Consider the following 50,026-nt stretch of genomic DNA (forward strand, 5'->3'; position numbering starts at 1 on the left):
CGAACGCCGCGGCACGGTCCTTGCCGCGGAAGGTGGCGTTCACCGTCGAGAGGGTGGTGGGCAGGATCGCCGCGGCGCCCAGGCCCTGCACCAGGCGGCCCCCGATGAGCGTGCCGCCGTCGTCGGCCGCCGCCGAGAGCAGCGACCCGACGAGGAACGCGGCCACGCCCACGACCAGCAGGCGACGGCGCCCGAGCCGGTCGCCGAGCCGCCCCGCCGACAGCAGCAGCCCGGCGAGCACGACGGCGTAGGACGCGCTCACCCACTGCGCCTCGCTGAGGCCCAGGCTCAGGTCCGCGACGATGTCCGGCATCGCGACCGCCACGATGGTGCCGTCGATGACCACCATCGACAGCGCCACCGACAGCACGACCAGCGCGCGCCACCGGTGCGCGTGGGCGCGGTCGTCCACCGCGGGCTCGACGTCTCCCGCGGTCCCGCTCGTCGGGTCGTCGGCCGTCCCTGCTCCCATGCTCCACCTCTCGCCTCGCGCGCGGCGGCCCGGCGCCGCCACCAGGTGACACCGTGTCAGATCACGGCACGGTGCGCTCGGAGGACGCGGGATGATGGGGCCCATGACCATCGCCGAGGACCTCCAGCAGCTCGGTGCGGACGTGGCGGCGTGGAGCACGTCGCGCGGGTTCCGCCCCTCCGACGACATCCCACGCACCCCGCGTCCGCCCGCCTGGGTGCCGCTCTTCGCGCCGTCCGACGTCGCGGAGACGCGCGCGCAGCGCGCGGCCCTCGAGGCCCGGCTGCGGGCCCTCGACGTGTCGGGCGAGGACGTCGCCGTGCAGGTCGACCACCGGCTGCTCGGCGCGGTCCTCGCGCGCGGCCGCTGGGACCTCGACGTCCTGCGCAGCTGGGAGCACGACCCCGTCTTCCTGCTCGGGCAGGTGCTCGGGCCGTGGTTCGACCTGCTCCTGCCGCCTCCCCCGTACCCCGCGGAGGTCCAGGACGCCCTGCTCGCCGTGGCCCGTGGCATCCCGGCGCGGGTCGACCTGGCGCTGGCCAACCTGGCCGGCGGCGCCGTGGCCGACCTCGCCGTCGTGGCCGCGGGTGACCTCGCCGACATCGAGCGGCGCTTCGCCGCGTCCGTCGACGGGCTCGACGGCGTCGTCGACCCCGGGGTGCTGGCCGCCCTGCGCGACGCCGCGCCCGCGGCCGGGGCCGCGCTCGCCGGCCTCCGCACCTGGCTGCAGGAGCGGATGGGGACGTTCGAGCCGTCCCGGCCCGTGGGCCGCGAGCAGTTCGTGTGGTTCCTGCGGCACGTCGCGCTGATCGCCGAGGAGCCCGAGGAGCTCGTCCGCGCCGCCCGTCAGGACCACGCGCGCGCCGTCGTCGCCGAGACCGTCACCCGGCACCGGCACCGCGACGTCCCGGAGGCGCCGCTCGATGCCGACGTCGACGCCCAGTGCGCCCGCGCCGCGGCGCTCGAGGACCGCACGCGCGACTTCCTGGAGCGCGAGGACCTGCTCAGTCAGCCGCCCACCCTGCGGCGCTACCTGTCGCGGCCGCTGCCCGCGTCCCTGGAGCCGCTGCGCTTCCTCGGCGTCAACGACGACCTCACCGACGAGCACCGGCTCGACCAGGACGGCGTCACCTACAAGCCGCAGCCAGGTCCCGATCTGCAGTACTTCGACGCCGCGGCCGCGCGCGACCCGCGGCTCGGCATCGTCCACGAGGGCGCGCACTACAAGCAGCTCGCCCTCACGCACGCGCACCCGGACCCGATCCGGCGCCGCTACGTCGACTCCGCCGCCAACGAGGGCATCGCCTTCTACAACGAGGAGCTGATGCTGCTCGCCGGCCTGTTCGACGACGCCCCCCACTCCCAGACCGTGGTGCACAACTTCAACCGGCTGCGCTGCCTGCGCGTCGTCGTCGACGTCTCCCTCGCGACCGGCGACCTCACCCTCGCCGACGCCGTCGACCTCTTCGTCCGCACCGTCCCCATGGACCGCACGACCGCGCAGGAGGAGTGCGCCGCCTACCTCAACACCCCGGGGCTCGCGATGTCGTACCACGTGGGCAAGCAGCAGCTCCTGCGCCTGGCCGCCGACGTCATCGCCCGCGACGGCGACGCCTTCCGCTTCCGCGACCTGCACGACCGCGTGTGGGGCAACGGCAACGTCCCGTTCTCGCTGCAGCGCTGGGAGATCCTCGGCGACCGGTCCGAGGTGGACGCCCTCGACCGCGCCGTCGAGCGCGACCGCTAGTACGGAGGCCGCAGCAGCACCGAGTGGACGGCGGCGATCCGCCCGTCGGCCACCAGCAGGCGGACCACGGCCACGGGCTCGCCGTCCTGCACCGCCAGCACCACCGCCTCCTCCCCCCGCCGGAGCGGGGCCAGCGTCCAGCCCGACCCCGGGCCGAGGTGGACCAGCGTGCGGGCCGCCACGCGCGCCGCGCCGACGTCGGAACCGACGCGCTCGCCGCGCCACGTCGCCCAGCCCGCCACGTCCGGGTGCAGCGTGCGGACGAGGGCGCCGAGGTCGCCTCCGTCGCAGGCCGCGACGAACCGGTCGACGACGTCGTGCAGCGCCGGGTCCGCGGGCACGGGGTCCGCGAGGGCGGTGCCCGCCGCCCGCCCGGCGGTGCGGACCGCGCGCCGGGCGCGGCTGGCGAGCTGCCGGCACGCGACGGCGGTGCGCCCCACCACCTCGGCGACGTCGTCGAAGGGGACCCCGAACACGTCGTGCAGCACGAAGACGGTGCGCTCCCCCGGCGTGAGGCGGTCGAGCACGACGGCGAGGGCCCGGCGGACCTCGTCGTCCAGCGTGACGCGGTCGGCCGGGCCGGCGACGTCGGCGGCGCCGTCGAACCCCTGCCAGGCGGGCTCGCGCGGCGCCGACAGGCGGGACCGGGCCGAGCGCACCCGGTCGAGGGCGAGCCTCCGCACCGCGACGACCAGCCAGGCGCGCAGGTCGCGGATCTGCTCGACGTCCTGCGCGGCGAGCCGCGCGAACGCGTCCTGCACGGCGTCCTCCGCCTCGGCCGGGTCGGCCAGGATCCGGTCCGCGACGGCGCGCAGGTAGGCGCGGTCGGCGCGCGACGCGGCCGCGACCCGCGCGGCGCCGTCCTCGATGACTCCCATGCAGACTGGACGATCCCGCCCTCGCGAACGTGACGGGCGCGCCACGGGCGGCGGCGCCGGGCCCGGTGTCACGGAACCGGCGCGCCGCCCGTCCCCTCCCGGAACGACCGGCGGCCGCCGGCCGCCGACGGAAGGAACGTCATGCTCGCCATCGCCCTCGGGGCCGCACAGCTCGTGCTCGCCCTGCTCTTCCTGTTCGCGGGCCTGCCCAAGGTGCTGGGCCGCGGCCTCGACCGCTGGGCCGGCTTCGACGCCCTTCCGCGCCCGCTCACGGCGCTGATCGGCGCCGCCGAGATCGCCGGGTCGCTCGCGCTCGTGCTCCCCCCGCTGCTGGGGCGCCTCCCGTGGGTCACGCCCCTCGCCGCCGGCGGCCTCGCCGTCGTCACGCTCATGGCCGCGGGCTTCCACCTGCGCGCCGACGAGCGGCTCCGGGCGCTCGAGACCGTGCTCTGGGCGCTGCTCTGCGGCACCGTCGCCGTCGGCCGCTGGGACCTGCTGGCCACCGGGCCCGACCTCGGCGCCGCGCTCCTCGCCCCCGTGATCGGCGTGCTCCTCGTGGGCCTCGGGGTCAACCTCGTCGCGATCCTCCGGGCGCCGGGCGCGACACCCGTTGACAGTTAGACCTCTAATCGTTAGAGTTCACATCATGACCGAGCAGCCCGTGCCCACCAGCAGCCTCGAGCTCGTCCGCTGGATCGGCTGGGCGCAGCGCAAGGCCGCCGAGGACTGGGTCCGCGAGCGCGAGCTCAGCCACGAGCAGGCCTTCGTCCTCGGCTACCTGGCCCAGAACCCCGGCGCCATCCAGCGCGACATCGCCCAGGTGAGCCGCACCAGCCCCGCGTCCGTCACGAGCCTCCTCAAGGGGCTCGAGCAGCGCGGCCTCGTCGAGCGCCGCACGGCGCCCGACAACGCGCGCGTCAAGCGCGTCCACCCCACCCCCGCCGGCGCCGCGCTCATCGCCGGGTTCGCGGACGCCATGTCCGCCGCCGACGACTCGATCCTCGCCCCGCTCGACGGCGACGAGCGCGCCACCCTGCGCGCCCTGCTCACCAAGATCGCCGCGGAGCTCCCGCAGCCCACCCGGGACTGACCCCGCAGGCGCCGCCGCGCCCCCACGCCGTCATGCCCTGACCCACCCCTGCCCGTCCCACCCTGCCGCGCCGGCTCCCGTCGGCGTGCGCTCCGGCCTGCCCGGAGAGGAGCAGCCATGAGCACCACCGACCTCACCTCCCCCACGCCCCCCGCCACCACGCCGCCCGACGCCGTCGGCAGCGACCGCTGGTACCTCTCGTCCGCGCCGATCGTCCGCGCCCTCGTGCACCTGTGCGTGCCGATGGCCGCCGCGATGATCGTCGGCGCCGTCTACAACGTCGTCAACGCGGGCGTCGTCGGCTCCCTGCACGACAACACCCTGCTCGCGGCCGTCACGCTCGGCACCCCGGTCCTCGGCCTGGTCATGGCCGTCGGGGGCGTCTTCGGCGTCGGCGGCGGCGCGCTCGTGGCCCGGCTGCTCGGCGCGGCCGAGAACGACCCCGCCGAGGCCACGAAGATCCGGCACGTCTCCTCGTTCGCGCTCTGGGGCTCCGTCGTCGCCGGCGCCGTCCTCGGCGTCGCCGGGCTCCTGCTGCTGCAGCCGCTGGTCACGCTCCTCGGGGCCGACGCCGCCACCGCGGCCGCGACCAGCACCTACGTCGCCGTGATGCTCGCCTTCGTCCCCGTGCTCGCGGCGGCGTTCTGCCTGGAGCAGCTGGTGCGGGCCGAGGGCGCGTCGCGCCAGGTGATGTCCGCCCTGATCGGCTCCACGGTGGCGAACCTCGCCCTCGACCTCGTCTTCGTGCTCGTCCTGCACTGGGGCGTCGCCGGCGTGGCCCTCGCGACCGGCCTGTCGAACCTCGCCGTCGTCGCCTGGTTCGCCGCCTGGCTGACGCGGCACAGCGCCCACATGAGCCTCGCCCCGCGCTGGTTCACCCTGTCGCCCGCGGTGCTGCGGCCCGTGCTCGGCGTCGGGGTGGGCGAGCTGCTGCAGGCGTCGTTCCTCATCGTCACCTCGCTGGTGCTCAACAACCTCGCCGCCGCGTACGGCGACGGCCCGCTCGCCGCGATGGGCGTCGCCGTCCGGATCGCGCAGGTGCCCGAGTTCCTGCTCATGGGCGTGACGCTCGGCGTCCTGCCGCTGCTCGCCTACGCCTACGGCAAGGGCGACCGCGGACGCCTCGCCGCGGCCCTGCGCGTGTCCGCCCTCACCGTGGGCGGCGTCGGGCTGTTCTTCGCCGTCGCCGTCTTCCTGGTCCGCGACCAGGTCGTCACCGCGTTCGTCGCCGACCCCGCCGTCCTGACGATCGGCGCCACGATCCTCACCGCGCAGCTCGTCGCGATGGTCGCCAACGGGTTCGCCGGGCTGCTCACGTCGCTGTTCCAGGCGACCGGCCGCTCCGTGCCCGCCGTCGTCATGTCCGTGTCGCAGGGCGTGCTGTTCGTCCCCGTCGTGCTGCTCGGCAACCTCTGGTTCGGGCTGCCCGGCATCGTCTGGGCGCTCACCGTGACCGAGGTGGTCGTGTGCCTCGTCGGCGTCGGGCTGCTGGTCGCGACCCGCGGCGCGATCGAGCGCGGCCTCGCCGAGGGCAGCCCCGCGCGCGCCGAGGAGGCGCTGGAGCACGCGGAGCCCTGAGCCCCGCGACGCCCGCGAGCCGCGCGGGCCGGGTCAGCCCGGCGCCGTCGACGACCGCACGACGAGGCTCGTCGCCAGCTCGGTGCGCGGGATGGCGCTCGGGTCCTCGCGGGTGCGCACGAGCATGTCGACGGCGGCCTCGCCCATCTGCGCCAGCGGCTGCCGGATGGTGGTCAGGGGCGGGTCCGTCCAGCGCCCGTAGGGCACGTCGTCGAACCCGATGACGGACAGGTCGTCGGGCACGTGCAGGCCCGCGTCGCGGATGGCGCGGATCGCGCCGAGCGCGGTGTCGTCGCTCGACGCGAACACCGCCGTCGGGCGGTCGTCGAGGGCCAGCAGCGCCTGCGCCGCCGCGTACCCCTCGTTGATGCCGTAGCGGGAGCGGATCACCAGGTCGTCGTCGACGGAGACCCCCGCCTGCAGCATCGCGGCGCGGTAGCCGGCGAGGCGCGCGATGGCGTTGTCCTGGTCGAGCGAGCCCGTGATCGTGGCGACGCGCGTGTGCCCGAGGCCGAGCAGGTGGTGGGTCGCGTCGAACGCGCCCTGGAAGTTGGTCGACGCGATGGACAGCGTGCCCTCGGGCGGGCGGCGCAGCGGGTCGACCGCGACCAGCGGGACGCCCGCCTCCGCGAGCGCCGCGCGGACCTTGGCGCTCGGCACGGCGACGACGCTGAGCAGCCCGTCCGTGCCGCGCCCGAGCGCGTGGCGCACCCAGCGGTCGCAGTCGTCCGGGTCGGGTCCGACGGTCAGCACGAGGTCCTTGCCGTGGCGCCGGGCCGCGGCGGCCGCGCCGCGCACCACCGTCTCCGCCCACGCGCCCTCGAGGTTGATGATCCAGACGTCCAGCAGCCCGGTGATGCGGGGCGTCGGGCGCCGGACGGCGTACCCGTGCTGCTTGAGCACCTCGGTCACGCGGCCGCGGGTGGCCTCGGAGACGTCGGGGCGCGAGTTGAGCACCTTCGACACCGTGGGCACGGACACTCCGGCCGCGGCGGCGACGACGGCGAGGGGGATCGTCATTGGTTCACACCTCAGGGCGATGATTTCGGAAACTCAGGATCGCTCGCCGACATCGTACGGGAACCCCGACCGTGCGCCCTGACCCCGTCATGACGCTGTTGTGACCTGGTGCGACCCGTCATGACCTGGCGAGAGCGACTAGACACGCCCCCGCCCGAGCCCTACTCTCCTCCCGCTGTTTCGCCCTGAGCGCTCGAAATTTCGAGCGAAGGCGTTCGAAATCACGAAGGAGTGATCATGCGCACCACGCGCTTCACCACGCTCACCGCCGCCGCGCTCGGCGTCGCCCTCCTCGCCACCGGCTGCGGCCGCAGCGACGACGCCGCCTCCGCCGACGGCGCCGACGCGGCCCCGATCTCCGGCAAGGCCACGGGCGAGATCGAGATCTGGACCGCGGACGGCCACGCCGACAACCTCAAGAAGCTGGCCGAGCCGTTCCTCGCCGACAACCCCGACGCCTCGATCAAGGTCACCGACGTCCCCTGGGACCAGATCCTCACCAAGGTCCAGACCGCCGCGGCGGCCGGCACCGGGCCGGACATCATCATGGCCGGCGCCGACCAGACGTCCGCCGTCATCGGCACGGGCGCCCTCGACGAGGTCCCGGACGGCGTCTACGACCCGGACGACTTCTACCCCGCCTCCATCGCCTCCGCGACCGGCGAGGACGCCCGCTACGGCATGCCCTGGTACGTCGAGACGCGCTTCCTCTTCTACCGCAAGGACATCGCCGCCGACCTCGGCCTCAAGGCCCCCACCACGTGGGAGGAGATGCAGGCGATGTCGAAGGCGTTCCAGGACCGCAAGGGCGGCACGTACGGCATCAGCCTGCCGCGACCCGTCGAGACCCCGGCGCAGGTCGTCGTGCCGTTCGTCTCCCAGGCGGGCGGCGCGATGGCCGACGAGGACGGGTGGACGATCGACACCCCGGAGTTCATCCAGGCGCTCGACTACTACGCCGGCTTCTTCCAGCGCAAGGAGGCCCCGATCGACGGCGGCGACTCCGACGCCACGTTCGAGAACGGCGGCACCCCGATGTTCATCTCGGGCCCGTGGATGCTCGACGTCTACCAGGACGCGATCGACGGCAAGACGGCGCCCAAGGACTTCACCATGGACTCGGTGGGCTACGCCGTGGCGCCGACCGGCCCCGGCGGCAACAACGACCAGTACATCGGCGGCGGCAACCTCGGCGTCTTCGCGGACTCCGACAACAAGGACTCCGCCTGGTCCTTCCTGTCGTGGCTCGGCAAGCCCGAGCAGCAGCAGAAGTGGTACGACCTCAACGGTGAGTTCCCCGCCAACATCTCCGCCGCCGACTACCCGGCCATCACCGACAACCCGGTGACCGCGGTGGTCAAGGAGCAGATGCAGCACACGATCGAGACGCCGCGCTACCCGGCGTGGTCGCAGATCTCCGACCTCATCGGCACCTACTCCGAGCGCGTCGCCAACGGCGAGATGACCTCCGCGGCCGCCGCCAAGGAGATCCAGACCCAGGCGGACTCCCTCGGGTTCGGGTGGTGACCGCCACCACCACGGCACCACCGACGACGCCGCGGCGGACAGGGAAGACCGTCTCCCTGTCCGCCCGGCGCCGCCGGACGGCGGCCGTCGCCTGGCTGTTCGTCACGCCGTTCGTCGTGACCTTCGGGATCTTCGGCCTGATCCCGCTCATCAGCTCGTTCGGGATGTCGTTCACCGACATGCACGCGCGGGACATCCGGAGCCCGTTCGCCGTCAACTTCGTCGGGCTCGAGAACTTCGTGACCGTGCTGACGAACACGTCGTTCCTCAAGGCGCTGCGCAACACGCTGCTCTTCGTGGCCGTGGGCGTGCCGCTCAGCCTGTTCCTGTCGCTGGTGCTCGCCGTCCTGCTCAACTCGCTCGGCAAGCGGGCGGCCGCCTTCTTCCGCGTCGGGTACTACACGCCGGTCGTCACGACGATCGTCGCCGTCGCCATCGTGTGGCGGATCATGTACCAGAACACCGGCGTCATCAACACGATGCTGGGGTGGGTGGGCATCGACGGCCCCCACTGGTTGTCGGACACCCGCACGGCGCTGTTCGCGCTGACCGTCATGGCCGTGTGGCGCAGCCTCGGCTCCACGATGGTCATCTTCCTCGCGGGCCTCCAGGGCATCCCCCAGGAGGTCAAGGAGGCCGCCTCGGTCGACGGCGCGAACCCGGTCCAGAGCTTCTTCCGGATCACGATCCCGATCATGATGCCGACGATCCTGCTCAACGCGATCCTCACGACCACCGGGTTCATGCAGTTCTTCGACGAGCCCTTCGTGATGACGAACGGCGGACCGCTGGAGTCGACCACGTCGATCGCCCTGCAGGTCTACAACCAGTTCAAGTACGGCAACTACGCCGTCGGGTCGGCAGGCGCCTACGTGCTGTTCGTCCTCATCGGCATCTTCGCCATCATCCAGTTCCGGTTCTTCCGGCAGAGGACCTGACCCATGACCGCTGTGATCACCCCGCCCGACGTCGAGCCCCGGGCCGACGTCCCCGCCACCCCCCGTCGCCGCCGCAAGCCGGTGCGCTGGGGCAACCTCGCCGTCCTCACCGTCCTGTCGATCGGGCTCGCGTTCACGCTGCTGCCGTTCGTCTGGATGGTGCTGGGCGCGTTCAAGACGAAGGCCGAGATCATGTCCCGGCCGGTCACCTGGTGGCCGGTGAACCCCACGCTGGAGAACTTCCGGTCGTGGCTGTTCGACTTCGACATCTCCCGGCCGTTCTTCAACTCCGTGCTGCTCGCCGTCGTCGCCGTCGCCAGCACCCTGCTGTTCTGCTCGATGGTGGGCTGGGCGCTCGCCAAGCTGGAGTTCCCGGGCAAGAAGGCGCTCATCACGGTCGTGCTCGCCACGATGTTCGTGCCGGGCATCGTCACCCTCATCCCGCAGTTCGTGCTCGTGGCCCGCCTCGGCATGGTCAACACGTACTGGGGGCTCATCCTGCCGGGCCTCGTCGGCGCGTTCGGCGTCTTCCTCATGCGGCAGTTCATGCTGGAGATCCCCGACTCGCTGCTCGACGCCGCCCGGATCGACGGCGCCGGCGAGTTCCGGATCTTCTTCCGGATCGTGCTGCCGCTGTGCAAGGCACCCCTCGCGACCCTGGCGATCTTCACGTTCATGGGGTCGTGGAACAGCTTCCTGTGGCCGCTGATCATCTCCCAGGACGACTCGATGTACACGCTGCCCGTGTCCCTCGCGCTGTTCTCCTCGGACGCCGGGAACCACGGGGCGGAGTACGGCCTGCAGATGGCGGGCTCGTTCCTCATCGTCCTCCCCGTGCTCGTGCTGTTCGTCGCCATGCAGAAGCACTTCATCCAGGGCATCACCATGACAGGGATCAAATGACCACCACCGTGCCCGCGCCCGCAGGTTTCCTGTGGGGCGCCGCGACCGCCGCGCACCAGATCGAGGGCGGCAACACCAACACCACGAACTGGGCCGACGAGTACCACCCGCGGGCCACCGTGCGCGAGCCGTCCGGCGACGCCTGCGACTCCTACCACCGCTTCGGCGAGGACATCGCGCTGCTGGCCGAGGCCGGCCTGACCACCTACCGGTTCTCGCTGGAGTGGGCCCGCATCGAGCCCGAGGAGGGCGTCGTCTCCGACGCCCAGCTCGCCCACTACCGCCGCATGATCGACACCTGCCGCACCCACGGCGTCGAGCCGTTCGTCACGCTGCACCACTTCACGTTCCCGCGCTGGTGGCGCGAGCGCGGCGGCTGGCAGGCGCCCGACAGCGCCGACGTCTTCGCGCGCTACGCCCGCACCGCGGCGAGCATCCTCGGCGACGTGCGCTGGGTGGTGACCATCAACGAGCCGAACATGCTCGTGGTCAACGCCGAGTCCACCGTCGACACCGGCACCGGCGTCAACGTGCCCGACGAGCCCGACCCCGAGCTCGCCCGCGCCATCGCGGCCGCCCACCACGCCGCCGTCGACGTGCTCCACCAGGAGATCCCCGGCGTCCAGGTCGGCTGGACCGTCGCCAACCAGGACTACCAGGCCGTGCCCGGCTGGGAGGCCCAGCGCGACACGTGGCAGTACTGGCGCGAGGACTTCTACCTCGAGCACGCCTGCGGCGACGACTTCATCGGCGTCCAGGCCTACCTGCGCACCGTCATCGGCCCCACCGACGACGCCCGCGGCTACGGCCCCCAGCCGTGGCCCGAGGGCACCGACGTCACCCTGACGGGGTGGGAGTACTACCCCCATGCCCTCGGCCACGCGCTGCAGCACACGCACCGCGTCACCGGCGGGCTGCCGATGATCGTGACGGAGAACGGCATCGCGACGTCGGACGACGAGCGACGGATCGCGTACACGACGGGGGCGCTGGCCGGGCTGGCCTCGGCGGTCGACGACGGCTGCCGCGTGTTCGGCTACCTGCACTGGTCGCTGCTGGACAACTACGAGTGGGGTTCGTTCGCGCCCACCTTCGGCCTGGTCGCCGTGGACCGGCGGACCTTCGAGCGCACGCCCAAGCCCAGCCTCGCGTGGCTGGGTGGGCTGGCTCGGCGGAACGAGCTGCCGGCCCGCGAGCCGGCCGCGGCGATCGCCGGCACGACCGAGCGCGCCTGATCGGCACACCGCCCCGCCCCGTGCATCGGGGCGGGGCGGCCGTTCGCCGCGTCGTCGCTAGATCACGCTGCGCCCCTCGGCCTTCGCCTGGCGCAGCTCGCGGTAGAACGCTCGGCTGATCACGAAGAGCACGCCGGCCACGACGACTGGCCAGACGAGCACGTACACCGTCAGCAGGAACGTCATGAGATCCCCTCTCCCGCCGCGACGGGCTCGCCCCGGCGCGGCTCGTCGGCCGGACGGCCCGTGGCCGCCGGCTCCATGTCGAAGTCGCCGGTGCGCTCCTTGATCAGGGCGAAGTCGAACCGGTCCTTGCTCAGCAGCGTCAGGGCGACGCACACGACCGTGCTGGCCGCATAGGCCACGAGCGACCCCGACAGCACCGGGTAGGTGTGCAGGAACCCGATCGTGAAGGGCGCGGCCGCGACGGTGGCGACCACCCCGACGACGAGCGCGACCCGCGTGCCGAAGAAGCCGAAGGCCATCAGGCCGAGCACGACCCCGATGCCGAGCGTGGCCAGGACGTCCGACGCGATGCCCAGCCCGCCGGAGAGGTCCACCCACGAGAAGCGCACCGGCAGGAAGACGGCGAGGCCTGCGACCACCGCCGCGCTGAAGGCGACGTTGGTGACCCGGTCCCAGTAGAAGCTCGCGATGACGGGGAACACGAGCGCGCCCCACATCGCTCCGACGAACACGAGCAGGTCCAGGATGTTGAACCGGGCGCCGGCGAAGACCAGGCCCGCGGCGATCGCGACGACCATCGTGACCCGGCCGACGAGGATCATGGTCCGCGGGTCGGCACGCTTCTTGCCCGCGACGTTCTGCCCGTAGACGTCCGCCATGGCGATCGACGCGAGCGCCGTGAGGTCGGAGTCCGCCGTCGACGAGAGCGACCCGATGATCATCACGAAGAACAGGCACAGGAGCAGCGGGTTCAGGTAGGTCGCGGCCATCTGCGGGACGAGGTTGTTCACGTCCCCGCCGAGGGGCTCGATGCCCGCGTACAGCGCGATGACGCCGAGCATGCCGACGCCGATGATCGTCGCGCCGTAGCCGAACGTCGCGGTGACGAACGTCTTCTTGATGAGGTCCTCACGGACCGCGAAGAGCCGCTGGGCGATCGTCTGGTTGCCGATCGCGTAGGCCAGGACGGCCGCGATGTACGGGGCACCCTGGTTGAAGAACGCGTCGGAGGAGAAGAAGTCCTTCTGCTGGGCGGTGAGGTTCGCGGCGCCGGTCTCGAACAGGCCGGGCCCGCCGGCGGCGAAGAACACCACCGGGATGATGACGACGACCGCGCCCAGCAGGGCCACCACCTGGGCGAAGTCGGTGAGGACCGACGCCCGGAACCCGGACCAGAGCGTGTACAGGAGCACGCCGGCCGCGATGGCGACGATGCCCTGCGTGAACGTGTAGGGCGTCAGCATGGCGACCAGGGCGCCGCCGGCGATCAGGTTGGACGTGAGGCTGATGACGCTGCCGAGCACGTTGGACCCGGCGAGCATGAGCTGGCTCGAGCGGCCGTGCCGGGCGAACATCACCTCCGCGATCGTGTGCGCGCGCGGCGCGACGGCGCGGATCCGGCGCCCGAACGGGTAGATGAGCAGGATCATCAGGGCGCCCCAGAGCCCGTAGTGGATGGGGCCCGACAGACCATAGGTGTAGCCGGACGTCGCGGAGGCGTACATCGACGACGCCCAGATCCAGGTGGCGGTCATCGACGCCGCGGAGATCCCGAAGCCGACCTTGCCGCCGCCCGTCATGTAGCCGTCGGCGTTCTCCTTCTTCCGGCTGATGCGGACCGACATGTAGAAGCTGCCGCCGAAGAACAGCAGCAGGATGAGGACCACGATCGGTCCAGGGATGTGTTGCAGGTTGCCCAAGGTGTTCTCACTCTTTCGTCAGGGACCCGGAGCCTGCTGAAGGCCCGGAGGGACGGGGAAGCGGGAACGGCAGCTAAGCGGGCGGGACTCGTCGGGGACAGGCGGGGCGGCACGCGCAGGGCAGCGCGTACCGTGCCGGCTGGATCGACAGCACGGAGCTCCTTCCGGTCGTCAGCGGCCCTGACCAGGGCGCATGGCGTCGCGCCACGGTCAGGGCGTGCGGGCGCCGGCGCACGGAGGGGCCGGCGAGTCGGTGACGGGACCAGCGGGAACTCTCGCGAGTGCGCGCCGACGAGACGAGGCGTCGGGGTTCCTCCGGGCGCGGCGCAGCGCGCCGGTCAACAGGGCCGTCGAGTCACGTTTATACCACAAAAAAGGTACATTCTTCCCAGGCCTGCCCGCGACGACAGGAGGCGGCCGCCCCACCCGGGACCGGGACGCCGTCAGTCGGACCGCGTCGACGCCGGCCGCTCGAGCCCCCGGAACGGCGCGATCGCGCCCTCGAACTCGGCCTTCATCCCGGCGCGCACCACGGTGGCGCCGTACTCGAGCCTGATCGACGCCACCGGGAGGTCGATCTCCTCGGCCTCGTCGACACCGCGACCCGTCGGGTCGAGCGACGCGTCCTGGATGTCGAGCGTGATCCACCGGTAGCCGTCGGACGCCACGGCCGACCACCACCAGCACCCCCCGCCCTCGACGGTGCAGAACCGGTCGTGGTACTCCTCGCGCCAGGCGGGGTCGGCGGCCATCGACTCGGAGTCGGTCTCCAGCTCCGTCGGCCCCAGCCCGGCCTTCTCGGTCACCTCGCTCGCGGCGTCGACGATCCGCTGCCACTGCTGAAGGTCCGGGACCTGCGTGCTCGCGAGCCGGCAGCAGTTCACCGTGGCGAGCATGGACGCCCCTCCGTACCCGTTGCCCTCCTCCGTGAACCAGTCCTCGTCGTCGAACCACGAGGCCTCGGGCCGCTCCGCCGCGAGCGCCACGCCGCCCGCCTCCTGGACCGCGGCGCGGAGGTCGAGCACGAGTTGCCGGGCGGGCGCCTCCGGCTCCGCCTGGTCGGGAGCCTCGAGCAGCTGCTCCGCGTCCGTCCCCTCGGTCGCCGGGTAGTCCTTCCAGTCCACGGCGACGGTCGCGCCGTCCGCGTCGACGGAGGTGCTCTTCGGCGACGGGCCGAGCCCGAGCAGGCCGCACCCGCCGAGGAGGAGGGCGGCGGCGAGCGCCAGGATCACCGGCCGAGGAGCGCGCATCCGCGCAGTCTCACAGTGCCGCCACGGTCGCCGGCGCGGCGCCACGGGTGAAACCGTCAGGTCCCGGGCGGCGCGACGGACCGCAGGACGTGCTCGACGAGGGTCCGCTCGTCGCTCCGGCGGCTCGTCGACGTCGTTTTCTCGGCGCCGAGAGGGCCTCCCCGGGCGACCGGGTGAGGCTCAGCCGACCGGCTCGGCGTCGCGCGCGGCGAAGACCTCCCGGGCGACGAAGGTGGCGTTGAGCGCGCGGGGGAAGCCGCAGTAGACGGCGGCGTGCAGGATCGCCTCGGTGATCTCCTCGCGCGTCAGGCCGACGTTGAGGGCGGCGCCGATGTGCACCCGCAGCTGGGGCTCGCACCCGCCGAGGGCCGTGAGGACGCCGAGGGTCACGAGCTGGCGGCTCCGCGGGTCCAGGCCGGGGCGGTCGTAGATGTCGCCGAAGGCGAAGGCGGCGACGTGGTGGCCGAGGGCGGGGCTGACGTCGGCGAGGGAGTCGACGACGGCCTCGCCCTGGTGCCCGTCGATCCGCGACAGGACGTCGAGACCCCGGCGGCGGCGGGCGAGGTTGTCGGGGCTGTCGATGTCGTGCTGCGCGGGGGCGGTCGTGGTCATGGCCGGGGGCCTTCCTGGTAGGTGGAGATCTTGTACTCGGTGGCAGCGAGGGAGAGTTGGAGCTGCGCGATCTGCGCGCGCAGCGTGTCCCGGTGCTCGAGGAGCATGTCGAGGCGCTCGGGCACGGTCTCCTGCCCGTCGTCGACGAGCTCGACGTACCGGCGCAGGTCGCTGATCGGCATGCCCGAGGTGCGCATCCGGGTCAGGAAGACCAGGCGCCGCGCGGCCGCCGCGTCGTACCGCCGGTGGCCGGCGCCGTCGCGGTCGACGCGCACCAGGCCGATGCGCTCGTAGTAGCGGAGGGTGTGGGGGTTGACGCCGAGGTGGGCCGCCGTCGTGGCGATGTCCCAGTCCGTCGCGTCGTCGTCCCGGGCGAGCTCGCGCAGCGCCTCGACCGAGACCCCGCCGGCCGGGTCGACCGCCAGTCGCAGCGCCTCTCGGAGCGCCTCGTCGTTGTCCATGACCGGGACGCTAGAGGTGTGAGCGCGCTCGAAGACAAGCCCGCGCGCGAGGGAAAGCGTTGCCACGAGCGCTTCCGTCTTGGTTGGATGTTGCCAACGTCACGCGTTGCCACCCGTCGGACAAGGGAGTTCGCCATGCCGCAGCCGTCCCGTCGTCAGGTCCTCGCCATCGTGCCCGCGGGCGCCTTCCTCGCGATCGCGGCGCCGCTGCGCGCCCGCGCGGACTCGCCGTCCGACCACGCGCGCCTGCTGGCGAACGCCCGCGGGATCTTCGCGGGCACGGCGGCGTCGAACGCGCGGCCCGAGGCCGCGACGAGGCTCCGGGCGATCCACACGACGGCGCGCGCGGACCTCGCCGCCCTCGACGCCGCCGGGGCGGGCGAGCTGTTCGCCGGCGTGCCGCTCGGCACCAGCGACCCGAACCTCAACACCTCGTTCGTCAAGCTGTACGAGATCGCGCTGGCGACCTGCACCCCGGCCTACGCGTCCGACCTCGTGGGCGACACCGCCGTGCAGCGGCGCGTGCTCGACGGGCTCGAGTGGCTCCATGCGCGCTACTACGGCGACCAGGCCGCCGGCTACTACGGCAACTGGTTCACCTGGGAGATCGGCATCCCCGCGAGCGTCAGCAAGACGTTCGCCCTCCTGGCCGACCTGGTCGCGGCCGAGCGGCCGAGCCTCCTGCCCACGTACGTCGCGTCCGTGGACGCGTACCTGCGCCACGGGAAGGACGGCGACGTCGACCTCGACTCCCGCTTCCACACGGGCGCCAACCTCGCCGACATCACGACCAACCGCGTGCTGCAGGGTGCGCTCACCGGCGACGACGCCCGCGTGGCCAAGGCGATCGCCGACCAGTCCACCGTGTTCGCGACCATCGACCCGTACGACATCCGGCACGGCAACACCGACGGCTACTACGCCGACGGCTCGTTCATCCAGCACGACTCGGTGGCGTACACGGGCTCGTACGGGCGCACGCTGCTGACCCGCGTCGTGCAGACGATCAAGCTGCTCGACGGCACGGCCGCCGCCCCCGGCACGGAGCTGGCCGACGTCGTGCACGGCTGGGTCCGCGACGGGTTCGCGCCCGTGATCGTCGACGGCTGGATGATGGAGATCGTCAAGGGCCGCGCGGTGTCGCGCACCGGCACCGGGTACGCGGACACCGCCACCGTGCTCGAGGCCGCCGTCGACCTCGCCGACTACACGAGCGGCGCACACGCGGCCGCCCTCGGCGCATACGTCCGCCACCTGGCGACGGCGTCGCCGACGCCGCCCGACCCCTCGCGGTTCGTCTCGCCCGTGAGCGCCGTGCGCTACGCCGACCTCGTCGCGGACGCCGGCGCACCCGCGGCGGACCTCAACCCGCCCGAGCGCTCGGTGGCCTTCAACGCGATGGACCGCACCGTGCACCGGCGCCCCGGGTTCACGTTCGCGCTGGCGCGCAGCTCGGAGCGGATCAGCAGGTACGAGTACATGAGCGGCGAGAACCTGCTGTCGTGGTTCCAGGGCGACGGCGCCTTCTCCCTCTACCTCGCGGGCCAGGACCACACGCAGGCGTTCGGCGTCGACTTCTACACGACGGTCTCGCCGTACCGCCTGCCGGGCACCACCGTGCCGGTCGAGGAGCGGCGCACCGTCCCCGAGCTGTACGGGCAGCTCTGGTACGACAACCCCGGCCACCCGCTGGGCTTCACCTCGTCGTCGGAGTCGCAGAACACCTACGTCTACTTCCCGCGCAGCACGAACGCGTTCTCCGGCGGCGCGACGCTCGGCACGTACGGCGCGGCGGGCATGGTCCTCTCCGACGACGTGCCCTACGTCGACGCGCAGGCCGGCGTCCTGCCCGACGACTTCGTCGTCTACGCGAACGCCCGCGCGGTGAAGTCGTGGTTCCTGCTCGACGACGAGGTCGTCGTCCTCGCCGCGGGCATCCACGACGAGCACGGCCGCGACGTCGTCACGACGCTCGACTCGCGCATCGCCGCGCCCGGCGACGGCGTCGTCGTGACGGGCCGCCGTCGCGACGGCCGCCCGTGGACGCCGGACGGGCGCCCGGCGCGGCTCGACTGGCTCCGCTGGGACAACCCGGGCCAGGGCGTGGCCGTGGGGTACGCGCTGCTCGACGCCGAGCCCGTCACCGTGACCCTCGAGGACGTGACGCGCAGCCGCCGCGTGGTCCGCACGACCAACCCCGACACCGCGGCGACGAAGCGGGTGTTCACCGCCGCCGTCGAGCACGGCCGACGCCGCTCCGCCCTCGCCTACGCGATCGTCCCCGGCGCGACCGCGCAGCACCTCGCCGCCTACGGGCGCGGCGGCCCGATCGCCGTGCTCGCCAACGACGAGCGCGTGCAGGCCGTGCGCCACTCCGGCCTCGGGCTCGTCGCCGCGACCGTGTTCTCCGGCCGCGCCCACGTGCGGAACCTGACGATCGACGGCCCGGCGTCCGTGCTCGTGCGCGAGGGCGGCGACGGCCGCACGTCCGTGGCGCTGTCCGACCCGACGACGGGGCGCGACACCGTGACCCTGACGGTCCGCGGCCGGCACCTCGACGTCGAGGCGGCCGACGACGGCGTCCGGGTGCGGCGCGTGCCCGGCGGCACGGAGATCCGTGCCACCACGCGGCACGCGTACGGCGCGAGCCTCACCGCGGTGCTGCGGCGGCGCTGACGAGGTCCGTCCCGGCCCGGGAAACACGTCGACCGCGAGCGCCGTCCCGGGGAAGACTCTCGCCCATGCCCGACGACGAGACGCCCCACCTCCACGTCGCACGCGTGCTGCGCGTCCGCGAGGCCGACTGCGACGTGTGGCGCGACGGCGCGCCGGTCACCGTCCCGTTCGCCGCGACGGTCCCGGGTCCGCGGACCGAGCGGGTCTCCCCCGGCCACCTCGCGGCGGTCGCGACGACGGGCGACGGGGCGGGCGTCGTCGTGTGGCGGTGGTTCGACGCCGTGGTCCTCGGCGCGGAGCACGACGGGTCGGTCCGCCTGTGGGAGCCGGCCCACGGCGAGGTCCTTGCGCGACCTCGGGACACGTACCGGCACCCGGAGCCGGGCACGCGCGCCTACGCCTCGGCCGGGCTGCCCGGCGCCGGCTGGTGGGCGGCCGCGGCGGTCGGGGCGGAGGACGTGCCCGCCGTCGACCTCGACGAGGTGGCCGCGTTCTACACGAGCAACGGGCTCTGGGCGGCGGCCCTCGGCTGAGGCGTCCCGCCCCCGGCCGCGCCGTGCGGCGAGGGCTCAGGCGCCGGCCGGGACGATCCGGACCTGCTCGCCGAGCCTGCGCATGACGTCGGAGCCCGGGTCCGCGTCGGTGACGACACCCGCGACGTCGTCGAGCCCGATCACGCCGTACGGGGAGGCCGCACCGACCTTCTCGGCCGAGCCGAGCACGTAGGTCTCGGCGGCGCGGCCGGCGAGGACGCGCTTCATCGCCGCCTCGTCCCCGTCACCGGTCGTGAGGCCGGCGTCGGGGTGGATGCCCGTGACGCCGAGGAGGAAGAGGTCCGCGGTGACGCGTTGCGCCGCCTCGACCGCGGCCGCCCCGCACGCCACGGCGGAGTGCTTGAACAGCCGGCCGCCGAGGATGAACACGTCGGCGGCGGGGTGCTCCACCAGGGCCGCGGCGACGGTCGGGCTGTGCGTGACCACGGTGCACGACAGCGTGGGCGGCAGCGCGGCCGCGACCGCGAGCGCCGTCGTCCCCCCGTCGAGGATGACGGTACTGCCGGGCGCGATCAGGCGCACCGCGGCCGCGGCGACCCTCTGCTTGCCCGCGACCGCGACGTGCCGGCGCGCGCCGTAGTCCGCCATCGCCGGCGACACCGGCAGCGCGCCGCCGTAGACGCGCTGGCAGAGCCCCTCGGCAGCCAGCTCCCGCAGGTCGCGCCGGATGCTGTCCTCGGAGAGCCCGAGCTCCGCGGCGGCCGTCTTGGCCGCGATCTTGCCGTCGCGGCGGAGGGTCTCCAGGAGGTGGTGACGCCTCTCGGAAGCGAGCATGGTCATTCTCGTTTCTTCTTGGTTGTGCACGTTTGTGCTTAGTCTACGGCCATGACGTCCACGATCACGCCCCGCCCGTTGCTCATCCTCATCGCCGGCCCCTACCGCTCCGGCACCGACGGCGACCCCGCCGCGACGGCGGCCAACCTACGGCGCCTCGAGGAGGCCGCCTGGCCCGTCTTCGCCGCGGGCCACGTGCCGATGATCGGCGAGTGGGTGGCCCTGCCGGTGCTGCGCTCCGCGGGCGCCACCGTGGACGACCCGCTCGCCGACGACGTCCTCTACCCCACCGCCCAGCGCCTGCTCCAGCACTGCGACGCCGTGCTGCGGCTGCCGGGCGCGTCCGCCGGGGCCGACCAGGACGTCGCCATCGCCACGAGCCGCGGCCTGCCCGTCTACCGCGACGTCGCCGAGATCCCCCGGCTCGGCGAGGTCGCGCGGCTCGACGAGGTCGCGCGGCTCGACGAGGTTGCCCGGTGAGCGGGCGTCCCGGCATCGACGTCCCGGACCACCGGGGCCGGACCGGCCTCGACCAGGCGGGACGGGAGCTCCGCCGCAACCCCGACGTCGTCGTCCGCGACGTCGAGCTCACCTCGTCCGGGTGGCACGTGCTGCGCCGCACCACCCTCGACCACCGCCGTCGCGACGGCACCTGGCGCACGTTGGAGCGCGAGACCTACGACCGCGGGGACGGCGCGACGATCCTGCTGCACGACGACGCCCGGTCCACCGTGCTGCTCACGCGCCAGTTCCGCTACCCCGCCTACGTCAACGACCACCCCGACGGGATGCTGATCGAGACCGCCGCCGGCCTCCTGGACGACGACGACCCCGAGACCGCCGTCCGGCGGGAGGTCGCCGAGGAGCTCGGCGTCACCGTCGGCCCCGTCGAGCACGTCTTCACGGCGTACATGAGCCCCGGCTCCGTCACGGAGAAGGTGCACTTCTACGCGGCGCCCTACACCCCGCGCGACCGCACCGGCGCGGGCGGGGGCGTCGCCGCCGAGGGCGAGGACATCGAGGCGGTCGAGCTCCCGCTGGGCGACGCGCTCGGGATGATCCGCGACGGACGCATCGTCGACGGCAAGACCATCATGCTGCTCCAGTGGTGGGCGCTGCGCCGCTGACAGGGACGCGGCGGGAGGCCCTGGCAGTACCTCCCGGGCGCGGCGTGCGACACGTACGGTGGACGCCGCACCACCGACGAAGGAGAACTCTTTGCGCACCGTGAACGCCTACGCCGCCCCGTCCGCGACCGAGCCCCTGGTCCCCACCACCATCGAGCGTCGCGACGTCGGCCCGAAGGACGTCCTGATCGCCATCCGCTACGCGGGGATCTGCCACTCCGACATCCACACCGTGCGCGGCGACTGGGGCCCGATCACCTACCCGCAGGTCGTGGGCCACGAGATCGTCGGCGAGGTCGTCGAGGTCGGCCCCGCCGTCACCCGGCACGCCGTGGGCGACCGCGTCGGCGTGGGCTGCATGGTGAACTCGTGCCGCGAGTGCGAGAACTGCCGCGCCGGCCTGGAGAACTACTGCCTCAACGGCAACACCGGCACGTACGCCAGCACCGACCGGGACGGCACCATCACCCAGGGCGGCTACTCGACGCACGTGGTCGTCGACGAGGACTTCGTCCTCCGCGTGCCCGACGCCATCGACTACGCGGCCGCCGCGCCCCTGCTGTGCGCGGGCATCACCACCTACTCCCCGCTCGCGCACTGGAACGCCGGCCCCGGCAAGCACGTCGCGGTGGTCGGCATGGGCGGCCTCGGCCACATGGCCGTGAAGATCGCCGCCGCCATGGGGGCCGAGGTCACCGTGCTCTCGCGCACGCTCTCGAAGAAGGACGACGGCCTCGCGTTCGGCGCCACCGGCTACTACGCGACCGAGGACGACGCGACGTTCGAGGCGCTGAAGAACCGGTTCGACCTCATCGTCAACACCGTCAGCGCGCCGCTCGACCTGAACCAGTACCTGCGGCTGCTGCGCCTCGACGGCACCATGGTCAACGTCGGCGCCCCGCCGGAGCCGCTGCCCGTCCAGGTGTTCTCGCTGTTCAACAACCGCCGGTCGTTCGCCGGCTCCAGCATCGGCTCCATCGCCGAGACCCAGGAGATGCTCGACTTCTGCGCCGAGCACGGCATCGCGCCGGAGACCGAGCTCATCGGCGCCGACCAGATCAACGACGCCTACGAGCGCGTGCTGTCCAGCGACGTGCGCTACCGGTTCGTCATCGACGCCGCGACCCTGTGACACCTGCGCCCGGGCCGCCCGGAGACGGGGGCCCGGGCCGCATCAGGGCCACAGCTTCTCGACGAGCAGCGCCGCCCCGAGCACGACCATCGCCACGCCGGAGACCTTCGTGACGACGACCCGTGCTCGGGGCCGCGAGCTCAGCACGCGGCGGGCCAGGACGGCGACGACGGAGTAGATCACGGCGACGTTCGCCACGTGCAGGCCGCCGAGGACGAGCATCTGCGCCGACGTCGGCCACCCGGTCGGCGAGGTGAACTGCGGCAGCAGCGCGAGCAGCAGGAGCAGCCCCTTGGGGTTGATGCCGCTGACGCCCGCGCCGCGCAGGAACTGCGCCAGCGGCCGGTCACCGACCGGCCGCTCGCTCGCGTCCAGCCCGCCGACCGTGCTGCGCAGCGTGACCACGCCGAGGTGGACGAGGTAGGCGGCGCCCGCCACGGTGAGCACGGTCAGCACCGCCGGGTACCGGGTCACGACGGCGCCGACGCCGAGCGCGACGACCCCGACCACCACCACGTAGCCGCAGACCATCCCCAGCACCGACGGCGCCACCGACCGGCCCCGCAGCCCGGCCGCGATCGCGTACGCCCAGTCCGCGCCGGGCGTGAGCGCGAGCAGCACGGCCACCACCCAGAACTGCACCACCGACGACACGTCCATCAACCGCTCCCCTCCGACTGGCGAAGAGGCTAGGCAGGATCGGGCGGAATGTGCTTCGAACTTTCGGCACGATCGGCGCCGATCGTGGGAGAATTTCGATCATGGACCAGATCGACCGGGAGATCCTTTCACTCCTGCAGGACGACGGGCGCATGAGCACCACCGACCTGGCCGGCCGGGTCGGCCTGAGCCTGTCCACGTGCCACCGTCGACTGCGGGCGCTGGAGACGTCCGGCGCGATCGCGCACTACCGCGCCGTCGTCGCCCCGGACGCCGTGGGCCTGAGGTTCGAGGCGCTCGTGTTCGTCACCATGCGACGCACGGACGTCGACGCCGTCGCCGGGTTCGAGGCCGCCGTCGCCGCGGTGCCGAACATCGTCGACGCGCAGCGACTCTTCGGCGAGCCCGACTACCTGCTGCGCGTGCTCACCCGCGACCTCGCCGCCTACCAGGAGCTCTTCGACACCGCCCTCGGCTCGCTGCCCGGCGTCCAGCGGCTCACGTCCACGCTGGTCATGAAGCGGCTGGGCCCCGACCGGGCGGTGCCGATCCCCTGACGCCGTCCGCGCCGCGCCGAGGCCGCGCACCTCGGGGGCGAGCACACGTATCCCGCGTGCTCGCCCCCCTACCGCTTCCTTGGAGCTCCGGGCCAGGTCAGCGCCACGCAGGGTCGAGGCGACGCACCGTCAGGCTCGCGAGCACGGCGTCGCCGCCGTCGGTGCGCAGTCGCAGCTCGGCCGCACGTTCCGGGTCGTCCAGCCCTCGGTTGACGGCGAGGTAGTGCCGGCCGCCGGCCGCGAAGAGGGCGAGCTGGTCGCGGTCGACGAGGACGCGCAGGGTGGCGGCACCCGCGGCGGGGAGCGGGTGCCCGTCGAGGGCGTGCTGCTCGAGGTCGTAGGTGGCCATCGGCTCGGCGCCGCCCGGGGCCACGGCCTCGAGGATCAGCCGGCGCGCGGTCGAGCGCGCGCGGTCGACCACGACCTCGACGTCGAGCCCGTCGGCGTCGGGCGCGGACGGGTCGGCGCCGAGCGGCACTCCGTCCGGGGTGACGGCCACGTCGTGCTCGGTGTGCGTCTCGCGGTGCAGCAGGGCGATCTCCGCGACCGGCTCGCTGTGCACGTGCACGCCGTCGGCGGAGCTCACCAGGCGCTGCTCGACGGGGAAGGACATGTTGCCCGTCCAGGTCGGCCCGCGGTTGCCGCCCTGCCACGCCAGCGAGACGACCCGGCCGTCCGGCGCGTTCGAGAACGTCTGCGCGGCGTAGTAGTCGGAGCCGGCCACGCCGGGGTTGCGGGTGACGTGGCGGGGCTCGTCCGACTCCGGGACGTACTCCCGGCCGTCGAAGTCTCCGACGAGGTACCCGCCGCTCGCGGAGATCAGCACGTGGCGCAGGCGGTCGGGGTCGCCGTCGAGCGGCATGACCGAGACGTCGGGGCACTCGAACATCCAGTCGGCGGCGAAGCGGCTCAGGAACGCCCAGTCCCGCAGGTCGCGCGAGCCGAAGAAGTTCACGCCGTTCCCGTCGTCGTCGGACCAGACGACCATGACCCACTGCCCGGAGGCCTCGTGGCGGAACACCTTGGGGTCGCGGCTCTCGCCACCGGGCGGCGTGGCGACCACCCGCCCGCCGTCGAGCGGCTCGAACGTGTACCCGCCGTCCAGGCTGACCATGCCGCGCACGCCCTGCGTGCCGGTGAAGACGACGATCGGGTCGTGCTCCGCCGTCGCGAGGCCCGAGGTGTTCGCCAGGTCGACGACCCCGCCGCCGGAGAACAGGGCCCCCGGGTGCACGTCGGGGTGCAGCGCGATCGGCTGCTGCGTCCAGTGCACGAGATCCGGGCTGGTGGCGTGCCCCCAGTGCATCGTGTCCCACTCGCGCGAGTGCGGGTTGTGCTGGAAGTACAGGTGGTACGTGCCCCGGTAGTGCACCAGGCCGTTCGGGTCGTTCATCCAGCCCGCCTGGGGGCTGAAGTGGAAGCGGCCGCGACGCGGCTCGCGGTGGTCCGTCGCGGGGTAGGGGAACAGCTCGGTGGTCGCGGTCATCGGGGTCGGCGGTCCTCTCGGGAGGGCAGGGCGGGCAGGTCGTCGTGGGCACCCGGCGCCTGGTACCAGTAGGCGACGGTCGAGACGTCGTCGCGGCGTTCGAAGTGGCCGTGGTCCCAGGCGCCGATCTGCTGCAGGGTCACCCGGATCCGGTCGTGGAAGACCACGGGGTCGGGCAGGTGCCAGCGGTACATTCCGTGGCTCTGGGGCGTGGCCTGCAGGAAGGGCGACGCGCCGGTCGTGTCCGTGTCGGAGTAGTACGGGTAGCCGCAGTACGGGGCGCTGAACGTGACCGGCCGGGGTGGGGGTGCGGTGCGCAGGTCGTCCTGGAACGCCCAGGCGCCGCCGGCGTAGTCCTCGAGCCCGGTGCTGCACTGCGTCGGCAGCGCGTCGTCGCCGTCGAGGTAGAACTTCACCTCGCCCTCGCCCCACCAGTACCGCTCGAGCGCGGTGAGCGCGACGTACGTGCCCACGTACCGCCCGGCCCCCGTGACGCCGTCGAGGATCACGTGGTCCTCGCCGGCCTGCGTGGTGCCGTTGCTGCGCCGCCAGTGCGCGTGGAAGTGGCCGGCGTCGGGCGCCAGGTCGTCGTCGAGCACGTAGTCGACCTGGTAGGAGATCCCGTGGACCGGGCCGGCGTGCTCGTTGGTCAGCTCGATGCGGGCGCGTCGGTGGAACGGCATGGCGAAGTAGCAGTTCATGCCGCCCGTCGGCGCGACGACGACCGCCGCGGAGGTGACGAGCGCCCGGCGGCCGAACCCGTTGCAGAAGAAGTCGCCGAGCGGCACCTCCACGGCAGGGTCGGCCTCGTCGTCCCACCAGATGCGCAGCACCAGGTCGCGCAGCACGAACGGGCCGTGGTCCGTGCCCTCGGGCACGGTCATCCAGACGTGCTGGATCACGCCGGGCCCCGCGACGTCCGCGAGCGTCGCCGTCTCGCCGGCGTCCAGCCCGATCGCGGGCCGGCCCTTGCGCGACGGCCCGAGGGCGGACGCCGCCGACGCGGCCCGGCCCGGCTCACCGGTGGGGTTCTCGGCGTTGATCGAGCGGCTCCGCCGCCCGCCGGGAGGCGCGTACAGGGCGCCCCAGTCGACGGTCATGCGGCCCCCGTCCCCTGGAGCACGAGCTCGTCGGCGCGGTGGCACGCCACCTGGTGCCCCGACGGCAGGACGCGCAGCTCCGGCACGCGCACGGCGCAGTCGGGCACCGCGTAGCGGCACCGCGGGTGGAAGACGCAGCCGCTCGGCAGGGCCGCCGCGTTCGCGGGCTCGCCCGACAGCACGATGCGCTCGCGCGACTGGTTCGGCTCCGGGACGGGCATCGCGGACAGCAGCGCCTCCGTGTACGGGTGGGCGGGCCGGTCGAACAGCGCGTCGGTGTCCGCCAGCTCGACGATCCGACCCGCGTACATCACCGCGACGCGGTGCGCCAGGAACTGGACCACCGCCAGGTCGTGCGCGATGAACAGGTACGACAGGCCCAGGTCGCCCTGGAGGTCCTTGAGCAGGTTGAGGATCTGCGCCTGCACCGAGACGTCCAGGGCGGACACCGCCTCGTCCGCGACGACGAAGCGCGGCCCGCACACCAGCGAGCGCGCGATGCCGATGCGCTGGCGCTGCCCGCCGCTGAAGGCGTGCGGGTAGCGGTGCAGGTGGCGCGCCGACAGGCCGACCCGCTCCAGGACGTCCACCACCCGGTCCCGGCGGTCCGCCGGCGTGCCCACGCCGTGCTGCGCGAGCGGCTCGCGGACCGCCTCCAGCACCGTCATCCGCGGGTCGAGCGACGAGTACGGGTCCTGGAAGATCATGTGGAAGTCACGGCGCCGCTCGCGCAGCGCGCGGCCGCCCAGCCGGGCGAGGTCGACGTCCCCGTCGTCCGTGCGCAGCAGGATCTCCCCCGACGACGGGTCGATCGCCCGCACGACGGCGCGGCCCAGCGTCGTCTTGCCGGAGCCCGACTCCCCCACCAGCGCGAGCGTCTCGCCCGTCCCGAGGTCGAAGCTCACGTCGTCGACGGCGCGCAGGCTGCCCCGCACCCGGCGCAGCAGGCCGGAGGTCACGGGGAACTCCTTGCGCAGGGACCGGACGGCGAGCACCCGGTCGTCGGGGGCGGCGCCCGGCGGCGCGGCGGGGGCGGCGACCGGACCGGTCGTCGGCTCAGACATCGGACCAGGCATGGTCGGGCTCCTCCGCGTCGCTGACCTGGAAACACCTCACGTGATGGCCCGGCTCGACCTCGTCCAGGCCGGGGACGACCGTGTCGCAGCGGCCCTCGATGGCGACCGTGCACCGGGACGCGAAGCCGCACCGGCGGCCGAGGCCGATCGGCGTCGGGACGGAGCCCTCGATGGTCTCGAGGCGCTCGACCCTCCGGTCGGTGCGCGGCACCGCGGCGAGCAGCTTGCGCGTGTACGGGTGCCGGGGGTCGGCGAAGACCTGCTCCGTGGTGCCGCTCTCGACCACGCGGCCGAGGTACATGACGTAGAGCCGGTCCGCGTGCTCGGCGATGACACCCATGTTGTGCGAGATGAGGATCATCGCGGTGCCGCGCTCCGCCTGCAGCGAGTCGAGCAGCTCCAGGATCTGCGCCTGGATCGTGACGTCGAGCGCCGTGGTCGGCTCGTCCGCGACGATGAGGGACGGCGAGCAGGCGAGCGCCATCGCGATCATCGCGCGCTGCCGCATCCCGCCCGACATCTGGTGCGGGTACTCCCCGAAGCGCTGCCGCGGGTTGGAGATGCCGACCCGGGTGAGCAGGTCGACGACGCGTTCGGTCGCCTCGTCCTTCGAGACGTCCTCGTGCACGCGGATCGCCTCGACGATCTGCCGGCCGACCGTGTGCACGGGCGAGAAGCTCGTCATCGGCTCCTGGAACACCATGGCGACCTCGGCGCCGCGCGTGCGGCGCAGCACCGGCGAGTCGGGCTCGACGGCGAGGAGGTCGATGCGCTCCCCGTCGCGGGGGCTCAGCAGCACGCGTCCGTCCACGATCTCGCCCGGGGTCCGGACGAGGCGCATGAGGGACTGCGCCATGATGCTCTTGCCGCAGCCGGACTCGCCGATGACGCCGATCGTCTCGCCGGCGTGCACCTCGAGGGAGACGCCGTCGACCGCCTTGACGACCCCCTCCTCGGTGAAGAAGTAGGTCCGCAGGTCCTCGACCCGCATCCGCGGGTCGTCCGGCCGCTCGGCCGTGGCGGTCCCGGTCGCGCCGGGCCGCGGATCAGTTCTGGTAGGGGTCAGACGCATCTCTCAGCCCGTCTCCGACGAAGTTGAACAGGATCACCGCGATCACGAGGACGACCGCCGGGGCGAGGAGCCACGGGTAGTTCGACACGACCGTCACGTCCTGGGCCCCCTGCAGCAGGGACCCCCAGGACACGTCCGGTGCCGAGATCCCGAGACCGAGGAAGCTGAGGGTGGTCTCGCCGAGGATCATCCCGGGGATCGCGATCGTGATGTGCACGATGAGGTAGCTGGTGAGGGCCGGCAGCATGTGCCGGCCGATGATGCCGGGGGTCCGCATCGCCGACACCCGCGCCGCCGTGACGTAGTCCTCCTCGCGGAGCGCGATGATCCGCCCCCGCACCACGCGCGCCAGCCCGGTCCAGCCCACGAGCGACAGGATCAGGGTGATCGCGAGGTACGTCTGCACGCCGGACCACGTCTGCGGCACCGCCGCCGACAACGCCATCCAGAGCGGGATGAGCGGGATGCTGATGATGAGGTCGATGAACCGCTGGGACACCGCGTCGACCCGACCGCCGAGGTAGCCGGACAGGCCGCCGATCAGCAGGCCGAGCACGAAGCTCACGACCACGCCGCCGAAGCCGACGAGCAGGGAGATCCGGGAGCCCACCATGATCCGGGAGAACGAGTCGCGGCCCAGGTGGTCGGCGCCCGTGAGGAACACCGGCTGCCCGTCCGTGGTGCCGAACAGGTGGACGTCCATGGGGATCAGGCCCAGCAGCTCGTACTCGTCGCCGCGCACGAACAGCCCCACGGGGTGCCGGACGGACGTGTCGACGACGGTCCGGTAGGTGAACGTCTCCTGGTCGATCTCCGTGCTCGAGGAGTACACGAACGGCAGGTGCCAGCCGCCGTCCTCGTCGACGACGTGGATCTGGCTCGGCGCGGCGTACTTCTGGTCCTCGAAGCCGTGCAGCTTGTCGTAGGGCGCGACGAACTCCGCGAAGATCGCGCACAGGTACAGCGCGACGAGCAGGTAGAGGCTCACGTGCGCGAGCCGGTGGCGGCGGAAGCGCCGCAGGACGAGGGTCCGCTGGGACGCCTCGTAGAGGTCCGCCTTCGCGTCGGCCCGGGCGCTGCGCGCGGCACGGTGGCGCCGCAGCAGCGCGGCGCCGCGCCGTGCGGTGTACCCGGCGCCCGCGTCGGGGGGCGCGGACGCCGCCCGGCGGCGTTCGTCGGCCCGGACGTCGTCGTCCCGGGCGGTCTCGAGGTCGGTCATGCGGCCTGGCTCCTCTCGTAGCGGATGCGCGGGTCGGCGACGGCGAGCGCCACGTCCGAGATGACCGTGCCGATGATCGTGAGCGCGCTGAGGAGCAGCACGATCGCCCCCGTGAGGTACATGTCCTGCGACTGGATCGACTCGAGCAGCACCGGCCCGGTGGTCGGGAGGTTGAGCACCTTGGACACGACGATCTCGCCGCCGACGGTGGCCGGCAGCATCCAGCCGATGGTGCTGAGCAGCGGGTTCATCGCGAGCCGCAGCGGGTAGCGGCGCAGCACCTGCCCCTCGGTGAGGCCCTTGGCGCGGGCCGTGACGACGTACTGCTTGCCGAGCTCGTCGAGCAGCGACGCGCGCAGCACGCGGACGATGCCGCCGATGCCCGCGATGGTGAGCACCAGGAGCGGTAGCCAGACGTTGCGCAGCAGGTCCAGCAGCCGGTCGACCGACCAGGGCGCCTCGCGGTACGCGGGCGAGAACAGCCCGGTGATGAGGAACCCGGTCCGGTCGTAGACCAGCAGCATCAGCACGAGGGCGATGAGGAAGCCCGGCACCGCGAGCCCGACGAAGCTCAGGAACGTCACGGCGTAGTCGCCGACCGAGTACTTGCGGACGGCCGAGTAGATGCCCACGGGCACGGCGATGGCCCAGGTCAGCGCGATGGACACCAGCGAGATGAGCATGGTCCGCGGCACCCGCTCCGCGAGGATCTCGGAGACGGGCTGGTTGTAGGCGAACGACATGCCGAAGTCCCAGTGGAACAGGATGTTCTTCATCCACACGAGGTACTGGACGAGCATCGGCTGGTCGAGGCCGTACTGGGCGCGCAGCGCGGCGAGCTGGTCGGCGTTGACGGAGCCGCCCTCGCTCGCGAGGTTGCGCGCGTACGTGTCGACGTAGTCGCCCGGCGGGAGCTGGATGATGACGAACGACAGGAACGAGATCAGCACCAGCATCGGGAGCATGAGCAGCAGGCGCCGCCCGACGTACCTCAGCACGTGACCCACCGCCCGTGGTCGCGGGGGGCGGTGCGGGACGCCGTCGGCAGCGGCGGCGGGCAGTCGGTGGACGTCATCGTTCGAACCAGATCCCTTCCAGGTTGAGGATGGTGTCGAGCTCGAACGGGGCGCCGGCACCGGGCAGGTTCGCGATGCCGTTCTTCGCCACGTTCGGCTTGACCCGCAGGCCGGTCGTCGGGATGAAGGCGTAGTGGTCCATGAGCCAGCCCATGAGCTGCTCGTACGCGTCCTTGCCCGCGGGCGACGCGGGCGGGTGCTCGGTGCGCCGGCTCGCGATGTCGTAGAACTCCTGGATGTACGCCGGCGGCTTGCGCCCCTGGTCGCCCTTCGACTGCACGTACGCCCACGTCTCGGGCGACCAGGCGCCCTTCTCGTTGGGCATGTAGTCGTTGGAGATCCCCGTGGACCAGCCGGCGCCGTCGTTCCAGTGGATGGAGGCCATCACCGCGTTGTCCGACACGAGCTGGCCGAACAGGCCGTCGTCGACGCCCTTGATGGTGACGCGCAGCCCCACGTCCTCGAGCTGGGACCGCACCAGCTCCGCGACGGGCGCGAAGTCGAGGGCGATCGTGGGGAACGTGATGGCGAAGGTGAAGGCCTTGCCGTCGGGCCCGAGGCGGTAGCCCTTGTCGTCGACCTTGTCCATGCCGACCTGGTCGAGGATCGTCCGCGCCTTCTCCGGGTCGTGCTCGGCGCTGTTGAGCATCGGCTCGCCGTGCAGGCCGAAGTAGACGGAGCTGTTGATCGCCGCCGGGTCGATGGCGAGCGACAGCGCCCGCCCGAACCGGGAGTCCGGGTCGGCCACGAGCTGCTGCCACGGGTCGTCCGGGGCGTCGTGCCGGAAGTCGTGGTTGAGGAAGAGCAGCGGCGGGAAGTTGAACGAGTGGGTGAGGAACACGCGGGTGTCGGCGTGCTCGCCGCTCTGCGTGTACACGGCCATGTTGTTGAGGGTCACGTTGTCCCCCGCGGCGACCGTCACCTGCCCGTCCATGACGGCCCGCAGCAGGGCGTCATCGTCGACCACGATGTAGTTGACGACCGAGTCCGCGTAGGGCAGCTGCTGCCCGCTGGAGTCGACGTGCCAGAAGTAGGGGTTGCGCTCGAAGACGCGGCTCGTCTCCTTGACCTCGGTGAGCACCCAGGCGTTGAGGACCGGCAGGCCGAGCGCGTCGGCCTCGCCCGACGACCACGACGGCAGGTTCTTCATCGTCATGAGCTCGCCCCACGACGACGCTCCGGCGGCGTCGAGCTCCTCCTGGAGCGCGGCGGGGTCCGCGTAGTCGCCGTGGTACCGCTTGAGGTGGTGCGACGCGACGAAGAGCATGCTGACCGTCGGGATCCAGCTGTGCAGGGCCGCGACGAACTGGCCGTACGGGGCCTCGAACCCGAGCTCGAACCGCAGGTCGTCGAGGACGCGCAGCTCGGCCGGGGCCAGCCGGGTGTCCCGCTGGGTGTAGAGGTCGGTGGGGAACGGGGTGTTGGAGTCCGGGTGGCGGTAGAGGTCCTCGAACAGGAACCGCACGTCCTCGGTGGTGACCGGGGTGCCGTCCGACCAGCGCAGCCCCTTGCGCAGCGTGAAGGCGAAGGTCCGCATGTCGTCGGAGGCGTGGAACTCGCTGACGACGTTCGGCATCGCCTGGTCGGTCGTCTGGCTGGGCGAGCGCAGGATCGTGCTGCCGGTCGCGAGGTTGAGGTTCCCGGTCGGGGACGTCGGGGTGTTGCGGATCGTGCCGCCGTAGCGGCCGTCGCGCCACTCCCCGTACCGGGGCTGCAGCAGGGTGCCGCTCCCGACGACGAAGCAGTCCTCGGGGAGGCGCTCGTCGATCGGCGGCAGCTCGCCCGCCGCGACCCGCTCCCGCAGGAACGGCGGTTCGACGAAGCCGCGGGGCGACTTCTCCTTCGGGTCGTAGCTCGGGAGATCCTGCGGGATCTCGGACGTCAGGCTGCAGCCCGCGAGCGGCAGCATGATCGCGGCGAGAGATCCCAGGGTGAACTGCCGCCTGGTGACCTGCGGCGTGCGGTGCATGTCCTTCCCACCTCCATCGGTGCGAACGGGTCGTTCCGGGGCGGCAGCGGTGCCGGCCGGTTCATGCGGGTGGTGCGGTCAGTGCCAGATCGGGTCGAGCTCGGCGACCTGGGCGGAGGCGACGACGACGTCCGCGCCGCGCGCGGTGGCGCGCAGCGTCGGCGGCCCCGCGAGCCCGTACACGGTCAGGGACGCCTCGCCGTCGTTCGCGAACACCTCGATCGACGCGACGTCCAGCAGGACGTCGAGCCGGCGGACCGGGGTGAGGGTGGGCTGCTCCTCGCCGTCGACGACGATCCGGTCCCGCTCGACGACGACCCGGCGGCCGCACAGGTCGAGCTCGAGGCGACCGCCGTCCGCCACGTCGACCTCGGCCCGGAGGCGCAGCGCCCCGGTGCCGTACGACGCCGACCAGGCCTCGCCCGGGGCCAGCGTCCGCGCCGGCACGTCGTGGTGCCGGCGCTCCAGCGCGGCGAGCTCCGGCACGGGCGTGCGGTGCAGGCGCGGGCCGTGGGCGGTGGGCCGCAGCGTGAGGTCGCACGGGACGCTGACCTGCTGGTTGAACGGCATGCGCGGGAACACGCTGCCGCGCATCCACGCGGCCTGGACCCGGCGCGGCGCGCCCTCGGTGGAGGCGTCCCAGCTCTGCGTGGCGTAGAGGCTGAAGCTCCCGTCGACGACGAGCTCGTCCGTCTCGGGGGCGAACGACGTCCCGTCGAACGACCCGACCGAGTAGTGCCCGTCGCCGCGGACGAGCACCCAGCGGGTCTCGTCGGTGCCCTCGAGGGGCAGCTCGAAGAAGTCCGGGCACTCGAAGCCCTCGCCGAGGTCGCCCACCGGCTCCCAGCGCAGCAGGTCCGCCGAGACGTGCAGCTCGTAGCGCTGCTCGGCGTAGAGCACCATGCACCACCGGTCGCGCCGGTGGTCCCGGAAGACCATCGGGTCGCGCTCGCCGCGGAGCATGATCGGGTTGCCGTCGTAGTGCGTCCAGGTGCGGCCGCGGTCCAGGCTGTACGAGACGCACTGGGAGAGGTTGTCGGCGCCCGACCAGAACGCCACCATCGGCGCCTCGCCGTCGGCGGTGCCGAGCCCGGAGGTGTTGTCGACGTCGACCACGCAGGTGCCGGACTGCACCCCGGCGCCGAGGTCCTCCTCGAAGAAGGCCGGCGGCAGCTCCGTCCAGTGCACGAGGTCGGTGCTCACGGCGTGGATCCAGCACTTGTTCCACCGCTGGGCGAACAGGTGGTACTCGCCGTCGACCACCACGAGGCCGTTGAGGTCGTTGAGCCAGCCCTCCTGGCGCTCGACCGGGTCCGGGCGGTCCATCGTCCACTGCCGGGCGGTGAAGTGGAACGCCGGCCGCAGGGCCTCGCGGTAGAGCTCGGCCGGCGCCGCGCCCGCGGGGCGGTCGGTGAACGCCACGTCGCCGACGGTGACCCACCCCTGCTCGCCGGACCCGTCGCGCACGACGAGCCGCACCTCGCGGCCGAGCCACGGCCCGAGGTCGAAGGTGGCCGGCCGCGGGTGGTCGGTGCCGCGCCCCGTGTCCGAGCGCACCACCTCGTCGCCGACGACGACGTCGAGGCACGTGTGCCGCTCGAAGTCCGTGCCGGCGATCGTGTAGGCGAGGTACCGGCGCGACACGAGCAGCGGCCGCGACCGCGCCGTTCCCCGGGCCCCCGCCCCCTTGGCCGCGCTGGAGACCGTCGTGCCGTCGGCGGCGAGCGCGAACGCGTCGTCCAGCTCCGCCCAGAGGCCCGCGCCCGGCCGCGCGGCGTCGCCGCGTGCGGTCGTCGGTGCGGCGCTCGGCGCGGTGCTCGGTGCCGTGCTCGGTGCCGTGCTCGGTGCGGTGCTCGGTGCGGGCGGGTGTGCGGTGGTCGTCATGACTGCCTTTCCGGGGAGGACGTTCAGGGGTGCTGGCGCGGAGCGGTCACGCCGGGCCGGCGGCGCGGCCGGTGGTCACGACGTACGACGCGCGGGCGGCGCCCGGGCCCACGAGCCGGGCGTTCGCCTCGTCGCTCTCCGCGACGAACGCGGCGGCGTCCCGCGGGCTGCGGCCCAGGTGCTGGTGCCGGTCGACGAGGCGGCGGCGCCGCTCGGTGTCGTCGCAGCCGACCCACCACACCGCGTCGAGCTCGGGCGCGACGTCCCGCCACCCGCCGTCGTCGTGCAGCAGGTAGTTCCCCTCGGTGATCACGAGGTCGACGTCCGGCGCCACCGTGACCGCGCCGGCCAGGCCGGCGTCGAGCCCGCGGTCGAACGCTGGCGCGTACACGACGGGACGGCCCGGGGCCCGCAGCCGGCGCAGCAGCGCCACGTACCCGGCGACGTCGAACGTGTCGGGCGCGCCCTTGCGGCCGCGGCGGCCGAGCGCGTCGAGCACCGGGTTCGCGAGGTGGAAGCCGTCCATGGGCACGACGACCGCGCGCATCCCGTCGGCCTCCGCCTGCCGCGCCAGGGCGTCGGCGACGGTCGACTTGCCCGCGCCGGGCGGGCCGGCGAGCCCGAGCAGCGGCGTGCGGTCCGCCCGGCGCAGCGCGCGCAGCCGTGCGCCCGCGTCGTCCGGCAGGACGACGTGTCCCGCCTCACCCGTCATCGAGGTCATCGCTCGGAACCACTCCTTCGTGAGTCGCGGTCAATACGTTTTGACCGGCGCCGCGGACGAGTGAAGCACAGGGCGCTCCGAGGGGTCAATACGTATAAGGCAATTCGTATTGAGTCGCCCGTACACTGCTGACATGCGAGATCAGGCGGCAGATCGGGACAGCGGCGCGGCGACACGCACCGGACGGCCGCGCATGGTCGACGTCGCCCGGCTCGCGGGCGTCTCCCAGGCCACCGTGTCGTTCGTCCTCAACGACCGGACGGACATCCCCGTCGCCGCCGCCACCCGGCAGCGCATCCTCGACGCCGCCGGGGAGCTCGGCTATCGCCTCAACCGTGCGGCGCAGGAGCTCAAGCTCGCCCGGTCCACGACCGTCGGCGTCGTCTCGTACGGCATCGCGTCGCACCCGTTCGCCGGGCGCACCCTCCTCGGGATCCAGAACGCCGCCCGCGCCCGCGGGCACGTGTGCATGGTCGTCGACGTCGCCGACGAGCCCGACCACGGCGCCGACGCCGTGGCGAGCCTCCTCGACCGCGGCGTCGCCGGGCTCCTCTTCGCGTCGCCCGCCGCGCTGGGCGTGCGCACCCCCGCCATCGACCGCAGCGTGCGCACCGCCTTCTCCAGCTGCTGGCCGGTGGACGCCGAGACCGCGGGCGACGTGCGGGCCGAGGTCCTCCCCGACGAGCGGGCGGGGGGCTACCGCGCCGCCCGCGCCGTCCTCGACGCCGGGCACCGCGACGTCCTCTTCCTCGGCGGCACCCCCGAGGAGTGGGCCACCATCGAGCGGGAGCGAGGGCTCGACGACGCCGCGGCAGAGCTGGGGATCGGCGCCGCGTCGATCGACCGGGTCCACGGCGACTACTCGACCCGGCGCGGCTACGACCTCGCGGCCGAGGCCTTCGACCGGCACCGCTACACCGCGGTGGTGTGCGGGAACGACCGCATGGCCCTCGGCGCCCTGCTCCTCCTCCGGGAGCGCGGCCTGGCCGTGCCCGACGACGTCAGCCTGGTCGGCTACGACGACCAGGAGGCGCTGGCGGCAGAGCTCCACCCGCCCCTCACCACCGTCGCGCTCCCCCACTTCGAGATCGGGGCGCTCGCGCTCGACGCGCTCCTCGACGACGAGCCCCGCGGACGCGTCACCGTCACCTGCCCGCCGGTCGAGCGCGCGTCCGTCGCACCGCCTCGGGCCTAGGTCGGGCACGGTCCCGGCGCGCCGTCCCGCGTGCCGGCGGCCCGGACCTACGTGGCGCTGCGCTCGGCGAGCTCCTGCAGGAACCGCGGCACCCGGCCCGCGCCGAAGTCGTAGTAGCGCGCCCAGCGCGGCCGGACCGCGATGCGCGCCATCCGTTCGTACAGCCCGCGACAGGCGGCCGCGAACTGCTCGTACTCCTCGCCCGCCATCCCCTTGCGCGCGGCGGCCAGGTACTCCTCGACCACGCCGTCGACGACGCGGATCTCCGCGCGCCCGCGCACGGACAGCGACCGGGCGCCCGCGCCCGGCACGTCGGCGTCCAGCGTCAGCGCGACGTCCGGCCGCGCCACGAGCGCCGCGACCTTCGGCGCCGTCTCCGCCGTCGAGACGACGAGCTCCTGGCCCGTCCAGAAGAAGCCGACCGGGACGACGCGCGGCGTCCCGTCCTGCGCGACGTACGCGAGGTGCGCCGCCGACGGCGAGCCGAGCAGGTCTGCCGCCGCGGCGAGCTCGGCGTCGATGTCGTGCTGGTCCATCGGGCGATCCTCCCATCGGGCGGCGCCGGTCGCCGCCCTCGCCCCGGGGACGGAGCCGGGTGCCCGTCCTCGACATCGCGCGGGGGGACGACGCACCGGGCGCCGGCCCGCAGGAGCGGCTAGTCCTCGCCCCTCCGGCGGCCGATGGCGTGGCCGAGCTGCATGCGCGTGTTCACCCCGGCCTCGTCCATCAGCGCACGGATCCGCCGCTGGACGGTGCGCGGCGAGACGTCGAGCTGGGCCGCGACCGAGCGGTCGCCGTACCCCTGGAGCAGCAGCGACACGATCCTGCCGTCGAGCTCGGCCTCGCCGGCCACCCGCTCCCCCACGACCGGGACGGCCCGCGCCCAGTACTGGTCGAACAGCGCGACGAGGGCGTCGAGCAGCCCGCTGCGCCGGACGGCGACGGCCCCGGTCTCGCCGCTCGCCGCGAGCGGCACGAGGGCGAGGTCGTCGTCCACGATCAGCATCCGCAGGGGAAGGGAGTCGACGCGCCGCACCTCCTCGCCCGCGGCGACGCTCTCCTCGATCAGGGCCAGGGCGCCCGGCCCCTCGAGCGCGCCGCGCTCGAGGATGACCTGGTAGGCGACACCCCGCCGCACGGCCTCGTCCTCGGCCGGGTTCTCCTCCGCGGTGAGCACGAGCGGGTCGGCGCGCACGAAGGCGCGGACCGAGGTGGTGGCGGCGTGCTGGAGCTGGACGAACCGCTGGCGGACGGCGTCGGCCCCCGTCAGCACCTCGACCATGTCCCGCATCGACCCGGCCGAGGACACCCGGAACAGCTCCGTGAGCTCGGCGAGGGCGTTCTCGGCGCGGCCGAGCTCGCTGCGGCGGCGCACCACCAGGGAGCGGAGCGCGAGCTCCGGCGGCGACGCGCGGAACCGCGCGCCCTCGCGGACGAGCAGCCCGGCGTCGAGGAGGTCGGCCAGCACCGCCTCGAGCCGCGTCCCGGCCACGACGTCGTGGGTGCGCAGGTCCGCCTCGGACGCCGGGCCGGCCGCGACCAGGGTGCGGTAGACCGCCTCCTGGTCGCGGCCGATGCCGAGCGCCTCGAGCTCCACGGTCCACGAGTATGTCGTAGCCGCGGCCGCGAGGGGCAGTCTCACTCGACGAGGTACACGTGCATGGCGTACTGCTCCACCGACGTCCGGTCCTCCGCCGTCGCGGTCACGTGGAGCGACACCTGGCCGCCGGCCGCCGGGGTGTTGTCGACGGTCGCGACCCACCGGCCACCCCGCTCCTCGACGGGGACGTCGGTCCAGGTGTAGCGGTCGCCCGGGTAGGCACCCGCGCTGGTCATGGCCTCGTCGTAGCTCACCTGCACGCGGACGTCGGTGACGTCGGCGAGGTCGTGGCCCTCCTGCCCGAGGAAGTCGATACCGACCGGGTAGCCGGCCGTCGCGGGCGCCAGCTGGAGGCCGTCCACCTCGGCGTCGTACACGGGCAGCATGATCGGCAGCGCGTCCACCTCCTCGCCGGCAGCGTCCGGTCGCGCCGACCGGAAGCCGAACTTGGTCCACGACTGGCGGCCCAGCTCCCAGAAGGCCGGCGGCTGGAAGGAGAACTGGTTGATGACCGCCTCGTAGCGGCCCTCCTCGGCGGGCACCTCCCACTGGCCCGACGGGAACGCCCGGCGGCCCAGGGAGGTCCCGTCGACGAAGAGCTCGGCGTTGCCGACGTCGCCGAAGCCGCCGTCGCCGACCCGCCCCTCGGAGTCCTTCCAGTGCGGGAACGCCATGCCGACGAGGTTCGCCTGGCGCTCGGCCACGCGGGCCACCCCGCCGTCGACGGTGCGCGCCATCGCGGTCGCGGACAGGCCGCGGTACCAGTCGGTGGCGGTGCGCTCGCCCGGCGAGTAGGTCCGCTCGGCCCCGTAGATCGCCTCGGTGAAGAAGACGCGGCTGGAGGCCGACTGCCGCCAGGGCCGCCCCGCCTGGTACCAGGCGACGCGGGTCCCGGGGGCCGCGACGTCGTCGCCGCCGCTCCCGGCGTAGCGGAGCTCGCCGGTCAGCGGGTCCGTCGTGTGGACGGAGTCGAGGAAGGTGTGACCGACGCGCTGCGCCCACCACGTCTCCTCGACCGCGGCGAGCCTGCTGTCCCGGACGCGGTGCCGCTGGTCCTCGGCGACGCCGCCCTGCTCGTCGAAGGCCACGTTGTAGACGTAGTCGCTCTCGGCGCGCGGCACGCCCGGCTCGAACAGGCGCCAGTAGGTGCCGAAGCCGGCCTCGCCGCTCGTGACGCGGCCCGACGTCGGCAGTGCGGACATCCGCACCGGGTCGTCGCCATTCGTCCTCGCGTACGCCGTCGCGCCGACGTACCAGGAGTCGGCCGTCGTCCGCGCGTAGGACATCGAGGCGCTGCCGGCGACGGAGGGCGCGTCCGTGCGCACCGTGACCGGCTCGGCGTCGCGGGCGTCCAGGGTCACCGTGCGGTCCCCGTCGAGGACGAGCTCGGGGATGCTCAGGTAGCTCCACTCGCTCGTCGAGTCGGTCCTGACCAGGGCGTTGACGGACACGCGCCCGGTCAGCAGCCGCTCGGTGATGGGCTGGCCGTCGACCGCCGGGGCCGCCGCCGTGGAGCGGTCGAGCTGGAAGAGCGTCACCGACCCCCAGGTCGCCGGCTTCCCGTCCCGGTCCAGGACGTTGACGGTCAGGTCGGCGCTCTCCGGCTCGAGCCAGTAGCCCACCGTGCTCGTGGCGACGACCTCGCCCCGGGACGTCGCGGTGATGCGGGCGCTGATCCCGCCGTACGACGCCGGGTCGAGGCCGCGGTCCTGGTCGCTCACCGTCACCGGGACCCGCAGGGTCTGCTTCGGCGCGATCGTGGCGCGCCGGACGCCCAGCCGGAACAGGTCCGCCGGCACCTTCCGGCCGTCGGCCCCGTACCGCTCGGCGACGCTGAAGCTGAGCGTGATCGGCTTGCGCGTCACGTTGGTGTAGCTGACGTGCCCCGTCGCGCGCTCGCGCCCGTGGTGCGGCCAGGCGAAGCCGGCCAGCTCCTGGCCTGTCGTGGCGAGCACGGGAGCGTCGATCGAGCCGGCGACGTCGAGCTCGCCGGCGCCCGACTCGTACGCGGTCCCGTCGGCGTCGGGCTTCACGCCGGACGTGAGCGCCGACCGGATGCGGTCGGGGCTCCACGCGGGGTGCGCCTGCCGGAGCAGGGCGGCGGCGCCCGCGACGTGCGGCGTGGCCATCGAGGTGCCCGACATCGTCGTGTAGGAGATGTCGCCCCAGCTGTCGTAGGCGGCGCCGCGGATGTCGACGCCCGGCGCGGTGAGGTCGGGCTTGATCGCGTGGCCGACGGAGGTCGGGCCGCGGCTGGAGAAGTACGCCAGCTCCGAGCTCGCGTCCACGGCCCCGACGGTCAGCGCGCCCTCGGAGCACCCGGGCGACGACACCGACTCGCGGGCGCCGTCGTTGCCGGCCGCCACGACGAACACGGCCTCGTCGCTGAGGCTCTCCAGCGACTGCGCGATGGGGTCGGTGCAGTCGGTGGGCTGGGAGGAGCCGAGGCTCATGTTCACCACGTCGGCGTCCTGCTGGACCGCCCACTCCATGCCGGCGATGATCCAGGACGACTGGCCGCCCGTCCGGCCGAGCACCTTGCCGACGAGCAGGTCGGCGTCGGGCGCCATGCCCCGGCTCGCGCCGCCGTCGGCCGCGCCGGTGCCCGCGACCGTGGACGCCACGTGCGTCCCGTGGCCCTCCCGGTCGGCCACGTCCGTCGCGTCCGTGCCCTCGCCGGTGAAGTCGCGCGTCAGCACGACCCGGTCCGCGAGGTCGGGGTGTGACAGGTCCGCGCCGGTGTCCAGGACGGCGACGGTGCTGCCCTTGCCCGTGAACCCCGCGGTCCACGCGTCTGGCGCGCCGGTCTGCTCGACGCCCGTGCCCGGGTTCAGGCCGAAGCCCTCGACCGGCGCGTCGAGCCAGATGCGGCGGTCGCCGCCGTCGCGGGCGCGGAGCAGCTGGGCCACCAGGTCGTCGCCGGACTCCTTGGCGACCGTCGTGGCCGTCGCGCCGATCGAGGTGAGCTCCCGGCCGTCGGCCACCCCGCGCGTGCGCGGCACCGCGCCCTCGACGATCAGCGGGATGTCGTCGCGCGCCGCGTCGTCGTACCCCGCCGCGACCAGCCCGGCGACGTCGAACAGCGCGCGGTCCAGCGTGCCGTCGTCGACCAGCGGCTGGACGGCGCGCGGGACCACGTACAGCGCCTCCCCGTCCGTCCACGTCAGGTACGGCTCGTCGGTCTGCAGCACGGCCGAGGGCGCGCCCTTCGCGCCGAAGGTGACGACCGCACGGTCGCCGGTGATGAGGGTGACGGTCGCGGACCCGGGAGCGTCGGTGCTGCCGAGGAGTGCGTCGCGGGAGTCGTCGGGCGGCGCTGCGGCGGCGCCCGTGCCGCCGAGGATCCCGAGGGCAACGGTGAAAGATGCGGCGGAGGCCAGGAGCCTCCGCGAGGCCCGAGATGGTGAGGTCATCGTGCACTTCCTGCCGGTGGATGGTTGTCCCGATCACCCTCACACCGGCCGGCGCCCCCTGTCCGCGCCGACGCCGGGCGACAAGTCGTCATGGCGACTTGTCGCCATCGTGACGACGTCGGCGCCAGCCGATCGGGTCCCCCCGTCAGCCACGTCTCTCGTGCGCGGACGTCTCGGACGGGACGAGGACGACGGTGCCGCGGGTGCCGGACACGATGCGGCGCACGAGCGACCGTCCCGTCACGTCGCGCGGGGACGACGGCACGCCCACGACGGTGAGCGCGGCACCCTCCGACTCCTGGACGACCGCCCGGGCGAGCGCGGAGACCGCCCGGGTCCGCACGTCGACCTCGGGAAAGACCTGCGCGTAGGGGTCCAGGACCTCGGCCAGGACCTCCGCCGCGACGGCCGCGGGGAGGGTGGCACCCGGGACGTGCACCACGGTGACACCGGTGGCCCGCCGCGCCGCGGCGCGGAACGCCACGTCGAGGACGCCGGTCGGGTCCTCCCCCGCCCTCGGCGCCGCGACGACCCGGTGCGCTGACGGCCCCGCTTGCGGGGAGTCCGCCAGGCCGACGACCGCCACCGGCAGGCGCGCGCGCCGTGCCGCCCGACAAGCCGTCCCGGGGACCGGCCCGCCCAGCGCGCGGAAGCCACGCCGCCGCCCCACGACCAGCAGGGCGTCGTCCCGGCGGGCGGACGCCGCCCCGGCCTGCGCGAGCCCGGCGTCGACGCCGAGCCGCGGGTCGACCTCGTGCGCCTGCCGCACGACGTCCTCCAGGTCCGCCCGCGCGGCGTCCCACGCCGCGCGGGCGGGGCTGCGACCGTCGGCCGACGTCCACGGGTACCACGTCCCCCAGGGGGTCGCGGGGACGACGACGGGCGGCGGCGTCACCACGGACCGCACCACCCGCAGCGTCGTGCCCCGCACGGCGGCCTCGGCCGCCGCCCACCGGACCGGCAGGTGACTGGCCGGGGTGTCGTCGAGCGTGACGAGCACCGGCCCGGCGGGCTCGACCCGCGACGGGAGGCGCGAACGCAGCCTGGCGATCGCGCGGGGATCGGGAGTGGACATGGTCGGGCCCTTCTCGTGACGGAGCGGACGGCGACGACGACGGTGCCGCGGAGGCCTGCGGGTCCGCGCCGTGGTGCGGTGTCGACGCGGTCGCCGGCGTGCGCCCCGGGCCGCACGAGATCCGTCCGGCCCGGGGCGTGCGGGCGTCCTACAGCCGGGTGGCGTCCACGACCGCCTGCGCGAACTCGCGCGGCGCCTCCTGCGGCACGTCGTGGCCGACGGCGAACGTCCGGTGGTCGTACGGCCCGACGAACTTGGCGCGATAGCGCGCTCCGTCGCCGTCCGGGGTGAACGGGTCGTCGGCGCCGTCGATCGTGATCGTCGGGACGCCGATCGTCGGCCCGGCCGCCAGCCGCTTCTCGAGGCGGTCGTACCTCGGGTCGCCGGCGGCGAGCCCGAGCCGCCAGCGATAGTTGTGGACCACGATCGCGGCGTAGTCCGGGTTGGTGAACGCCGCCGCCGTCCGCTCGAAGGTCGCCGCGTCGAACGACCAGGTGGGCGAGTTGAACGTCCACACCAGCCGGGCCAGCTCGTCGCGGTACTCCGGGGTGCTCAGGCCGCGCAGGCCGCGCTCGGTGGCGAAGTAGTACTGGTACCACCACGCCCACTCGAGGCTCGGAGGGATCGGGTCCTCGTTGGCCTCCCGGTTGGTGATGAGGTAGCCCGTCACCGACACCAGGGCCGTGACCCGCTCCGGCCAGAGCGCGGCGATGATGTCGCCGGTGCGCGAGCCCCAGTCGTAGCCGGCGATCACCGCGCTGCGGATGTGCAGCGCGTCCATCAGCGCGACGACGTCCAGCGCGATGACCGACTGCTGCGCGTTGCGGAACGTGCGGGACGAGAGGAACGTCGTCGTCCCGTGGCCGCGGAAGTACGGCACGATGACGCGATATCCCTGGTCGGCGAGCAGCGGCGCCACCTTCACGTAGCTGTGGATGTCGTACGGCCAGCCGTGCAGCAGGACCACCGGCGTGCCGCCGGCGGGGCCGAGCTCGGCGTACCCGACGTCGAGCTCGCCGGCCCGGATCTGCTTGATCTCGGGGAACGCCGGGCGCACGGGCAGCACGGGGGGCGGCCCGGACGGGGCGGGGTGCGTGCCGGCGACGGCGGTGCCCGCCTGGGTGCCGACGGTCCCTGCCGCGGCGAGCACTCCGGTGGTGCGGAGGAACGTTCTTCTGTCGAGCATGGCGCGACCTTTCTCGGGTGGGCGTGCGGGTGTCCTGCGTGCCGTGGCGGGCCGCCGGTCAGCGGGAGCCGAACAGCGCGACCGCCGCCCAGACGCCGCACCGGTGGTCGGTCGCGAACCCGCGCTCGACGGACGGTGCCGGGTCGTCGAGGGAGAGGATCTGCTGCCTGGCCAGGTCGAACCTCGGCCAGGGCGTGGCGGCGGTGGCCGGCGACCCCGTGCGGGCGAACTGCACCCACGCCGCCTGCATCGTGTCGGCGAGCTGCTGCTGGGACGCCGAGAGCTCGCCGGGCAACGGCGCGTTCGGCTGGTCGAAGAGGTACGCCAGCTCGGACTGGTGCGTGGCCGCGTACGGCGCGCCGAGCGTGTCGGGTGCGAACAGCCGGGGCGCCTCGGCGTCGTTGAACTCGTATGCATAGGTCTTCACCCAGGCCGACGCCGCGCCGTCGAGCGCGAACGCCGGGCACGAGAAGTTGGCGTCGGAGTTCAGCACGCTGAAGGCCTGTGCCGGCGAGGCGTACCGCGACAGGGGGTAGGCCTTCGCGATGAACGACGCCGTCCGCGCGTCCACGCCGAAGTTCGTGGCGATGGTGGACTCGTAGCTCGACGCGTCGACCGGGCCGGGCAGCACGGCGGTGGCGCCCTTCGTCACGCTCAGCCCGAGCGTGGTGAAGATCCGGTTCTCCTGCGTGTTGACGCCGTTGAGGATCGGCACCCGGTGGAACCGTCCGGTCGCGATCGCGTCGCCGACCGACCGGGGCAGGACCCTTCCGTCGACGACCCCGGGCGTGATCGACAGCGGCTGGTGCGCCACCAGGGTCTCGACGGACGCATGCCGCAGGCACTCGGCCACCCGTGCGGCGGTCCCGTCGTCGCAGCCGACGGCCGCCGCCGACGCGACGCCCTCGCGCTCCGCCCGCGCGAGCGGCTTCTGCACCGGGGCGAACGCCCCGCTCTGGATCACCGCGCGCTGGAACAGGCCCTTCGCGCCGGGCGACGCCAGGTGCATCGCGACCGACAGGCCGCCGGCCGACTGACCGGCGATCGTCACGTTCCCGGCGTCCCCGCCGAAGCCGGAGATGTTGCGGTGCACCCAGCGCAGCGCGGCCTGCTGGTCCATGAGGCCGTAGTTGCCGCTCGCTCCGTCCCGGTCGGCCAGCGCGGGGTGGGAGAGGAACCCGAGCAGCCCGAGGCGGTAGTTGATCGTCACGACGACGGCGCCATGGGCGGCGAGGTCGGCCGCCTCGTAGTCGGCGCCCTCCCCGATCTCGAAGCCGCCACCATGGATCCAGACGATGACCGGGAGCTTCGCGTCAGCAGCGGTACCGCCGGGGACGGTGACGTTGAGGGAGAGGCAGTCCTCGCTCTGCCCGTTCGGGCTCGGCGGCGCCTGCGGGCAGACCGGCGAGTAGTCGGTCGCCTCGCGGACTCCTGCCCAGGGCGCCACCGGCTGCGGCGGCTCCCACCGGAGCTCGCCGGTCGGCGGCGCCGCGTACGGGACGCCGCGGAACTCCAGCCCCGCGGGGGTGGCTACGCCCTGGAGGGTGCCGGCGTCGACGTGCACCACGGACGAGACGGGAGGCGCGGGGCGGGCGGCCGCGTGCGCGGGCGGCAGGAGCGAGCCCCAGCAGGCGAGCAGCACGGCGAGCGTGCCGAGGACGGCGAGGACGCGGACGGCGATCGGGCGGACGTCGCGGCGTCCGGCGACCGCGGCGTGCGCGGCCGGTCGGGACGCGGGCGGACGAGGGACATCAGGCGGTGTGTTCATGCAGGCCACGGTCGCGTGCGGACCCACGGCAAGGCACCGGTGCCTCCCCCTGGGCGACCACCGGGCGAGCCACGGGCATCCGACCGGTGAGCCACTGGCGTCCGACGGGCGGACCACCGGGCCACGGCCGCCATCGCGCGGCGGTGGGCTGCGCCGAACGACGTCGAGCGCCGCCGGCGATCCCAGGGTGTCGACCAGGGTGTTGCCCTGGTGGTCCCGGGCACGCGGGGCGGGAGGCTCGGACCAGGCGCCAGATTCGACGGTGCCGCACGTCGAAAGGACTCCGATGACCCACCGCACCACGACCGCACGACGGGGACGCGCATGACCGACCCGTTGGCGCCCCTCGACCGGCTGCTCGTCCTCGAGGAGCTCCGCCGCGTGCAGTCACGGCTCTGCCGCGCCGCCTCCGTGCGCGACTGGGCCGAGCTGGAGTCGTTGTTCACCCCCGACGGCCGCTTCCGCGCCTACGGCGCCGACGGCGAGCTCGGCTGCTTCGCCGCCACCACGGGGATCGGGGCCGCGATCGACCGGGCCATCGGCCCGGGGCGGCTCGTCGTCCAGTCCTCGGACGAGGAGCTCGACGTCCTCGCCGACGACCGCGCCGACGGGACCTGGGCCGTCGAGGACACCCTCTACCCGGAGGACGGGACGCGCGCCCGGCACGGCGCCGGGTCGCTCGCCCTGGCCTACCGGTTCGACGGCGGACGATGGCGGGTCGCGACGGCCGAGTTCACCCGGACGGCCCGTGAGCACGGCTGACCCGAGCGCTGCCGAGGCGCGGGGGCTGCGGATAGGCTCTGCGACCATGACGCCTGGTGCGCATGGTCCGACCCTCATCGGGCGTCGTCGCGAGCGCGAGCGGCTCGGCCGCCTCGTCGCGAGCGTGCGCGGCGGCGAGAGCCGTGCGCTGGTGCTGCGGGCCGAGACCGGGCTCGGCAAGACGATGCTCCTCGACCACGTCGCCGCACAGGCGACCGGCTGCCAGGTGGTGCGGGCGATCGGCGTCGAGTCCGAGATGGAGCTGGCCCTCGCGGGCCTCCAGCAGCTCTGCGCTCCCGTCCTCGACGGCCTGGGAGCGCTCCCGGAGCCCCAGGCGATGGCGCTCGGCGTGGCGCTCGGACTGCGCTCCGGACCGGCCCCGGACCGGTTCGTGCTCGGGCTCGCGGTGCTGAGCCTCTTCAGCCACGCGGCCGAGACCCGCCCGCTCGTCTGCCTCGTCGACGACGCCCAGTGGCTCGACCAGGCCTCTGCCCAGGTGCTCGCGTTCGTGGCGCGACGGCTCGTCGCCGAGTCCGTCGCGATCGTCTTCGCCGTCCGCGAGCCGGTCGACGAACGGTTCGCCGCGATCGAGGACCTCGTCGTCCGGCCGCTCGACGACGGCGACGCGCGCACGCTGCTCGGTACGGTCGTCGGCGGCCCGGTCGACGGGGCCGTGCGCGAGCGCATCGTCGCCGAGGCGCGCGGCAACCCGCTCGCGCTCGTCGAGCTCCGGCGCGGGTCGATGGAGTTCTCCGCCGCTCCCGTCGCGCAGGGACGGACGGGCGTCGGCGCCAAGGTCGAGGACGGCTTCCGGCGCCGCGTCGAGCGGCTGCCCTCCGACACCCGGCGGCTGCTGCTCCTCACCGCGATCGAACCCGTGGGCGACCCGACCCTCGTGCTCGCCGCGGCGGCCTCGCTCGACCTGGACACGTCCGCGTTCGCGCCCGCGGTCGAGGAGAACCTCCTGGAGCTCGGGGCGCGGCTCCGGTTCCGGCACCCTCTGGTGCGCTCCGCCGTGATCGGCGCCGAGCCCGCCGCCGACCGCCGCGCCGCACACCGGGCGATCGCCGAGGCCACCGACCCGCAGCAGGACCCCGACCGCCGGGCGTGGCACCTCGCCGAGAGCACGATCGGGTTCGACGAGGACGTCGCCGCCGAGCTGGTGCGCTCCGCCGACCGCGCGCGTCTGCGCGGCGGCATCATCGCCGCCGCGAACTTCCACGCCCGCGGGGCCGAGCTGACCCCGGACCGCCACATGCGTTCCCGGCGGATGCTCATGGCCGCCGAGGACACCCTCCGCGCCGGCGCGATGCAGAACGCGCAGCGGCTGCTCGACCGCGTGGAGCCGGAGCTGCTCAACGCGCACCAGCAGGCGCGGGTCGACCTCGCCCGCGGCCACGTCCGCTTCTACACCTCCCCCGGCCGCGAAGGCGCCGAGCTGCTCCTCGACGCGGCGAGACGACTGGAGCCGTTCGACGGGGATGCGGCGATGGTCACCTACGCCAACGCCTTCATCGCCGCGGTCCTCGCCGGGTCCTCGGCGGGCCGCGTCGGCATCCCCGAGGTCGCGCGCGGCATCCTCGCCGCGGATCCCGCGACGCCGCTCAACCGCGGGTCGCGGGCCGCGCTCGACGCCCTGCGCGGGCTCGCCGTCCTCGCCCTGGACGGCTACGGGCCCGCCGCCCCGGCGCTGCGTACGGCGCTCGCGGAGCTGCGCTCGCTCGACGGTGACGCCGACGGCGACCAGGAGGTCGTCGACCCGATGCGCGGGTACGGGGCCGACGTCAGCCAGGAGGTCGGCGCGATGCGCTGGCTCCCCCTCACCTGCCTCGTCGCCCGGGTGCTCCTCGACGACGCCGCCTATGCCGACGCGTCCGCCGAGTTCGTCGACGCCTGTCGAAAGGACGGGGCGTTCTCGACCCTCGCCATGGCGATGGCGGAGCACTACCCGATCCTGCTCATGAGCGGCCGCATCGCCGACGCCGAGGAGCTCTACGAGGGCACCCGCGAGATCATGGCCGCGAGCGACGTCCCCGAGGGGCCGGACCGGGCGGGCTGGTTCGCCGCCTACCGCGGCGACGAGGCGGCCAAGCAGGAGTCCGCGGCCGCCGTGGCGCGCCGGGTCTCCGAGCGCGGCGAGGCGCAGTGGCGGCTCTCGGACGACCTGCACAGCGGCGTGCTGCACAACTCCCGCGGACGCTATGCCGAGGCCCTCGCGGCGACGGCCTCCGCCGACGGGCACCCGTTCGACGTGGGCCTCGCCGCCTGGGTGCTCCCCGAGAACGTCGAGGCGGCCGTGCGGGCCGGCACGCCCGAGCAGGGCCGGGCCGCGGCCGCCCGCCTGCAGGAGATCGCCGACGCGACGGGCACGGACTGGGCCGTCGGGCTGGCCACCCGGTCGGCCGCGCTGCTCGCCGACGACCGCGACGCCGAGCCGCTCTACCGCGCCGCGATCGACGTGCTCGGCCGCACCCGGGTCGGCACCGCCGAAGCCCGGGCCCGGCTGCTCCTCGGCGAGTGGCTGCGGCGCCAGAACCGGCGGGTCGAGGCGCGTGAGGTGCTCCGGCAGGCGCACGAGCAGCTCGTCGGGTTCGGCGCCCACGCCTTCGCCGAGCGTGCGGCGCGGGAGCTCTCGGCGACCGGCGAGGTCGTGCACCGGTCGGTCGTCGGCCCGGTCGACGAGCTGACCGCCCAGGAGCGGCAGATCGCGCGGCTCGCGGCGACGGGCAGCACGAACCCGGAGATCGGCGCGCAGCTCTTCCTCAGCCCGCGGACCGTCGAGTGGCACCTGCGCAAGGTGTTCGGGAAGCTCGGCGTCACGTCACGACGGCAGCTGGCCACGGCGCTCAAGGACTCGGTGGTGGCGACGGGCTGACCCCCGGCCGACGAGGGCGGAGGCGACGGCGACGACCGCCACGATCGCGGCGGCCGACGCCCAGGCGGGGAGCCACGGGGACGCGGCCGCGGCCGCCCCCACCGCGGTGGCCGCGACCACCGAGGCCGGCCGCCACGTCCTCAGCAGCACCCACCGGAACGTCTCGAGGCCGGCGAGGAAGCTCACGGCGCCGCCGGCGAGGGCGACCACCGCGAACCCGTGGGCGGGAGCGTCCGGCGCGTGCGCGACGTCGTCGAGCAGGAGGGCGATCCCCAGGGCGACGAGCACGACGCCGCCCACGATCGGGAGGTGGCCGAAGGTGTACCCGTCGCGCGCGATCAGGGAGCGCCGGGACCGGTCCGTGCCTGCGAGGGCCCGCGCCGCGTCGACCGAGAGGTGCCCGAAGAACGCCCACCACAGGCTCGCGGTCATCAGGAATCCGAGGAGTGCGACGGCGAGCACCGCGGGCTCCGCCGTCCACGAGTCGACCCGGGCCCCGGTGGCGAGCACCGTCTCTCCGAGCGCGATGATCAGCACGAGGTCGTGCCGCTCGGCGAAGTGGCGGGCGCTGCCCACCCGCCACCCGCGGTAGCGCGACGCCGACCGGCCGCCGGCGAAGTCGACGACGAACGCGCTCGCCCACAGCGCCGTCTGCCACCCGCCGCCGAGCAGCGCCCCTCCGCACAGCAGGCCGACCGACGACGACTGCGGCACCAGGTCGATGAGGACCTGCGTGCGCAGGCGCCGGTGCGGCCAGGCGATGATCGCGAGCAGCACGACGTACGACGCCCGCACCACGGTGAACGCGACCGCGAGGACGACGGCGGGAGCCGGACCGCCCGGGCCGGCGCTCCACGCCTCGGGGATCACGAGGCCGACGACGAACAGGGCCGTCATCGCCACGAGCATCCCGACCCGCACGAACCCCCGGTCGAGGCGCACCTGGTTGCCGAGCCAGATGAAGGCGCACCACGACCACCAGAGCATCAGCAGCAGCACGACCGCCCGCCCGAGGGAGTCCGCGCCCGGCGCCGCCTCGACCAGCGCGACGTCCCGGGTGAGGGCGAAGACGAAGACGAGGTCGAAGAAGATCTCGAACGGTGTCGCGCGGTCCTCGGCCCGCGTGGGCACGACGGCGCCCGGGGCGGGCGGCCGCGCGTGGGAGGTGCGAGCCGGGGCGGTCACGTCGGAGCGAGCACGTGCGCCGCGAGCGCCGGCCCGGGCCCGCTCCCGGCGCCGGTGACGCACCAGGTCGGGGCGCTCATCGGTCGAACCCCGTGGCCGCGGCGGCCGGCGCGAAGTCGGTGCTCCGGCTCGTCTCGGCCCACGCCTCGGTCTCCTCGATCCGGCGCCGGTCGCCCGCGAGGGCGCGCTCGACGGCGTCCGAGCCGAGCGGCAGGCGGAGCGGGAGGTCGGACCTCTCGGCGAGGCCCACCAGCAGTCGGGCGGCCCGCACCGGGTCGCCGGCCTGG

At 73.8% G+C, this 50,026-nt stretch carries 43 protein-coding genes and 1 pseudogene (1 of these 44 cut by a window edge); 17 read left to right on the forward strand and 27 right to left on the reverse strand.

Annotated features, from left to right (window positions below; genetic code table 11):
• Window positions 1–472, reverse strand: partial view of a DHA2 family efflux MFS transporter permease subunit gene (locus ACFU5J_RS14700; RefSeq protein ID WP_430579208.1) — the 5' portion only. 1,217 nt of this gene lie to the left of the window's left edge; 472 of the gene's 1,689 nt are visible here — the first part of the coding sequence; the start codon lies at window positions 470–472; its stop codon lies off the left edge, out of view.
• A 103-nt stretch (window positions 473–575) separates the two neighbouring features.
• Here ACFU5J_RS14700 and ACFU5J_RS14705 point away from each other — a divergent pair, with 103 nt between their 5' ends.
• Window positions 576–2,219, forward strand: a complete 1,644-nt coding sequence (locus ACFU5J_RS14705) for a DUF885 family protein (RefSeq protein ID WP_430579209.1) — start codon at window positions 576–578, stop codon at window positions 2,217–2,219.
• Here the strand turns inward: ACFU5J_RS14705 and ACFU5J_RS14710 are convergent.
• Window positions 2,216–3,097 (reverse strand): sigma-70 family RNA polymerase sigma factor, encoded by an 882-nt coding sequence (locus ACFU5J_RS14710; protein ID WP_430579210.1) that lies wholly within the window; start codon window positions 3,095–3,097, stop codon window positions 2,216–2,218. The two genes, ACFU5J_RS14705 and ACFU5J_RS14710, sit on opposite strands and share 4 nt — an antisense overlap.
• A gap of 141 nt (window positions 3,098–3,238) precedes the next feature.
• On the opposite strand from ACFU5J_RS14710, the gene ACFU5J_RS14715 reads away from it, so the two are divergent.
• From ACFU5J_RS14715 to ACFU5J_RS14725, 3 genes are all read left to right on the forward strand, one after another.
• Window positions 3,239–3,718, forward strand: coding sequence for a DoxX family protein (locus ACFU5J_RS14715; RefSeq protein ID WP_430579211.1), 480 nt, complete (start codon window positions 3,239–3,241; stop codon window positions 3,716–3,718).
• Window positions 3,719–3,743: 25 nt separating this feature from the next.
• The gene (locus tag ACFU5J_RS14720) at window positions 3,744–4,187 is read left to right on the forward strand and encodes a MarR family winged helix-turn-helix transcriptional regulator (protein WP_430576315.1); all 444 of its coding nucleotides are present in this window, start codon (window positions 3,744–3,746) and stop codon (window positions 4,185–4,187) included.
• A 117-nt stretch (window positions 4,188–4,304) separates the two neighbouring features.
• Window positions 4,305–5,765 carry an MATE family efflux transporter gene (locus ACFU5J_RS14725; RefSeq protein ID WP_430579212.1) on the forward strand — a complete coding sequence of 487 codons (1,461 nt, stop codon included), beginning with the start codon at window positions 4,305–4,307 and terminating at the stop codon, window positions 5,763–5,765.
• Window positions 5,766–5,798: 33 nt separating this feature from the next.
• On the opposite strand, the gene ACFU5J_RS14730 is transcribed toward ACFU5J_RS14725, so the two are convergent.
• On the reverse strand, window positions 5,799–6,785 hold the full coding sequence (locus ACFU5J_RS14730; RefSeq protein ID WP_430576317.1) for a LacI family DNA-binding transcriptional regulator: 987 nt from the start codon (window positions 6,783–6,785) through the stop codon (window positions 5,799–5,801).
• Between the two features lie 237 nt (window positions 6,786–7,022).
• Between ACFU5J_RS14730 and ACFU5J_RS14735 the strand changes: the two genes are divergently transcribed.
• The 4 genes from ACFU5J_RS14735 to ACFU5J_RS14750 are packed head-to-tail and all read left to right on the forward strand — an operon-like array spanning window position 7,023 to window position 11,388.
• Window positions 7,023–8,312, forward strand: coding sequence for an extracellular solute-binding protein (locus tag ACFU5J_RS14735; RefSeq protein ID WP_430579213.1), 1,290 nt, complete (start codon window positions 7,023–7,025; stop codon window positions 8,310–8,312).
• On the forward strand, window positions 8,309–9,250 hold the full coding sequence (locus ACFU5J_RS14740; RefSeq protein WP_430579214.1) for a carbohydrate ABC transporter permease: 942 nt from the start codon (window positions 8,309–8,311) through the stop codon (window positions 9,248–9,250). The genes ACFU5J_RS14735 and ACFU5J_RS14740 overlap by 4 nt, the downstream gene beginning before the upstream one ends.
• Window positions 9,251–9,253: 3 nt before the next feature.
• The gene (locus ACFU5J_RS14745) at window positions 9,254–10,153 is read left to right on the forward strand and encodes a carbohydrate ABC transporter permease (protein WP_430576320.1); all 900 of its coding nucleotides are present in this window, start codon (window positions 9,254–9,256) and stop codon (window positions 10,151–10,153) included.
• Entirely contained in the window at window positions 10,150–11,388 is a 1,239-nt protein-coding gene (locus tag ACFU5J_RS14750; protein ID WP_430579215.1) for a glycoside hydrolase family 1 protein, read from the forward strand. Before ACFU5J_RS14745 ends, ACFU5J_RS14750 begins: the two co-directional genes overlap by 4 nt.
• 57 nt (window positions 11,389–11,445) lie before the next feature.
• Here ACFU5J_RS14750 and ACFU5J_RS14755 read toward each other — a convergent pair whose 3' ends face one another.
• The 5 genes from ACFU5J_RS14755 to ACFU5J_RS14775 all read right to left on the reverse strand — a co-directional run bounded on the left by ACFU5J_RS14755 (window position 11,446) and on the right by ACFU5J_RS14775 (window position 15,597).
• Window positions 11,446–11,574: a putative transporter small subunit gene (locus ACFU5J_RS14755; protein WP_430576322.1), complete on the reverse strand. Its 129-nt coding sequence runs from the start codon at window positions 11,572–11,574 to the stop codon at window positions 11,446–11,448.
• Window positions 11,571–13,199: a sodium:proline symporter gene (locus ACFU5J_RS14760; RefSeq protein ID WP_430579239.1), complete on the reverse strand. Its 1,629-nt coding sequence runs from the start codon at window positions 13,197–13,199 to the stop codon at window positions 11,571–11,573. The genes ACFU5J_RS14755 and ACFU5J_RS14760 overlap by 4 nt, the downstream gene beginning before the upstream one ends.
• Window positions 13,200–13,717: 518 nt before the next feature.
• On the reverse strand, window positions 13,718–14,524 hold the full coding sequence (locus tag ACFU5J_RS14765; RefSeq protein WP_430579216.1) for a hypothetical protein: 807 nt from the start codon (window positions 14,522–14,524) through the stop codon (window positions 13,718–13,720).
• Window positions 14,525–14,704: 180 nt separating this feature from the next.
• Window positions 14,705–15,136 (reverse strand): carboxymuconolactone decarboxylase family protein, encoded by a 432-nt coding sequence (locus tag ACFU5J_RS14770; protein ID WP_430576324.1) that lies wholly within the window; start codon window positions 15,134–15,136, stop codon window positions 14,705–14,707.
• The gene (locus ACFU5J_RS14775; RefSeq protein ID WP_430579217.1) at window positions 15,133–15,597 is read right to left on the reverse strand and encodes a MerR family transcriptional regulator; all 465 of its coding nucleotides are present in this window, start codon (window positions 15,595–15,597) and stop codon (window positions 15,133–15,135) included. The genes ACFU5J_RS14770 and ACFU5J_RS14775 overlap by 4 nt, the downstream gene beginning before the upstream one ends.
• A 135-nt stretch (window positions 15,598–15,732) precedes the next feature.
• Here ACFU5J_RS14775 and ACFU5J_RS14780 point away from each other — a divergent pair, with 135 nt between their 5' ends.
• A complete protein-coding gene (locus tag ACFU5J_RS14780; protein ID WP_430579218.1) occupies window positions 15,733–18,273 on the forward strand; it encodes a polysaccharide lyase family 8 super-sandwich domain-containing protein in 2,541 nt (846 codons plus the stop codon).
• A 65-nt stretch (window positions 18,274–18,338) separates the two neighbouring features.
• Window positions 18,339–18,806: a hypothetical protein gene (locus ACFU5J_RS14785; RefSeq protein ID WP_430576327.1), complete on the forward strand. Its 468-nt coding sequence runs from the start codon at window positions 18,339–18,341 to the stop codon at window positions 18,804–18,806.
• Window positions 18,807–18,842: 36 nt separating this feature from the next.
• Here the strand turns inward: ACFU5J_RS14785 and ACFU5J_RS14790 are convergent, their stop codons facing one another.
• On the reverse strand, window positions 18,843–19,607 hold the full coding sequence (locus ACFU5J_RS14790; RefSeq protein ID WP_430579219.1) for a DeoR/GlpR family DNA-binding transcription regulator: 765 nt from the start codon (window positions 19,605–19,607) through the stop codon (window positions 18,843–18,845).
• A 45-nt stretch (window positions 19,608–19,652) separates the two neighbouring features.
• Between ACFU5J_RS14790 and ACFU5J_RS14795 the strand changes: the two genes are divergently transcribed.
• The 3 genes from ACFU5J_RS14795 (at window position 19,653) to ACFU5J_RS14805 (ending at window position 21,860) form a co-directional block, all read left to right on the forward strand.
• Window positions 19,653–20,081, forward strand: a complete 429-nt coding sequence (locus ACFU5J_RS14795) for a DUF4406 domain-containing protein (RefSeq protein ID WP_430576329.1) — start codon at window positions 19,653–19,655, stop codon at window positions 20,079–20,081.
• On the forward strand, window positions 20,078–20,728 hold the full coding sequence (locus tag ACFU5J_RS14800) for an NUDIX domain-containing protein (RefSeq protein ID WP_430579220.1): 651 nt from the start codon (window positions 20,078–20,080) through the stop codon (window positions 20,726–20,728). The genes ACFU5J_RS14795 and ACFU5J_RS14800 overlap by 4 nt, the downstream gene beginning before the upstream one ends.
• A 91-nt stretch (window positions 20,729–20,819) precedes the next feature.
• A complete protein-coding gene (locus tag ACFU5J_RS14805; RefSeq protein ID WP_430579221.1) occupies window positions 20,820–21,860 on the forward strand; it encodes an NAD(P)-dependent alcohol dehydrogenase in 1,041 nt (346 codons plus the stop codon).
• A 42-nt stretch (window positions 21,861–21,902) separates the two neighbouring features.
• Here ACFU5J_RS14805 and ACFU5J_RS14810 read toward each other — a convergent pair whose 3' ends face one another.
• On the reverse strand, window positions 21,903–22,520 hold the full coding sequence (locus ACFU5J_RS14810; protein ID WP_430579222.1) for a LysE family translocator: 618 nt from the start codon (window positions 22,518–22,520) through the stop codon (window positions 21,903–21,905).
• A 101-nt stretch (window positions 22,521–22,621) separates the two neighbouring features.
• Between ACFU5J_RS14810 and ACFU5J_RS14815 the strand changes: the two genes are divergently transcribed.
• Window positions 22,622–23,077 (forward strand): Lrp/AsnC family transcriptional regulator, encoded by a 456-nt coding sequence (locus ACFU5J_RS14815; RefSeq protein ID WP_430576333.1) that lies wholly within the window; start codon window positions 22,622–22,624, stop codon window positions 23,075–23,077.
• Window positions 23,078–23,174: 97 nt separating this feature from the next.
• Here ACFU5J_RS14815 and ACFU5J_RS14820 read toward each other — a convergent pair whose 3' ends face one another.
• The 9 genes from ACFU5J_RS14820 to ACFU5J_RS14860 form a co-directional block, all read right to left on the reverse strand.
• Complete coding sequence (locus ACFU5J_RS14820; RefSeq protein ID WP_430579223.1) at window positions 23,175–24,563, reverse strand: glycoside hydrolase family 32 protein; 1,389 nt, start codon at window positions 24,561–24,563, stop codon at window positions 23,175–23,177.
• Window positions 24,560–25,663 carry a glycoside hydrolase family 172 protein gene (locus ACFU5J_RS14825; RefSeq protein WP_430579224.1) on the reverse strand — a complete coding sequence of 368 codons (1,104 nt, stop codon included), beginning with the start codon at window positions 25,661–25,663 and terminating at the stop codon, window positions 24,560–24,562. The genes ACFU5J_RS14820 and ACFU5J_RS14825 overlap by 4 nt, the downstream gene beginning before the upstream one ends.
• Entirely contained in the window at window positions 25,660–26,727 is a 1,068-nt protein-coding gene (locus ACFU5J_RS14830) for an ABC transporter ATP-binding protein (RefSeq protein WP_430576336.1), read from the reverse strand. Before ACFU5J_RS14830 ends, ACFU5J_RS14825 begins: the two co-directional genes overlap by 4 nt.
• Window positions 26,720–27,811 (reverse strand): ABC transporter ATP-binding protein, encoded by a 1,092-nt coding sequence (locus tag ACFU5J_RS14835; RefSeq protein ID WP_430579225.1) that lies wholly within the window; start codon window positions 27,809–27,811, stop codon window positions 26,720–26,722. The genes ACFU5J_RS14830 and ACFU5J_RS14835 overlap by 8 nt, the downstream gene beginning before the upstream one ends.
• The gene (locus ACFU5J_RS14840) at window positions 27,786–29,030 is read right to left on the reverse strand and encodes an ABC transporter permease (protein WP_430579226.1); all 1,245 of its coding nucleotides are present in this window, start codon (window positions 29,028–29,030) and stop codon (window positions 27,786–27,788) included. Before ACFU5J_RS14840 ends, ACFU5J_RS14835 begins: the two co-directional genes overlap by 26 nt.
• Window positions 29,027–30,028 carry an ABC transporter permease gene (locus tag ACFU5J_RS14845; RefSeq protein ID WP_430576339.1) on the reverse strand — a complete coding sequence of 334 codons (1,002 nt, stop codon included), beginning with the start codon at window positions 30,026–30,028 and terminating at the stop codon, window positions 29,027–29,029. Before ACFU5J_RS14845 ends, ACFU5J_RS14840 begins: the two co-directional genes overlap by 4 nt.
• A gap of 73 nt (window positions 30,029–30,101) precedes the next feature.
• On the reverse strand, window positions 30,102–32,075 hold the full coding sequence (locus tag ACFU5J_RS14850; RefSeq protein WP_430579227.1) for an ABC transporter substrate-binding protein: 1,974 nt from the start codon (window positions 32,073–32,075) through the stop codon (window positions 30,102–30,104).
• A gap of 78 nt (window positions 32,076–32,153) precedes the next feature.
• Window positions 32,154–33,959, reverse strand: a complete 1,806-nt coding sequence (locus tag ACFU5J_RS14855) for a hypothetical protein (RefSeq protein WP_430579228.1) — start codon at window positions 33,957–33,959, stop codon at window positions 32,154–32,156.
• Window positions 33,960–34,005: 46 nt separating this feature from the next.
• The gene (locus ACFU5J_RS14860) at window positions 34,006–34,680 is read right to left on the reverse strand and encodes a nucleoside/nucleotide kinase family protein (protein WP_430579229.1); all 675 of its coding nucleotides are present in this window, start codon (window positions 34,678–34,680) and stop codon (window positions 34,006–34,008) included.
• A gap of 133 nt (window positions 34,681–34,813) precedes the next feature.
• Here ACFU5J_RS14860 and ACFU5J_RS14865 point away from each other — a divergent pair, with 133 nt between their 5' ends.
• On the forward strand, window positions 34,814–35,875 hold the full coding sequence (locus ACFU5J_RS14865) for a LacI family DNA-binding transcriptional regulator (protein ID WP_430579230.1): 1,062 nt from the start codon (window positions 34,814–34,816) through the stop codon (window positions 35,873–35,875).
• A gap of 47 nt (window positions 35,876–35,922) precedes the next feature.
• Here ACFU5J_RS14865 and ACFU5J_RS14870 read toward each other — a convergent pair whose 3' ends face one another.
• The 6 genes from ACFU5J_RS14870 to ACFU5J_RS14895 all read right to left on the reverse strand — a co-directional run bounded on the left by ACFU5J_RS14870 (window position 35,923) and on the right by ACFU5J_RS14895 (window position 44,917).
• Window positions 35,923–36,411, reverse strand: a complete 489-nt coding sequence (locus ACFU5J_RS14870) for a pyridoxamine 5'-phosphate oxidase family protein (RefSeq protein ID WP_430579231.1) — start codon at window positions 36,409–36,411, stop codon at window positions 35,923–35,925.
• A gap of 119 nt (window positions 36,412–36,530) precedes the next feature.
• Window positions 36,531–37,472, reverse strand: a complete 942-nt coding sequence (locus ACFU5J_RS14875; RefSeq protein ID WP_430579232.1) for a transcriptional regulator TrmB — start codon at window positions 37,470–37,472, stop codon at window positions 36,531–36,533.
• 41 nt (window positions 37,473–37,513) lie between these two features.
• Window positions 37,514–40,888 (reverse strand): S8 family serine peptidase, encoded by a 3,375-nt coding sequence (locus ACFU5J_RS14880; protein WP_430579233.1) that lies wholly within the window; start codon window positions 40,886–40,888, stop codon window positions 37,514–37,516.
• 145 nt (window positions 40,889–41,033) lie between these two features.
• Window positions 41,034–41,963, reverse strand: coding sequence for a universal stress protein (locus ACFU5J_RS14885; RefSeq protein WP_430579234.1), 930 nt, complete (start codon window positions 41,961–41,963; stop codon window positions 41,034–41,036).
• Between the two features lie 148 nt (window positions 41,964–42,111).
• Window positions 42,112–43,149, reverse strand: a complete 1,038-nt coding sequence (locus ACFU5J_RS14890; protein ID WP_430579235.1) for an alpha/beta fold hydrolase — start codon at window positions 43,147–43,149, stop codon at window positions 42,112–42,114.
• Between the two features lie 58 nt (window positions 43,150–43,207).
• Complete coding sequence (locus ACFU5J_RS14895; RefSeq protein ID WP_430579236.1) at window positions 43,208–44,917, reverse strand: carboxylesterase/lipase family protein; 1,710 nt, start codon at window positions 44,915–44,917, stop codon at window positions 43,208–43,210.
• A 324-nt stretch (window positions 44,918–45,241) separates the two neighbouring features.
• Between ACFU5J_RS14895 and ACFU5J_RS14900 the strand changes: the two genes are divergently transcribed.
• Both ACFU5J_RS14900 and ACFU5J_RS14905 read left to right on the forward strand, forming a co-directional pair.
• Entirely contained in the window at window positions 45,242–45,679 is a 438-nt protein-coding gene (locus ACFU5J_RS14900) for a nuclear transport factor 2 family protein (protein ID WP_430555963.1), read from the forward strand.
• 46 nt (window positions 45,680–45,725) lie between these two features.
• Window positions 45,726–48,554: a LuxR C-terminal-related transcriptional regulator gene (locus tag ACFU5J_RS14905; protein WP_430579237.1), complete on the forward strand. Its 2,829-nt coding sequence runs from the start codon at window positions 45,726–45,728 to the stop codon at window positions 48,552–48,554.
• On the opposite strand, the gene ACFU5J_RS14910 is transcribed toward ACFU5J_RS14905, so the two are convergent.
• Together ACFU5J_RS14910 and ACFU5J_RS14915 are read right to left on the reverse strand one after the other, a co-directional pair.
• Window positions 48,501–49,739 (reverse strand): low temperature requirement protein A, encoded by a 1,239-nt coding sequence (locus tag ACFU5J_RS14910; protein ID WP_430579238.1) that lies wholly within the window; start codon window positions 49,737–49,739, stop codon window positions 48,501–48,503. The genes ACFU5J_RS14905 and ACFU5J_RS14910 overlap by 54 nt on opposite strands.
• Window positions 49,740–49,815: 76 nt before the next feature.
• A pseudogene (locus ACFU5J_RS14915) lies at window positions 49,816–50,026 on the reverse strand (short-chain dehydrogenase/reductase); the annotation flags it as partial.

Source organism: Isoptericola sp. NPDC057559 (assembly GCF_042801555.1).
Taxonomy (GTDB): Bacteria; Actinomycetota; Actinomycetes; order Actinomycetales; family Cellulomonadaceae; genus Isoptericola.

Coding starts and splice junctions, on each gene's coding strand:
- ACFU5J_RS14705 (WP_430579209.1), top strand. CDS start 576: ATGACCATCGCCGAGGACCTCCAGCAGCTCGGTGCGGACGTGGCGGCG.
- ACFU5J_RS14710 (WP_430579210.1), bottom strand. CDS start 3,097: ATGGGAGTCATCGAGGACGGCGCCGCGCGGGTCGCGGCCGCGTCGCGC.
- ACFU5J_RS14715 (WP_430579211.1), top strand. CDS start 3,239: ATGCTCGCCATCGCCCTCGGGGCCGCACAGCTCGTGCTCGCCCTGCTC.
- ACFU5J_RS14720 (WP_430576315.1), top strand. CDS start 3,744: ATGACCGAGCAGCCCGTGCCCACCAGCAGCCTCGAGCTCGTCCGCTGG.
- ACFU5J_RS14725 (WP_430579212.1), top strand. CDS start 4,305: ATGAGCACCACCGACCTCACCTCCCCCACGCCCCCCGCCACCACGCCG.
- ACFU5J_RS14730 (WP_430576317.1), bottom strand. CDS start 6,785: ATGACGATCCCCCTCGCCGTCGTCGCCGCCGCGGCCGGAGTGTCCGTG.
- ACFU5J_RS14735 (WP_430579213.1), top strand. CDS start 7,023: ATGCGCACCACGCGCTTCACCACGCTCACCGCCGCCGCGCTCGGCGTC.
- ACFU5J_RS14745 (WP_430576320.1), top strand. CDS start 9,254: ATGACCGCTGTGATCACCCCGCCCGACGTCGAGCCCCGGGCCGACGTC.
- ACFU5J_RS14750 (WP_430579215.1), top strand. CDS start 10,150: ATGACCACCACCGTGCCCGCGCCCGCAGGTTTCCTGTGGGGCGCCGCG.
- ACFU5J_RS14755 (WP_430576322.1), bottom strand. CDS start 11,574: ATGACGTTCCTGCTGACGGTGTACGTGCTCGTCTGGCCAGTCGTCGTG.
- ACFU5J_RS14760 (WP_430579239.1), bottom strand. CDS start 13,199: ATGTCGGTCCGCATCAGCCGGAAGAAGGAGAACGCCGACGGCTACATG.
- ACFU5J_RS14765 (WP_430579216.1), bottom strand. CDS start 14,524: ATGCGCGCTCCTCGGCCGGTGATCCTGGCGCTCGCCGCCGCCCTCCTC.
- ACFU5J_RS14770 (WP_430576324.1), bottom strand. CDS start 15,136: ATGACCACGACCGCCCCCGCGCAGCACGACATCGACAGCCCCGACAAC.
- ACFU5J_RS14775 (WP_430579217.1), bottom strand. CDS start 15,597: ATGGACAACGACGAGGCGCTCCGAGAGGCGCTGCGACTGGCGGTCGAC.
- ACFU5J_RS14780 (WP_430579218.1), top strand. CDS start 15,733: ATGCCGCAGCCGTCCCGTCGTCAGGTCCTCGCCATCGTGCCCGCGGGC.
- ACFU5J_RS14785 (WP_430576327.1), top strand. CDS start 18,339: ATGCCCGACGACGAGACGCCCCACCTCCACGTCGCACGCGTGCTGCGC.
- ACFU5J_RS14790 (WP_430579219.1), bottom strand. CDS start 19,607: ATGACCATGCTCGCTTCCGAGAGGCGTCACCACCTCCTGGAGACCCTC.
- ACFU5J_RS14795 (WP_430576329.1), top strand. CDS start 19,653: ATGACGTCCACGATCACGCCCCGCCCGTTGCTCATCCTCATCGCCGGC.
- ACFU5J_RS14810 (WP_430579222.1), bottom strand. CDS start 22,520: ATGGACGTGTCGTCGGTGGTGCAGTTCTGGGTGGTGGCCGTGCTGCTC.
- ACFU5J_RS14815 (WP_430576333.1), top strand. CDS start 22,622: ATGGACCAGATCGACCGGGAGATCCTTTCACTCCTGCAGGACGACGGG.
- ACFU5J_RS14820 (WP_430579223.1), bottom strand. CDS start 24,563: ATGACCGCGACCACCGAGCTGTTCCCCTACCCCGCGACGGACCACCGC.
- ACFU5J_RS14825 (WP_430579224.1), bottom strand. CDS start 25,663: ATGACCGTCGACTGGGGCGCCCTGTACGCGCCTCCCGGCGGGCGGCGG.
- ACFU5J_RS14830 (WP_430576336.1), bottom strand. CDS start 26,727: ATGTCTGAGCCGACGACCGGTCCGGTCGCCGCCCCCGCCGCGCCGCCG.
- ACFU5J_RS14835 (WP_430579225.1), bottom strand. CDS start 27,811: ATGCGTCTGACCCCTACCAGAACTGATCCGCGGCCCGGCGCGACCGGG.
- ACFU5J_RS14840 (WP_430579226.1), bottom strand. CDS start 29,030: ATGACCGACCTCGAGACCGCCCGGGACGACGACGTCCGGGCCGACGAA.
- ACFU5J_RS14850 (WP_430579227.1), bottom strand. CDS start 32,075: ATGCACCGCACGCCGCAGGTCACCAGGCGGCAGTTCACCCTGGGATCT.
- ACFU5J_RS14855 (WP_430579228.1), bottom strand. CDS start 33,959: ATGACGACCACCGCACACCCGCCCGCACCGAGCACCGCACCGAGCACG.
- ACFU5J_RS14860 (WP_430579229.1), bottom strand. CDS start 34,680: ATGACCTCGATGACGGGTGAGGCGGGACACGTCGTCCTGCCGGACGAC.
- ACFU5J_RS14865 (WP_430579230.1), top strand. CDS start 34,814: ATGCGAGATCAGGCGGCAGATCGGGACAGCGGCGCGGCGACACGCACC.
- ACFU5J_RS14870 (WP_430579231.1), bottom strand. CDS start 36,411: ATGGACCAGCACGACATCGACGCCGAGCTCGCCGCGGCGGCAGACCTG.
- ACFU5J_RS14880 (WP_430579233.1), bottom strand. CDS start 40,888: ATGACCTCACCATCTCGGGCCTCGCGGAGGCTCCTGGCCTCCGCCGCA.
- ACFU5J_RS14885 (WP_430579234.1), bottom strand. CDS start 41,963: ATGTCCACTCCCGATCCCCGCGCGATCGCCAGGCTGCGTTCGCGCCTC.
- ACFU5J_RS14890 (WP_430579235.1), bottom strand. CDS start 43,149: ATGCTCGACAGAAGAACGTTCCTCCGCACCACCGGAGTGCTCGCCGCG.
- ACFU5J_RS14895 (WP_430579236.1), bottom strand. CDS start 44,917: ATGAACACACCGCCTGATGTCCCTCGTCCGCCCGCGTCCCGACCGGCC.
- ACFU5J_RS14900 (WP_430555963.1), top strand. CDS start 45,242: ATGACCGACCCGTTGGCGCCCCTCGACCGGCTGCTCGTCCTCGAGGAG.
- ACFU5J_RS14905 (WP_430579237.1), top strand. CDS start 45,726: ATGACGCCTGGTGCGCATGGTCCGACCCTCATCGGGCGTCGTCGCGAG.